The following is a 57,671-nucleotide window of genomic DNA, read 5'->3' as shown; positions in this document are numbered from 1 at the left end:
CTGCACTCCGCGGACGCGGCCCAGACCTGGATCAACCCCCAGGAGGCCCGTATCCCGCTCGATCCGCCGGGCGATGACCTCACCCCCGCGTCCTTCGCGGACTACGAGGAGGCCATGCGGTGGTACGAGGCGGAGCGCGGCAATCTGCTGGCCGCGACCCGCGCCGCCGGTGAAGCCGGTCTCGATGTGATCGCCTGGCAGCTTCCCGCGGTGCTGCGCAGCGTGCACATGCTGCTGAACCCGTTCGCGGAATGGCTCGCCATGGGCCGTATCGGACTGTGCGCCGCACGCAGGCTGGGCGACCGCACCGCGGAGGCCGAGCTGCTGGAGAGCCTCGGGATGGCCTGTACGCAGTCGCATCGCCTCGCCGAGGGCGCGGAGTACCACCAGGGCGCCCTCGCCGCCCGTCGGGAGACCGGCGACCGGCTCGGGGAGGCGCTCTCGCTGAACGACATCGGGCTGATCCACTTGCGGGGACGCCGGCTGGAGGAGGCGAAGGAGCGGTTCGAGCAGGCCGCGGCGGTCTTCCGGGAGCTGGGGGCCGTCCAGTGGGAGGCCGTTGTGCTGGCGAACCTGGCCGAGGTGACGTACGAGCTCGCCCGGCCCGAAGAGGCGTCCGGCTTTGTGCGGCGGGCCCTGGAGATGCACCGCGGACTGGGCAACCAGGGTGGCGAGGGCAACGCGCTGCGCATCCTGAGCGCCGTTCAGCGGGACCGCGGGCAGCCGGAGGAGGCGCTGGGCTCCGCCGAGGGCGCGCTGGAGATCGCCCGAACCCACCGCAACCACATGTGGGAGGGGTACTGGCTGCTGGAGTTGGGCCGGGCGCAGCAGGCCAACGGCGCGTTCGACGCCGCCCTGGCCTCGTTCCAGCGGGCCGCCTCGCTCCAGCGCCGCCTCGGCGACCGGGCGCGGGAGGCCCGGGCGTGGGACGGCGCGGGGGAGACCTACCGGCGGCTCGGGCGGCCCGGCGAGGCGGCCGACTTCCACCGCCGCGCCGCGGCGGCCCACCGGGAGCTGGACGACCTGTGGCACGCGGCGCTCGCCCTCGTCGGCCTCGCCGTCGCGCTGCGCGAGGCCGACGAGGCGGGCGGCGCCGAGGAAGCGGGCGGCGCCGAGGAGGCGCGGCGGCACTGGACCGAGGCCCTGCAAGCGCTCGCCTCGTACGACGATCCCCGGGCCGCCGCGCTGCGCGAACGCGTCGTCGCCGCCCTGGAGTCGGGCGGCACATGAGCGGTGCCGGTCCGGCTCACCCGGGCTCGGTGGCGTACGGGCGGTCGGGGGACGGCTCCGGGGCGAGGATCATGTGGTCGGGGACGTGGGCGGTGTCGCGGTGGGCCAGGAGCCAGTAGAGGCCGGCGGGGATGGCGAGGCCGACGAGCCAGGAGATGTCCGCGCCGCCCAGCGGGGCGACGAAGGGGCCGGTGTAGAAGTGGGTGGACAGGAAGGGGAATTGGGCCAGGACGCCCACGGCGTAGGTGGACAGGGCCTTCCAGCGCCAGGCGCCGTAGCGGCCGTTGGGGTCGCTGAGGGCGGGGATGTCGTAGCGCTCCTTGGCGATGGCGTAGTAGTCGACGAGGTTGATCGCGCTCCACGGGGTGAAGAAGGTCAGCAGGAACAGCAGGAAGTCCTTGAAGGAGGACAGGAAGCTGTCCTTGCCGAGCAGCGCGACCGCCGTGCCCGCGACCATGATCCCGGCGATATAGGCGGCCCGGCCGCGCGGGGAGAGGGTGGCGTTGCCGCGGAAGCCGCTGATGCTGGTCACCATCGACATGAAGCCGCCGTAGGTGTTCAGGACGTTGATCGTCAGCTTGCCGAGGGCGATGACGAAGTAGAGCAGTGAGGTGATCACGGCCGCGCCGCCGCCGAGGCCGACGATGTAGGAGACCTCGTTGCCGACGAAGGCGTGGCCGGCCGCGGCGGCCGCGAGGGCGCCGAAGGTCATGGACCACTGCGAGCCGAGGACAGTGCCGGCCAGGGTCCAGGAGAAGGTGGCCTTGGGGGAGGTGGTGCGCGGCAGGTAGCGGGAGTAGTCGGCGACGTACGGGCCGAAGGCGAGCTGCCAGGAGGCGGACAGCGACACCGCGAGGAGGAAGAGCGGGAAGTCGAAGGTCCGGTCGTGGAGGAGGGTGGCCAGGTCGGTGCGGTCCAGCAGCCGGATGCCCAGGTAGACGAAGGCCAGGGCGCAGACGACGCCCGCGATCCGGCCCAGGGTGTGGATCAGGCGGTAGCCCACGGCGGCCGCCACGCCGGTGATGAGGGCGAAGAGGATGATCCCGGTGGTGTCGCCGAGATGGGTGAGTTCGCCGACCGCCTGGCCCGCCAGCACGCTGCCGCTGGCGAAGAAGCCCACGTACATGACGATGACCAGCAGCAGCGGGACGATCGCGCCCCGGACCCCGAACTGGGCCCGGGAGGAGATCATCTGGGGGAGGCCGAGCCGGGGCCCCTGGGCCGAGTGGAGCGCCATGACGGCTCCACCGAGCAGGTTGCCGAGCAGCAGGGCGATGATCGACCAGAAGGCGCCCGCGCCGAAGACGACGGCCAGCGCGCCGGTCACCACGGCGGTGATCTGGAGGTTCGCGCCGAGCCACAGGGTGAACTGGCTGAAGGCGGTGCCATGGCGCTCCGCGTCCGGGACGACGTCGATCGAGCGCTTCTCGACGAGAGAGTCGAGGGTGTCGCGGGAGCCGCGGGAGTCGAGAGAGTCGGGCATAAGGGTGCTCCTGCCGCTATTTCTTGGTGAGGCCGTTCTTGGCCGCCCAGTCGGCGGCGACCCGGTCCGGGTCCTTCTTGTCGTTGCTCACCAGCTTGTTGAGACGGGCCAGTTCCTGGGTGGTGAGGGCGCCGCCCAGACGGGCCAGGGCCTTGCGGACCTTGGCGTCGGCCTTGGCGGAGCGGACGACGGGCACGATGTGCTGGGCGGGGATGAGGGCCTTGGGGTCGGCGAGGATCACCCAGTCGTTGGCCTCGATGTCGGGGTCGGTGGAGAAGAGGTTGGCGACGTCGACATCGCCCTTCTTCAACGCGCCCTTGACCAGCGGGCCGGAGGCGTCGAGGGCCTTGAACTCCTTGAAGGTCACGCCGTAGCGGTCCTTGAGGCCGACCAGGCCGACCACGCGGTTCTTGTCCTCGGCCGGGCCGCCGAAGATCAGCTTGCCGTTCTGCTTGGCCAGGTCGGCGAAGCTGCGCAGACCGTGCTTCTGCGCGGCCTCACGGGTGACGCAGAAGACGTCCTTGTCCTCGGCAGCCGCGTACGACAGGGCCTCCAGGCCGCTGGGGAGGGCGACGGTGAGGGCGTTCTGGAGGTCGCCGGCCTCGGTCTGGGGGGCCTTGTCGTCGAAGTGGAGCAGCAGATTGCCCTGGTACTCGGGGAGCAGATCGATATCGCCCTGCTGGAGGGCGGGGATGACGATCTCGCGCGAGCCGAGGTTGGGCCGCACGCTCGTCTTGATGCCCGCGCCCTTCAGCGCCTCGGCGTAGAGATAGCCCAGGAGCTGGTTCTCGGTGAAGTTGGCGGTGCCGATGACCAGGCCGCCCAGGCTGCTGCCACCGCCCGAGCCACCGCTGCCGCCGTCGCCCTTGAGCGAGGTGACGCCGCCGCTACAGGCGGCCAGCGCGGGTACGGAGGCGCCGGCGAGCAGGCCGCCGAGCAGTTTCCTGCGGTTCATGGGGTGCTCTCCTCGGATCCGGAGTGAGTCGGTGACGTCAGTGCGCGTGGGCGCGCGGGGGGCGGTTGCGGAACAGCAGGCGTTGCACTCCGGCCAGCACCAGGTCCAGGGCGATGGCCAGCACGCCGACCAGCACCGCCCCGCCCAGCACCTGCACGAGATCGCGCTGGGCGAGCCCGTCGAAGACGTAGCGGCCGAGCCCGCCGAAGCTGACGTACGCGGCGATGGTGGCGGTGGCGACGACCTGGACGCAGGCCAGCCGCAGCCCGGTCATGATCAACGGGAGCGCGAGGGGCAGTTCGACCTGGAACAGCACCTGGTACCAGCGCATGCCCTGGCCCCGCGCCGCGTCCCGGACCTCGGGGTCGACGGCGGCCATGCCCGCGTACGTATTGGTGACGATCACCGGGACCGCGAGGGCGACCAGCGAGATGTACACCGGCCACATGCTCAGCCCGCTGGCCAGGAAGACCAGGGTGACCAGGCCGACGGTGGGCAGCGCCCGCCCGAAGCCGGAGAGGTTGATGGCGATGAACGCGCCGCGCCCGGTGTGCCCGATGAGCAGCCCGACCGGGAGGGCGATGGCGGCGGCGACCAGGGTGGCCAGCAGGGAGTACTGGAGGTGTTCCAGGAGGCGGGTCGCGATGCCGTCGGTCCCGGACCACTGGGAGCCGCTGGTCAGCCAGCGGAGGAGGTCCTTCAGCAGTTCGATCATGTCAGGCACGCCTCCTCAGCCACGGGGTGCACAGCCACTGGATGGTGACCAGCACGGCGTCCGCGACCAGCGCGAGCAGCAGGGACAGAAGGACCCCGGCCACGACGGGGGTGGGGTAGTTGCGCTGGAAGCCGTCGGTGAACAGCTGGCCGAGACCGCCGTACCCGATGTAGCTGGCCACGCTGACCAGGGATATCGCCATCACCGTGGCGACCCGTACGCCCGCCATGATCACCGGGAAGGCGAGCGGCAGCTCGACGGTGAGCAGGGTGCGCAGCGGACGGGCGCCCATCGCGGTGGATGCCTCGCGGACCTTGGTGGGGACGCTGTCGAGCCCCTCGACGGTGTTCCGGAGCAGCACCACCAAGGTGTAGACGGTCAGGCCGGTGATGGCGGTGGTGCGGGTGAGGCCGGTGACCGGCAGCAGCAGGACGAAGATCGCGATGGAGGGGATCGTGAACAGGATGTTCGAGAGCCCGAGCAGGAGTCCGCGCAGCGCCCGCACCCGGTGGGCGATCACGGCCAGCGGCAGCGCGATCAGCAGACCGAAGAGGACGGCGGGGACGGCGGTGGAGAGGTGGTCGAGGGTGAGCGTGACCAGGTCGCTCTGATGATCGGGGAACCAGCCCCAGTCGACGGTCATGCGGTCACGCTCGGGTCGGAGGCCGGGGTGTCGTCGGAGCCCGCGGAGCCCTGGGCGCCCTCGTCATCGGCTTCGCCGCGGGTCTTGGCGGCCTTGGCGGTCCCGGGAGCCTCAGCGGCTTCGGGGGCCTCGGCGGTCTTAGAGGCCCCGGCGGCTTCCGTGGCGTTCTCGAGGGCAGCCGCGCGGCCCGCCTCCGTGTGGCGGCGCCCCGCGAACTCGTGTATTCGCTCACGCCCGGTGACCCCGGTCAGGACGCCGTCGGGGTCCACGCGGGCCACCAGACCGGCGGGGGACGCCAGCGACTCGTCCAGGGCGGTCAGCAGCGAATCGCCGTCCCGCAGCGCCCGCACCGGCCGCAGCGGGGCCCGGTCGCCGTCCGGCCCCTCGGCGTCGCGCCAGCCCAGCGGCTCACCGCGCTCGGAGGTGACCAGCCGCCAGCGGTCCCCATCGGCGGGCGCGGGCTCCTGCGGCAGGTCCGCGAGGGTGGACAGGGAGAGCAGCTTCAGCCCGCGCTCGGCGCCCAGGAAGCCCGCCACGAAGTCGTCGGCGGGGCTCGCCAGCAGCTCGGCGGGGGGTGCGCACTGGACGAGATGGCCGCCGGTGCGGAAGATCGCGATGCGGTCGCCGAGCCGTACCGCCTCGTCGATGTCGTGGGTGACGAAGACGACCGTCTTGCGCAGCTCGCTCTGCAGCCGCAGCAGCTCGTTCTGGAGCTGGGTCCGTACGACCGGGTCGACCGCCCCGAACGGCTCGTCCATCAGCAGCACCGGCGGATCGGCGGCCAGCGCGCGGGCGACCCCGACGCGCTGCTGCTGACCGCCCGAGAGCTGGTGCGGATAGCGCTTGCCGGAGTCGGTGGGCAGCCCGACCAGCTCCAGCAGCTCGGCGGCGCGGGCCCGCGCCTTGCGGCGGCCCCAGCCCAGCAGCAGCGGGACGGTGGCGATGTTGTCGAGGATCGTGCGGTGCGGGAAGAGCCCGGCCTGCTGGATCACATAGCCGATTCCGCGCCGCAGCTCGGCGGCGTCCGCCGCGAGGACATCGCGCCCGGCCACGCTCACCGTGCCGCTGCTCGGTTCGACCATGCGGTTGACCATGCGGAGGGTGGTGGTCTTGCCGCAGCCCGACGAGCCGACGAGAACGGTGATGCCCCCTTCCGGGAGTTCGAGGTTGAGACGGTCCACCGCGGTGGTGCCGTTCGGGTAGTGCTTACTGACGTCCTTGAAGCTGATCATCCGCTTCCCCTTGCCCTGTCTGCATATAGTCATGCAGAGTCATAGTCGAGTGAATAGAAGTCAAGAGGTCTGCGTTAATCACCGGTTACTTCTGCTCGCGATGTGGACGAAGTGCCTGGCGGCTGGCCCGGAATGGGCGTTCTGAGAGAGGTTGCCCTGAATGTTGTCTCACATGCTGGATGCTGATGCCGCGGCGGCCGAGGGCACAGGCGGCACAGCTCAGCGGATCACATTGGACGGCCGGAGCCTACGCGTCGTCGATATCGCCCGCTTGGCCGATCGCATCAGCCGGCCCACGGCGCCCGACCCGACCGCACTCGCCCTGGCCGAGCGCGCCTGGGAGACCGCGGACCGGCTGGCCGCCACCGGCCGCGTCTACGGCCGGAGCACCGGCGTGGGCGCCAACCGTACCGAGGACGTCGGCCCGGCCGACTCCGACCACGGACTGCGGCTGCTGCGCAGCCACGCCGGCGCGATCGGCGCACCGCTGCCCGCGCGCGAGGTGCGCGCCATGATGACCGTCCGCGCCAATCAGCTCCTGGCGGGCGGTGCCGGGCTGCGTCCCGCCGTCGTCACCGCGCTCGTCGAGGGGCTCGACAGCGGCGCCCACCCGGTGATCAACGAATACGGCGCGGTCGGCACCGGAGACCTCGCCGCGCTCGCCCAGACCGGTCTCGCGCTCGTCGGCGAGCACCCCTGGGACCTCACCGAGGCCACCCCGGGGCGCCGCGCCCCCGACCCCATCGTGCTCGACAGCAACGACGCCCTCGCGCTCATCAGCAGCAACGCCCTCACCCTCGGCCAGTCCGCGCTCGCCCTCGCCGAGCTGCAGCGGCTGCTGGCCGCCTCGCTCTCGGTGGCCGCGCTCTCGCTGATCGCGGTCGGCGGGTCGTACGAGGCGTACGCCGAACCCGTGCACGCCGCCCGGCCGCACCCCGGCTCCGTCGCGGCCGCCGCCCGGATGCGCGCGCTGCTCGGCGCCCCGGCCCGGCCCACCCCGCCGCTCGGGCGCATACAGGACCCGTACGGCTTCCGCTGTCTGCCGCAGATCCACGGACCGGCGCTGGACGCGGCGGAGTCGCTGGAACGGGTGCTGACCGTCGACTTCAACGCGGCCACCGAGAACCCGCTGATCAGCTCCGCCGACGAGGCCGCCTACCACCACGGCAACTTCTACGCCGCGCACGCCGCCCTCGCCCTGGACGCCTTCCGGCTCGCCGCGCTGCAGACCGCCCGGCTCTCCACGGCCCGGCTCGCCGCGCTCAGCGAACCCGACTTCACCCGGCTGCGCCCCTTCCTCGGCGACGCCGCGCCCGCGAGCTCGGGCGTGATGATCCTCGAATACGCGGCGGGAGCGGCCCTCGGCGAGATGCGCGCGGTCTCCCACCCCGCCTCGCTGGGCCATGCCGTACTCTCCCGCGGTGTCGAGGAACAGGCCAGTTTCGCCTCGCTCGGCGCCCGCCAGACGCTCCGGGTCGCCGACCACTACCGGCTGGTGCTGGGCTGTGAACTCGTCGCGGCCGTACGGGCGTTGCGCCAGCGCGGGCTGGAACCGGACCCGGAGCTCCCGGCCGGTGTCGCCTTCGCCATGGCGTCGGAAGTGCTCGATCCCCGCATGGAGGACCGGCCGTTGACGGAGGATGTGGCGGTGGCCGCGCGTCTGCTCGACCGGCTGGCAGGGGTATGAGGGACGAGGGTACGAGGTTCGGGAGGACGCGATGAGTACGGACCATGGGGTGAGCGACGGGGTGAGCGGTGTTCGGATGGAGCCAGTGGGCGAGGATGTCGCGGGGGCGTCGGCGGGCGCGGGCGATGCGGGTGGCTTGGTCGCTACGACGGGTTCCGGTGCCTCGACCGCCGCTCGGCTGCAGGCGCTCTTCGAGGGCCACCGGCTGACCCCGACCCAGCGGCGGATCGCCCACTGCATGGTGCGGCGGGCCGCCGACGCGCCGTTCCTCTCCAGCGTCGAGCTGGCCGAACTCGCGGGCGTCAGCCAGCCGTCCGTGACCCGCTTCGCGGTCGCCCTCGGCTTCGACGGCTATCCGGCGCTGCGCAAGCATCTGCGCGATGTCGCCCCCGCCGAGCCGGAGGCGGACGAGGGGTCGTACAACGAGTACCAGCAGGCCGTGCAGTCCGAGATCGACAATCTGCGCCATCTCGCCGCGCTGCTGGCCGACCCCGCCCCCGTCGTCCGCGCCGGCCGGCTGCTCGCCGACTCCCGCCCGCTGCTGGTCCTCGGGCTGCGCGCCGCCTCCGCGCAGGCGCGCGGCTTCACCTACTTCGCGCGCAAGGTCCATCCGGACGTCCGGCTGCTCGACGAGGGCGGCACGATGCTCGCCGACCGCGTCGACGCGGCGAAGCGCGCGGGCGCGACGGCGCTGCTGTGCTTCGCGCTGCCGCGGCATCCGCGGGAGGTCGTGGAGGGTCTGGAGTACGCCCAGGAGGCGGGCCTGACCGTGGTCGCCGTCGCCGACAGCGCCTTCGCCCCGATCGCCCGCCACAGCGATCTGCTGCTGCCCGCGGCGGTCGGTACGGGCCTGGCCTTCGACACCGCGTGTGCGCCGATGCTGCTGGGGCGGGTGCTGCTGGAGGCGATGTGCGACGCGCTGCCGGATGCGCAGGCGCGGCTGGAGGAGTTCGACGCGAAGGCGTCGGAGCGGGGCCTGTTCGTGGAGTGAGCCCGGGCTTCCGCGCCGCTCTGTATGCCAACCCCCGTCCCTCTCACCCAATTCTCAGGCATCCTGGCTAGATTCTTCGATTCGTCAGGGATTTCGACAGGGATTTCATCAGGGATTCGCCAGGGTGAGGAGGTCGGTCGTGGGGCGCGGGGCGTATGCGCTGGCACGGGTGGCGGTGGTCGTGAGGGCCCCTGCCGGATGGCTGTGGTGGCCCGGTGTGCTGGCCGCGGGGATCGGAGCGCTGGTGCCGGGGCTGACCGGGCGCCGGATCGGAGTGCTCGCCGGGGCGGCGCTCTTCCTGATCGCGGCGGTCGTGGTGTTCGTGATGCGTCGGAAGCGGTATCTGGAGTTGGCGCGCGGTGCCTCGCGCGCGAGCAAGTCGGTCTTCCTCCAGGACCGCGCGGTGACCGTGAGGGCGCGCCGACGCGCCCTGCGCTGGTGGCTGCTGCTGGCCTTCCTCGCCGCGATGGGCTCGTCCTTCGCCGTTCCGGCGGCGGGCGGGATGCTGATGGCGGGGCTCGGCGCCGGGCTGTGGGCCAAGGCGCTGTGGCTGGGCCGCTGGGAGCGCGCGAACGATGTGCTGCTGTGGGTACGCACCGAGCGGGTCTCCGGCGGGCGGCCCGCGGGCAAGGCGGTGGATGCCTACCAGACGACGGGCATCGTGGCCGGGGACGCGGGCCCGGGCGGCGCGCGCCGCTCGCGGGCGGTGGCGGCGGCCACGCGCTGAGAGGTCGCGGGCGCAGCGCGGAGGGCTACCGCAGACGGCTCAGCCCCAGCGCATGTGCCGCGCCGCTCTCGACCACGATCTCGTCCACCGTCTGCGGCTCCCGCACCGTCGCGAAGCGCACCTGGTCGCCGGTGGCGTCGAAGCCGTAGACCCCGGGCCGGGGCAGGCTGTTGTACGCGAAGTGGTTGGAGAAGTAGTACGCGCCCGTGTCCAGCAGGCCGACCAGGTCGCCCGCCGCCAGCTCCGGCAGGGGCCGGTCTCGTGCGACCAGGTCGCCCGCGAAACAGCAGGGACCGGCGATGTCCTGGGGGACCTGGCCGTCGCCGGTCTCCGCCTTGGGGCGGCCCTCCGCGTCGTAGGCCAGGACGCGCAGCGGCCAGGCCTCGGGGGCGAAGACCGTACGGGTGGCGAGCTGGGCGCCCGCGTGGGTGACCGCGATCGGGCGGCCGCCCGCGGACTTCGCGTACTCGACCCGCGCCAGCACCAGGCCGGACTTGGCCAGGAGGGACCGTCCGAACTCGGTGACCAGCTTGTACCGCCCGTCGAAGAGCCCCGGCACGGTGGTCCGCAGGAGCTGTGCGTACTCCCGGTAGCTGGGGGTGATCTCGTCGGAGGCGAAGTTCACCGGGAGGCCGCCGCCGATGTCGAGTGCGTCGATCTGCTGTCGGCCGACCGCCCCGTTGATCTCTTCGGCCAGTTCGTAGGCCGCCCGTATGCCCGCCGCCATCAGCTCCAGCGGACAGCCCTGGGAGCCGACGTGGGCGTGCAGCCGGGTCAGCCAGGGGCGCTCGGTGAAGGTGCGGACGACCCACTCGCGCGCCCCGGGGTCCTGGAGGGCGACGCCGAACTTGGAGGTCGCGGTGGCCGTGCTCATCGCGTCGATGCTGCCGCCGCCCACCTGCGGGTTGATCCGCAGGCCCAGGGGTGCGGGCGGGTCCGCGCGGTGCCCCACCAGCACGCCGAGCCGGTCCAGCTCCTGTGGGTTGTCGGCGTTGAGAGCGATGCCCAGGTCGAGGGCCTCGCGCAGCTCCGCGGGGGTCTTGGCGGGGGAGTCCAGGACGATCCGGTCGGGCGTCACTCCCGCCGCGCGGGCCAGCGCCAGCTCGCCGGGGCTGGCCACCTCGCAGCCCAGGCCCTCGTCGGCCAGCAGCCGCAGGACCGGGACGAGCGCGGCGGCCTTGACCGCGAAGGCGTGCAGGACGGGGGTGCCGGGCGTGACGACCTCCTCGAAGGCCGCGCGCAGTTCGGCGGCGGCGGCGCGGATTCCCGCCACGTCCAGCAGCCCGACGACGGGCTGATCCGGGCCGAGCAGCCCCTGCTCCACGGCGGCCCGAACGGTCCGTTCGCGCCGGGCGGCCATCGCAACCGGTTTCGAAGTCATGACCTCAGCCAACCATCCGGGGACGGCTCCGGACCAACTGCCCCGGGGCCGCTCCCGGGGCTGCTCCCGGGGCTCCGGGGGCCTTGCCCGGCGTCGGCCGCGAGCCCCGACAGCAGTGCCAGGGCCTGTTCGGCGGGGCTGCCCGGGGCGGCGTGGTAGACCACCAGGAGCTGGCCCTCGGTGCCGGTGACGGCCAGCTTCTCGTAGCTCAGCTCGATCGGGCCGATCTGCGGGTGCTGGAAGATGGACGTACCGGCGCCGGCCTTGGGCTTGACGTCATGGCGGGCCCACAGCCGCCGGAACCGCTCGCTCCTGACCGACAGCTCACCCACCAGCTCGGCGAGGGGCGGATCGTCGACATCGGGGCCGACGAGCGCGCGCAGGCCGGCCACGACACCGGCGGTGGCGGCCTCGCTGCCGTGCGCCTCACGGATCTCCGGGTCGAGGAACAGCGCGCGGACGACGTTCACGCCGGGCCTGCAGAGCGGGGAGAGGGCGATGGCCAGCGGATTGGCGAAGAGGATGTCCATATAGCGGCTCTGGACGAAGGCGGGGTTCCGCGTCCAGGACAGCACGAGCTGCTGGATCCCGGCGGGCACCCGCTCCGGCCGCCGCGGACGACGGCGGCGGGGCGCGGGGCGGGCCAGCCGGTGCAGATGGGCAGTGGCGTCGTCGTCGAGCCGCAGCACGCGGGCCAGGGCGTCGAGCACCTGCTCGGAGGGGTGGCGGTCGCGGCCCTGCTCCAGCCGCAGGTAGTAGTCGCTGCTGATGCCCGCGAGGAGCGCGAGCTCCTCACGGCGCAGCCCCGGCACCCGGCGCCGCCCCACGGCGGGCAGCCCGACGTCCTCGGGCCGCACCAGCTCGCGGCGCGCCCGCAGATACTCGCCCAGCCGATTCGCGCTCTCCGCCATACCTCCACGCTAGGCGCCCGGCGCGATTTGAGCCTGTCCCTGTGACTCCCAGGATGCGTGGGGTCCTGGCTGGGGGTGGTGGGCGGGATGACGCTAGGGGCATGGACCGTAAAGAAACACGCATCACGACACCTTTCGGCGCCCGTTCCACCGCCGCCGAGGTGATCGACGGCATCGACCTGTCGGGCAAGCGCGCGGTGGTCACCGGGGCCGCCTCCGGCATCGGCGTCGAGACCGCGCGGGCGCTGGCCGGGGCGGGGGCCGAGGTGACCCTCGCGGTGCGGAACCTCGAGGCCGGGGCCCGGGTCGCCGAGGACATCACCGCCACCACCGGCAACAAGCGGCTGCGGGTCGCACCGCTGGACCTGGCCGACCGGGTCTCGGTCGCCGCGTTCGCCGACGTCTGGGACGGGCCGCTGGACATCCTGGTGAACAACGCGGGCGTCATGGCCCTGCCCGAGGGGCGTACGCCCGAGGGCTGGGACCGGCAGTTCACCGTCAACCACCTCGGCCACTTCGCGCTGGCGCGCGGCCTGCACGGCGCCCTGGCGGCGGCCGGGGCCGCGCGGATCGTCTCGGTCAGCTCCGCCGCGCATCTGCGCTCACCGGTCGTCTTCGACGACCTCCACTTCGACTACCGGCCGTACGAACCGATGCAGGCGTACGGGCAGTCCAAGACCGCGAACGTGCTCTTCGCGGTCGGCGCCCACGCGCGCTGGGCGGGCGACGGCATCACGGTCAACGCCCTCAGCCCCGGGGGCATCCGGACCAATCTGCAGCGCCACGTCGGGAACATCACGGCCCCGGCGATGGTGTGGAAGACCCCGGAGCAGGGGGCGGCCACCTCGGTGCTGCTGGCCGCCTCGCCACTGCTGGAGGGCGTCGGCGGGCGCTACTTCGCGGACTGCGCCGAGGCCGAGCCGGTGAGCCGCCGCCCCGAGGACCTCATCGCCATGATGGCGGGGGTCGCCCCGTACGCCCTCGACCCGGAGGGCGCCGACCGCCTCTGGGCGACGTCGGAGCGGCTCCTGGCCTCGGACTGACCGCGCTCGACAACCCCCACCAGCACCGCCCCGAGGGCTACCACCCCCAGCACACCGCCCACGTCTACAGCTCCACCAGCACCGCCCCGAGGTGATGGCCCGCAACCAACTCGCAGAGCGCGCGCGGCGCTTGGCCGATCCCCGTCAGCCGGGTGTACGGATACGTGAGGGTGCCCTCGCGCAGCGCCCGGCCGAACTCGCGCGTGTACGCGGGCATGGCGTCCTGGTGGTCCATCGCGCTGATGCCGCGCAGCGTGACGCCCCGGGCGATGAGGGCCGGCGTGCTGATCCCGGTCGGGGCCGACGCATCGTCCGAGAGCTGCGTGGCCAGCGCGCCGACCAGGGCGAAACGGGCGTTGCGGCGGGCCAGCGCCAGGGCGGCCCGGAGCTGTTCGCCGCCGACGGTGTCGAAGAGGACGTCGATGCCGTCGGGGGCGGTCGCGCGGAGCTGCTCCTCGATCGGCCCGGCGTCCCGGAGGACGACCGCGTCGTAGCCCAGCTCCCGCGTCAGCCGGTCGGCCTTGTGGCGGGAGCCGGTGGAGCCGATGACCCGTTCGGCCCCGTGCAGCCGGGCGAACTGCCCGGCCAGGGAGCCCACGCCGCCCGCCGCGCCGGTGACGAACACCGTGTCGCCGCGCCGCACCCCGGCCCCGCGCACCACCCCCAGCCAGGCGGCGAACCCCTGCGACAGATGGGCGGCGGGGTCCGGCAGCGCCTCGGGGTCGATGGGCGACGCCCGCGCGGCGTCGAGCAGCGCGTATTCGCGCCAGCCCGCGCGGTGGCGGACGAGGGTCCCGGGGGCGAGTTCCGTGCCGGGCGAGCTGATCACTTCCCCGAGGGCCGGGCCCCGCATCACCTCGCCGGCCTTGTGCAGCAGCCGGGGAAGGCCGAGGGTGTCGGGGTCGGTGAGCGTGAGCGGGCGCATCACGGCGGAGACGCTCATCAGCCGGTTGCGCACCAGCACCTGTCCGGGGCCGGGGGTGGGGACGGGAGCGGTGACGACCTCGAAGTGACCGGGGGTGAGCGCCCCTTCGGGCAGGGCCGCCAGACGGACCTCGCGGTGGGTGGCGGGAAGGGACACGCGGGGCTCCTCGGCGGGCGGAGCGGACACCTCCCGGTGACGCTACCCCGGAGGGCCGGACCGTGCCGTTCGTGCCACCGCGAGCCCGCGCCGCTGAACCACCCGGGTGTATGCGCAGCTCCGCGGTATTGACTAGTCATATTCATCGGCATCAAGATGTGAATAACTCGATCCAATCGATGGCAGGGAGGCTTGGCCCCATGACAGGACCGCGACCCGTACGGGCGCCGCGTGGTGCAGAGCTCAGCGCTCGGGGGTGGCAGCAGGAAGCCGCCCTGCGGATGCTGCAGAACAACCTCGACCCGGAGGTCGCCGAGCACCCCGACAAGCTCGTCGTCTACGGCGGCACCGGTAAGGCGGCCCGCGACTGGCGCTCGTTCGACGCCATGGTCCGCACTCTGCGCACGCTCAAGCAGGATGAGACGATGCTGGTCCAGTCGGGCCGCCCGGTGGGCGTCATGCAGACGCACGAATGGGCGCCGCGGGTGCTGATCGCCAACTCCAACCTGGTCGGCGACTGGGCCAACTGGGAGGAGTTCCGCCGCCTGGAGGCGCTGGGCCTGACCATGTACGGCCAGATGACCGCGGGCTCCTGGATCTACATCGGCACCCAGGGCATCCTCCAGGGCACGTACGAGACCTTCGCCGCGGTCGCCGCGAAGAAGTTCAACGGCACCCTGGCCGGGACGATCACCCTCACCGCGGGCCTCGGCGGCATGGGCGGCGCCCAGCCGCTGGCGGTCACCATGAACGACGGCGTCGCGATCTGCATCGACTGCGACCCGCGCGCCATCGAGCGCCGTATCGAGCACCGCTACCTGGACGTCCGCGCCGACAGCCTGGACCACGCCCTGCGGCTGGCCACCGAGGCGCGCGACGCCCGGCGCCCCCTGTCGATCGGCGTGCTGGGGAACGCGGCCGAGCTGGTCCCGCAGCTCCTCGCGATGAACGCCCCGATCGACATCGTCACCGACCAGACCAGCGCCCACGACCCGCTGGCGTATCTGCCGATCGGCGTGGACTTCGACGAGATGGCGTCGTACGCCGCCGAGAAGCCCGCCGACTTCACCCAGCGGGCGCGCGAGGCGATGGCCCGCCACGTGGAGGCCATGGTCGGCTTCATGGACGCGGGCGCCGAGGTCTTCGACTACGGCAACTCGATCCGCGGCGAGGCCCAGCTCGCGGGCTACGACCGCGCCTTCGCCTTCCCCGGCTTCGTGCCCGCCTACATCCGGCCGCTCTTCTGCGAGGGCAAGGGCCCCTTCCGCTGGGCTGCCCTGTCCGGCGACGCGAGGGACATCGCGGCCACGGACAAGGCGATGCTGGAGCTCTTCCCGGAGAACGAGTCGCTGGCCCGCTGGATCAAGATGGCGGGGGAGCGGGTCCACTTCCAGGGGCTGCCCGCCCGTATCTGCTGGCTCGGCTACGGCGAGCGCGACAAGGCGGGCGAGCGGTTCAACGAGATGGTCGCCGACGGCACGCTCGCCGCACCGCTGGCGATCGGCCGCGACCACCTCGACTGCGGCTCGGTGGCCTCCCCGTACCGCGAGACCGAGGCCATGCTGGACGGCTCGGACGCGATCGCCGACTGGCCGCTGCTCAACGCCATGGTCAACGTGGCCTCGGGCGCGTCCTGGGTCTCCATCCACCACGGCGGCGGCGTCGGCATGGGCCGCTCGATCCACGCGGGCCAGGTCACGGTCGCCGACGGCACCGCGCTGGCGGGCGAGAAGATCCGCCGGGTGCTGACGAACGACCCCGGCATGGGCGTGATCCGCCACGTGGACGCGGGCTACGACCGCGCGGACGAGGTGGCGGAGGAGCGGAACGTGAGGATCCCCATGAGGGAAGCGCAGTGAGCCGGGTTGTGGGCAATCGTCCCGCAGGGCGGGACGGGTGGGCACAACCCACCCACTCGGCCGCACCCGCGCACGAAACGGAAGGACCGGCGGCGGCGGGCGCACCCGCGACCACGGGTGCGTCGTTCCACGAGATGTGGCGCGACCTGGCGCCCATCGGCCGCAACACGACAACAAACGGCTACCGCCGGTACGCCTGGACGGAAGCCGACGCCGACTGCCGAACGTGGTTCAAGGAGCAAGCCCAGAACCGCGGCCTCACCTACGAGGTGGACCGCAACGGCAACCAATGGGCCTGGCTCGGTGACCCCACCGCCCAAGGCGCCGTGGTCACCGGCTCCCACCTCGACTCCGTCCCCGACGGCGGCGCCTTCGACGGCCCGCTGGGCGTCGTCTCCTCCTTCGCCGCCCTCGACGAGCTGCGAGCACGGGGTGCGCACCCCACCAAACCGCTCGCCATCGTCAACTTCGGCGACGAGGAGGGCGCCCGCTTCGGCCTGGCCTGCGTAGGCTCCCGGCTGACCGCCGGGCAGCTCACCACGGACCAGGCGCACCTGCTGCGCGACGCGGACGGGCTGAGCCTCCCGCAGGCGATGGAGCGCGCCGGATACGATCCGGACGCCATCGGCCCCGACCCGGAGCGGCTGGCCCGCATCGGCGCGTTCGTCGAGCTGCACATCGAGCAGGGTCGTGCCCTGGCGGACACTGACGACGCCGTGGGCGTCGCGTCCGCGATCTGGCCGCACGGCCGCTGGCGGTTCGACTTCCACGGCGAGGCCAACCACGCCGGGACGACCCGGATCGAGGACCGCCGCGATCCGATGCTCACCTACGCCAACACCGTCCTCGCGGCCCGTAAGAAGGCCAGGATCGCCGGGGCGCTGGCGACGTTCGGCAAGGTCAGCGTCGAGCCGAACGGGGTCAACGCGATCGCGAGCCTGGTCCGCGGCTGGCTGGACTCGCGCGCCGCCGACGAGGAGACCCTGGCCGCCGTGGTCGGCGAGATCGAGCGCGCCGCGCTGGAGCGCGGGGAGCGCGACGGGGTGGACGTGCGGGTCACCCGGGAGTCGTTCACCCCGGTCGTCGAGTTCGCCCACGACCTTCGGGACCGGCTGTCCGGGCTGCTGGGCGGCGTTCCGATCCTCCCCACCGGAGCCGGGCACGACGCCGGCATTTTGTCCGCGTCCGTTCCTACGGCCATGCTGTTTGTAAGGAACCCCACCGGCGTCTCGCATTCACCCGCGGAGACGGCGGGCGAGGACGATTGCCTCGCCGGTGTGGCCGCACTCGCGGAGGTACTGGAGGGCCTGGCGTGTCACTGACGGCGCAGACGTACTGGGCGGAGCACGCCTGGGTGAACGGAAGCGTGCGGTCGGACGTGGTGATCGTGGCCGCGGCCAACGGACGGATCACGGCGGTGGTGCCCGGGAGTCCGCGCCCGCCCGCCGGATCCGTCACTCTCCGTGGTCTGACGATCCCCGGTCTGGCCAACGCCCACAGCCACGCCTTCCACCGGGCCCTGCGCGGTGTCGTACAGGCGGAGAGCGAGGCGGAGACCGAGGCGGCGGGCGCGCCGGACTCCTTCTGGACCTGGCGCGAGGTGATGTACGGGGTCGCCGACCGGCTGACCCCGGACAGCTACTTCGAGCTGGCCCGCGCCGTCTACGCCGAGATGGCGATGGCCGGGATCACCTGCGTGGGGGAGTTCCACTACCTCCACCACGCGCCCGGCGGCGCCCGCTACGGCAACCCCAACGCGATGGGGGAGGCCCTGATCGCGGCCGCGGCCGAGGCCGGTATCCGGATCACCCTGCTCGACACCTGCTATCTCTCCTCCGGTTTCGGGGCCGAGCCCAACGAGCATCAGTTGCGCTTCTCCGACGGCACGGCGGAAGCCTGGGCCGAGCGGGTCTCCGAGCTGAAGAGCGACGGCAACACCCGCGTCGGCGCGGCGATCCACTCGGTGCGGGCCGTCCCCGCCGATCAGCTCGCGACCGTGGCCGGGTGGGCCCAGGAGCGCACGGCGCCCCTGCACGTCCATCTCTCCGAGCAGACCGCGGAGAACGACGCCTGTGTGGAGGCGCACGGCTTCACCCCCACCCGGCTGCTCGCCGACCACGGTGTGCTGGGCCCGGAGACGACCGCCGTGCACGCCACCCATCTCACCCCCGGCGACATCCGGCTGCTGGGCCATGCCGCCACCGGTGTCTGCATGTGCCCGACCACCGAGCGTGACCTCGCCGACGGGATCGGCCCGGCCGCCGAGCTGCAGCGTGCGGGCTCACCGCTCTCGCTGGGCAGCGACAGCCATGCCGTGATCGACATCCTGGAGGAGGCCCGCGCCATGGAGCTCGACGAGCGGCTGCGCACCCGCGCAAGGGGCCACTGGACCGCGGCCCAGCTGCTGCGGGCCGCCACCGTGGACGGTCACGCGGCGCTCGGCTGGGGTGCGGAGGCCGGCCGGATCGAGGTGGGCGCGCTCGCCGACCTCACCACGGTCGCGCTGGACTCGGTGCGCACGGCGGGGCCGCCGCCCCGGCTGGGCGCCGAGACCGCCGTATTCGCGGCGACCAACGCGGACGTCCGGCACACCGTGGTCGGGGGCCGCCATGTCGTACGGGACGGCACCCATCAGCTCGTCCCGCGCGTCCCGCAAGCGCTGGCCGAGTCCATCGAAGCCCTGCACGGACGGTGATCCGGCCGCCACCGCAACGGCCGACGAAGGAGAACACCCCCACGATGACCACCACGACGACCGCGCCGACCACGACCGCCATCACCGACATCGCCGGTCTGGTCACCAATGACCCCTCCCTCGGTGAAGGCCCCCTCGGCCTGATCCGGGACGCGGCCGTCGTCATCGACGGCGACCGCATCGCCTGGGTCGGTGAGTCCAGCAAAGCACCCGCCACCGACAACCGGGTCGACGCCGGTGGCCGGGCCGCCATTCCGGGCTTTGTGGACTCCCACTCCCATCTGGTCTTCGCGGGCGACCGGACCGAGGAGTTCAACGCCCGGATGTCCGGCCGCCCGTACAGCGCCGGCGGCATCCGCACGACCGTCGCCGCCACCCGCGCCGCGTCGAACAACGTGCTGCACGCCAACGTCGGCCGCTATGTGGCCGAGGCGCGCCGCCAGGGCACCACGACCGTCGAGATCAAGTCCGGCTACGGGCTGACCTCGCAGGACGAGGCCCGCGCGCTGACCATCGCCGGTGCCCACACCGACGAGGTGACCTTCCTCGGGGCGCATATCGTCGCCCCCGAGTTCGCCGACGATCCGGCCGCGTACGTGGATCTGGTCACCGGCCCGATGCTGGATGCCTGCGCCCCGTACGCCCGCTGGATCGATGTCTTCTGTGAGCAGGGCGCCTTCGACGGCGACCAGGCCCGCACCATCCTGACCGCGGGCAAGGAGCGCGGGCTGATCCCGCGAGTCCACGCCAACCAGCTCTCCTACGGCCCAGGCGTGCAGCTCGCGGTGGAGCTGGGCGCGGCCTCAGCCGACCACTGCACCCATCTGACCGATGCGGACGTCGACGCGCTGGCCCAGGGGGAGACGGTCGCAACCCTGCTCCCCGGGGCGGAGTTCTCCACCCGCTCGACGTATCCGGACGCGCGCCGGCTGCTCGACGCGGGCGCCACGGTCGCGCTGTCCCCGGACTGCAACCCGGGCTCGTCCTTCACCAGCTCCATGCCGTTCTGCGTCGCCCTGGCCGTACGGGAGATGGGGATGACGCCCGACGAGGCGGTGTGGGCCGCCACGGCCGGTGGGGCGCGGGCCCTGCACCGTACCGATGTGGGCCGGGTGAGCCCGGGTGCCCGAGCCGATCTGGTGCTGCTGGACGCCCCGTCCCATGTGCACCTCGCCTACCGTCCCGGTGTCCCGCTGGTCTCGGCGGTGTGGCACAACGGCACCCTGCTCAGATCTGACCTTGACCTGGCCTGACGGAACGGCAGCGCGCACGGATAAGGGCCCGTCCCGGTCGGCCGGGGGCGGGCCCTTACTCGTCTGCGGAGGCGTCACTCCTCGATCATCAGACCCTTACGGAGCCGACGGAGGGTGCGCGACAGCAGCCGCGAGACATGCATCTGGGAGATGCCCAGCTCCTCACCGATCTCCGACTGCGTCATATTCGCCACGAAGCGCAGGGAGAGGATCTTCCGGTCGCGCGCGGACAGATCGGCGATCAGCGGCTTCAGGGACTCGACGTACTCGATGCCTTCGAGTCCGTGGTCCTCGTAGCCGATCCGGTCCGCCAGCGCTCCCTCGGAGTCGTCCTCCTCCGGCTGGGCGTCCAGCGAGCTCGCGGTGTACGCGTTGCTCGCGGCCATGCCCTCGACGACCTCGGCCTGGCTGATGTCCAGCCGCTGGGCCAGCTCGCTGACGGTGGGGGCGCGGTCCAGCCGCTGGGCGAGTTCGTCGCCGGCCTTGGCCAGGTCGAGACGGAGCTCCTGCAGCCGCCGCGGTACGCGCACCGACCAGCTCGTGTCGCGGAAGAAGCGCTTGATCTCGCCGACGATCGTCGGCATCGCGAAGGTCGGGAACTCGACGCCCCGGCCGGTCTCGAAGCGGTCGATGGCCTTGATCAGGCCGATGGTGCCGACCTGGACGATGTCCTCCATCGGTTCGCTGCGGGAGCGGAACCGGGAGGCGGCGAACTTGACCAGCGCCAAGTTGAGCTCGACCAGGGTGTTACGCACATAGGCGTATTCGTGGGTGCCTTCCTCCAGCACCTCGAGACGCTCGAAAAGGGTCTTCGACAGAGCCCTCGCGTCCACCGGTGCTACCGTGTCATAAGGAGGTATTTCCGGTAGATCGGACAATTCCGGCAGTTCGTCGAAGAGGTGGCCAACGGTCGCCTGGGCGTCCGCGTCGGGGGTGAACTGCTCGGGCAGGGGGGCCGACGAAACGGTGGTCCGAGTACTCCCCGAGGGTTCGGTACGCGTGTCGTCGAGGCGGGGTGACATAGTCTCCTCCATCGTTCTCGGCATATGGCTGCCGGTGCCATAACGTGCTGCTCCGGTGAGCGGCGCCTCCAAAGCCGGGCCGTAAGCGGATGTGACCCTCTACGCCTACCTGCATTGGCCACCAAGTGGCAAGTCCACGTTGTCCATATTTGCCGAATTTGCCGAACTATGCGAAATGTTCAGCTACCAGAGGACCGGGTAGAAGGCGTAGGGTTCGATGCGCGCAATCGAAAGCAACGAGACGCCAGAAGAGGTGCGCAGATGGACCGCGGGATGGTCGGCAGCGCCAGCAAAGGCCGGCTCCAGGTCGAGGTTCGGCACCACGGGGTGAGCGCGATCGTGACACCGGCGGGTGAGCTGGATCACCACACCGCCGAAGTGCTGCGCGAGCCGCTCGAGAAGTGCGTAGAGGGGGGACGTGTCCGGCTGGTGGTGGACTGCTCGAAGCTGGAGTTCTGCGACTCCACCGGGCTCAATGTCCTCCTCGGCGCACGGCTCAAGGCCGAGGCCGAAGGCGGCGGCGTCCATCTGGCCGGGATGCTGCCGATCGTTGCCCGAGTGTTCGAGATCACGGGCGCGGACGCCGTCTTTACGGTGCATGAGTCGCTTGACGCGGCCCTTGTCGAGTGACGTAGATCACTTCTGTTTCCGGCGTGTCATCGGTAGGTCATCGATGCGTTGCCCGCGTCACATCGGTGGGGCGGAAGTAGTGGGTGTTCTCACGCTTTGGCCGGGCAGGAGACAGGCTGAAACTGTTGAAGAGATCAGGTATCCCTTGACCCTGAATCGGTGAATCGGTGAGGTGAAGCGCTGATGAGCACCACCCGGCCGTACCCGCCGGGCGACCGCGGCCCGGACCCGGACGGCCCCGCGGCTTCGGCCTCCCCACCGGCACCCCCGCCACCCCCGACCGCCGGCCCCATCCGCCAGACCCGCAGGCTCCATCTGATCGGGGCCAGCGGGGCCGTTCCGCGCGCGCGCGACTTCACGCGCGAGGCGCTGCGCGACTGGGGGTGGCTTCCGGCCGCGACCGCCGACCACCGGGCCGCCGCCGAGGACGTCCTGCTCGTCGTCTCCGAACTGGTCACCAACGCCTGTCTGCACGCCGAGGGTCCCGAGGAGCTGCGCGTGAGCTGCAACGCCAAGGTGCTCCGCCTCGAGGTCGTGGACCTCGGCACCGGCACGCCCGCGCCGCGCACCCCGCACCGCGCCGGCCGGCCCGGCGGCCACGGCATGTTCATCGTCCAGCGGCTGTGCCTCGACTGGGGGGTCGTGCGGAACGTGGAGGGATCCGGCAAGACGGTCTGGGCCGAACTCGCCGCGCCGGGCTGAAGAGCGCGGCCCAGGCCCCACCGCGATGCCACCGTCCACCCGCAGGCCCGGCTGATCCGCCGCGCCGGTCCGGCCGTGGTCGACCCGGCCGTGCCATCCACGGCCGGGGTCTCCTCCGGCTTTTCCGGCCCCGAGCCCGTCTGATCCCCGCCGCCACGGCGGCCACTTCACCCCTCTTCTCCGCTTCGCGCCGATCCGGCGTGCTTTTTGTCTTCCCTTGACAAGGTCCCCGGCGTACCGTCAGCGCCCAATCTGATGTGCCGTCAGTTACATTCGGCTGCGGCGCTTGACGAGAGGGGATCTCGTGGTGTCCCACAACCAACGGCGCCCGGCCGGCCGTGGCGGCGCCCTCACGCTCGCGGCGGCCCTGGCCGGCTCCGTGGTGCTCCTCACCGCCCCGGCCGCGCACGCCGACACCGTGGACGTCGACTACCAGTGCAAGACGCCGATCGGCGACAAGAGCGCCGTATCGCCCATCGACATCAAGAGCGTCGCGAGTGGCGGCTCCTACAAGCTCACGATGTCCTTCGAGAAGGGCGTCTCCTCCAGCCCCGTCGAGCTCGGCAAGGGCGCCATGCACCCCAGCGCGCTCATCAAACTGGGCGGGGCGGAGAGCGGCACGCTGTCGGTGTCGGGGCCCGCCAACGACAAGGCCATCCCGGCCAACACGCCGATCAAGATCAGTGATCTGTCGGGCGCCTACACCCCCAAGAAGAGCGGAAAGGTCACCTTCACCGCCTCCACCCTCACCATCAAGGCGCTGGGAACGACCACCACCTGCACCCCGGGCAACAACCCCAAGCCCTCGCTGACGCTGGACGTCAAGGGCGCGGGCGGCGGCGGGGACTCCGGCTCCACCGGCGGTACGGGCAGTACGGGCGGTACGAGTACGGGCGGCACGGGCGGCACGGGCGGATCCGGCGGTGCGCAGGGCGGCTCCGGCAACGACCAACTGCCTCAGACCGGACCAGCGGACTCCGCCGTCGCGCTCGGCACCCTCGGCGGCACGGTGCTGCTCGCCGGAGTGGCCGGGGCGCTCTGGCTGACCCGCCGCCAGCGGACCCCCTGACGCTCGCGGCAGCCGAGGAGCCGCCGATGCCGTCGCGTATCCGCGCAGTGAGCCGAGCGGTCGGCCGTGCAGCCGTGCACACCGTCATCCGCCCAGCCGTCCGCGTCTGTGCCCCGGCCCTGCTGGCCGCCTCCCTGGTGACCCCGGCGAGCCCGGTGTCCGGGGCCTCCCCGGCTGCCGCCGCCGGACCCGACTGGTCGGCTGCTCCCGCCGCCGGGGGCGGCAGCGCACCGGGCGCGGGCGACCGGCCGTACATCTACCTCGAAGGCGGGCCCGGCGCCGTCCTGGAGGACAAGCTGTCGGTCACCAACAAGGGCGAGCGCCCCCGCACCGTCCGGCTGCGCGGCGCCGACGGCGCCCGTATCGCGCTCGCCGAACAGCGGGTAACGGTGCCGCCCCGTACCCGCGCCGACATCCCCTTCACCGTCACCGTCCCCTCCGACGCGGTGCCCGGCGAACGCCCCGGCGCGGTCATGGTCTCCTCCGGCGACCGCGAGATCGCGGTCCGGCTGCGGCTGCGGATCAGCGGCGCGACGCTGTCCGCCCTCGCCGTGGAGGACGTGACGATCCAGGGCCGCGGCGACCGGGCGGCCATCCGCTACGCCCTCGTCAACCGCGGCAACACCGTGCTCACCCCGCGGCTGGCCGTACGCGCCGACGGGCTCTTCGGCCAGGTGCTGCGCCGGGACCCCCGCACCCTGCCGGTCGAGCTGCCGCCGGGCAAACGGGTGCGGCTCACCGAGAGCTGGCCGCACCCGCCCGCCCTCGACTCGGTGGACGTGCGGCTCACGGTCACCGCGGACGGGGGCGCGCACGCCACGGCGAGCGCCGGATACACGGCCGTCCCCTGGTGGCTGCTCGCCCTCGCGGCGGCGGCTCTGGTGGGCGCGGGCACCGGCGGAGGCGTCTGGCTGCTGCGGAGACGACGGCGCCGACCCCGCACCCCGCGACCTCAGCCACAACCGCAGAGCACAGGGGCAGGAGCGACCACGTGAACGCATGCCGATTCGCAGGCACCCCGGCCCGGCCCTCCGCCGTGGTCACCGTGCTCGCCCTGGTCCTCCTCACCCTCGGCGCGCCCCTTACGGGCGGCGCCAAGGCGGCCGAGGGCCCGACCGCGAAGGTCGCCCAGGCCGAGGCGGGCACGGGCGGCACGGTCACCGTGACCGGCGCCCGATGGCGGCCGCGCGCCCTGCTCACGCTGCTCATCTGCGGGCAGAACATGATCGGCGGCACCAACTCCTGTGCCAACGGCGACGGCAGGGCGGTCACCGTCGGCGCGGACGGCACCTTCACCAAGAAACTGCCGGTCGCCGAGCCGCCCAAACCCTGTCCCTGTGTCATCCATATAGCGACCGCGACCGGTGAGGCCGCCGCCGCGGACGTGGCGTTCAAGGTCGCCGGGCATCCGGTCGCGCCGCTGCCGAAGGAGCGGAGCGGAGGCGAGCGGCTGAGCGTGCTCTCGGCCCGGCTCGACGGGTCCAGCGGGCTGCTGACCTGGTTCGGCGCGCCGCCGAGTCGACGGCTCGTCGTCACCGTCGGCAATCTCGGCTCGACCCCCGCCCGCGATCCGGTCTTCGAAGTGGGCACCTCGCATGGCGTCTTCGCCCCCTCCTGGGAGGAGCAGCGATGGCGCGGGACGCTCCAGCCGGGGAAGAAGACGCAGGTCAAGCTGGACGTCGAACTGTCGGCCGGGGCCCATGGCGACTATCTGGTCTCGCTGCGCTACGGAGCCAAGCTGCTCGTCGAACAGCCGTGGACGGTGGGGCGGCCCTGGGGCGTCACGCTCTTCTGGATCCTGCTGTGCGTGGTGGTCGCGGCGACGGTCTTCCGGATCGGCATGGCCGTCGTGGACAAGGTACGGCCCCGTACGTCCCGGGCCGCGCCACCGCCGCGCCCGTCCACGCCCCCGTCGTCCGGATCAAGCGCGTCCGGACCGGCCGCGGCGAACGGCGCGCATCCGGCGCTGCCCTGGTTCACCCCCGACACGGCGCCGGAGGCACCGCCGCACCACCAGATTTCCGCACCGTCCGAGGAGATCCGATCGACTCCGAAAGGAACCACCTGAGATGCGACGAAGAGTGAGTGCGGCCGCCGTCGCGCTGCTGCTCGGCGGTGCGGGCGTGCTGCTCGGCGCGGGCAGCGCGGCGGGCGCCGAGGTCTCGTACAAGACCGAGTGTCTACCGCCTCCGATCTCCGGTCTGCCGCCGGTGGAGGGCACCACGACCGTGGCCGTGACGGCACCGGCGACGGCCAAGGTCGGGGAGGAGGTCGAGGTGGTGTGGAAGACGGTGCAGGCCGCTTCCAAGAACCCGCCGATCCTCGACCTGGAGGCCAACACCATCCTGCCGACCGGCACCATCACGGTGGGCGGCGCACAGACCGGTGACCTGTCCCTGGAGGGGCCGCGGGAGAACCCGGCGATCCCCAAGGGCGGTGAGATGAAGCTCTCCGACATGAAGGGGAAGCTGAAGCTCACGAAGGCGGGGGAGGTGACGCTGACGCCCGGCGGCTACAACATCAATGTCAGCAAGCCGCTGTCCACGGACACCAAGTGCTCGGCGAAGGAGGACGTCAAGGCCGCCGCGACCATCAAGGTGACGGACGGCGGCAGCGGTTCGGGCGGCACGACAAGCGGCACCACGAGCGGGACGACCAGCGGTACCACCAGTGGTACGACGAGCGGGACGACCAGCGGTACCACCAGTGGCACCACGAGCGGCACGACCAGTGGCACCACCAGCGGGAACACCGGTGGCGGGGGCGGCGGAGACGATTCGTACACCGGTAAGGAGGTTGAGGTCGCCTACGCCTGCAAGACCCCCATCGGCGACAAGAACGCGACCTCCCCGGTCCAGATCAACGCCACCAAGAGCGGCGGGAGCTTCGCGCTGACCGTGAAGTTCGGCAAGTCCGTGATGGACAGCCCGGCCGATATCCCCGCCGATTCGGTCAAGCCGTCGATGGCCGTCAAGGTCGGCGGTGCCGACAAGGGCACCGTCGCCGTGGCGGGGCCGACCAACAAGGGGCCCATCAAGTCCGGTGATCCGATCGAGATCCCCGACCTCACCGGCACCTACAAGCCGGGCGCGAGCGGCAAGTCGACGCTCACTCCTGGCGTGCTGACGGTCAAGGCGCTCGGTACGACCACCACCTGCACCCCGTCCAAGGACCCCGGCGCCTCGCTCGAACTGGACACCACCGGCCAGCCCGGCGGCACCACCGGCGGTGACACGACCGGCGGTGGCACGACCGGGGGCAGCGGCTCCGGGGGTGGCACCTCCGGCGGCAGCGGCACCTCGGGCAGCGGCGGTTCGGCCACCAGCGGCGGGCTCGCCGACACCGGTGCCAGTGACCACGGCGGGCTGAAGGCGCTCGCCCTGATCGCCGGTACGACCGTTCTGCTCGGCGGCGCCATCTTCACCCTCACCCCGTGGCGCAAGCTGCGTGGCACCACCCGCTGAACCGAGTGGCCACACCGAACGGCGAAGGGCCCGGCGCGGTTTCCCGCGCCGGGCCCCTCGTATCGCTACGGAATACGGCGTACCACTGCGAACGTCAGTGGACGTCGGCCATCAGGGCCACGACCTTCTTCCGGTACATGAAGACCGCGAAGCCCGCGAGCGCCGCCATGGCCGCCTCCAGCGTGATCACCCCGACGCCGCTCAGGTCGACCCCGGCGATGGACAGCAGCCCCGTGATGCAGTCGCCCGCGGTCACGGCCAGGAACCACACGCCCATCATCTGGCTGGCGTACTTCGCCGGCGCCATCTTGGTGGTCACCGACAGGCCGACCGGCGACAGGCACAGCTCACCCATCGTCTGGACCATGTAGATCGACACCAGCCACAGCGGGCTGACCTTGGTCCCGTCCTGGGCCATCCCCATCGGCACGACGAAGACGAAGAACGAGGCGCCGATCAGGACCAGGGCCATCGCGAACTTCAGCGTGGTGTTCGGCTCCCGGTCACGCCGCGCCAGCCACAGCCACAGCCAGGCGAAGACCGGGGCCAGTGCCATGATCATCAGCGGGTTGACCGACTGGAACCACGAGGACGGGAAGTGCAGCCCGAAGATCGTGTCCGCGGTCTTGGACTCGGCGAAGGCGGACAGCGTCGAACCGCCCTGGTCGTAGATCATCCAGAACACGGCGGCGGCCACGAAGAACCAGATGTAGCCGCTCACCTTGGTCTGCTCGACCGCCGAGAGGTCCCGGTCGCGCTTGATCCGGATGAGCACGCCGGTCGGGATGATCAGGCCCAGGATGGTGATCGGGATCAGTACCCAGTTGAGGGTCCAGCTCCCGCTGAGCACCACGCCGGTGTAGAAGACCGCGGCGACGATCAGCCAGATCATCGCCTTGCGCAGCCACGAGCGGCGCTCCTCGGTCGCCAGCGGGGTGGGGACGACGTTGCTCTCCGGGCTCAGATGGCGGGTGCCGATCAGGAACTGGACCAGACCCAGTGCCATGCCCAGCGCGGCGAGCGCGAAGCCCAGGTGCCAGTTGTACGACTGGCCGACGGTGCCGATCACCAACGGAGCGGCGAAGGCACCGACGTTGATGCCGATGTAGAAGAGGGTGAAGCCGCCGTCCCGGCGCGGGTCCTGCGGACCGTCGTAGAGCTGGCCCACCATCGTCGAGATGTTGGCCTTGATCAGACCGGAGCCGAGCGCCACCAGGGCGAGGCCGACGAAGAAGGTCGCCTGGCCGGGGACGGAGAGCGCCAGATGCCCGGCCATGACGATCCCGGACGCGATGATCACCGTCTTGCGCGGGCCCCACACCCGGTCGCCGAACCAGCCGCCCGGCATGGCCAGCAGATAGACCATGGCCAGGTAGACCGAGTAGATGGCCACCGCGTTGCCCTCGGTCAGCCCGAGCCCGCCGCCCTGCCCGCCGGCCTTGGCGTCGGGGCCGCCGGAGATCAGATAGACCACGAGGAGGGCCCGCATGCCGTAGAAGCTGAACCGCTCCCACATCTCGATCATGAAGAGAGTGGCCAGGCCGCGGGGGTGGCCGAAGAAGGTCTTGCCGCCGGCAGGGGTCCCCTGCGCGGTGGCGCCCTTCGTCAGGCTGGAGGCCATGGTGGTTTCCTTGCGTGCTCAGAGAGCGCTGCCGACAGGGCCAGCGCCCATGGGGGATGGCTGAGCGACTGAGCGCCGGACGTGGTCCGGGCCGGTCGTGCCGGCCCCTTCCTCGCTCCGGACATGACGGAGACCTTTGGGTGCGTCGTCGTCACCAAAGGTCCCGGAGGAGTGCTACAGACGTTGTTTCACCATACGACACGTACTTGACACTCTTGGAGACGGTGAGAGATAGCTCACGGCGGAGGCGTGCAACCTTCCGTGCTCCGTCCGTCGCGCCGTACGCGCCCCGTGCCCCGACCTCAGCGGACTACCATCACCCCCATGACCCGAGTACTGCTCGCCGAGGATGACGCATCCATCTCGGAGCCGCTCGCCCGCGCCCTGCGCCGCGAGGGATACGAGGTCGAGGTGCGCGAGGACGGACCCACCGCGCTCGACGCCGGTTTGCAAGGAGGCGTCGACTTGCTCGTCCTCGACCTCGGCCTGCCCGGGATGGACGGGCTCGAGGTCTGCCGTCGGCTCCGTACGGAGGGCCACGGCTTTCCGGTGCTGGTGCTCACGGCCCGCGCGGACGAGGTGGACACGGTGGTCGGCCTGGACGCCGGCGCCGACGACTACGTCACCAAGCCCTTCCGGCTCGCCGAACTGCTCGCCCGGGTCCGGGCGCTGCTGCGGCGCGGTGCCGTCGAGACGCAGCAACAGCAGCCGGCCACCCACGGGGTGCGGATCGACGTCGAGTCGCACCGCGCCTGGATGGGCGACGAGGAGCTGCAGCTGACCGCCAAGGAGTTCGATCTGCTGCGCGTCCTGGTGCGGGACGCCGGGCGGGTCGTCACCCGCGATCAGCTGATGCGCGAGGTGTGGGACACCACCTGGTGGTCCTCCACCAAGACCCTCGACATGCACATCTCCTGGCTGCGCAAGAAGCTCGGTGACGATGCGGCCAACCCCCGCTATATCGCCACCGTTCGTGGCGTCGGCTTCCGATTCGAGAAAAGCTGAAGAAACTGACCAGGGCTGACACGGTAGGGCAATGCGCCGTCGCTTGATCAACTCCACGCTGGCCGTGGTGCTCGTCGTCATCGCGGTCTTCGGTCTGTCGCTGGTCATCGTCGAGACGCGGACCATCGAGAACAGCGCCCAGGAGAGCGTGAGCTCCGACGCGGTGCGCCTGGTCAGCATCGTCGACAGCAGGCTGCTGGGGGGCGAGGGGGTCACCCCCAGAGTGCTGCGCGAGCAGATCGAACCCGGCCGCTATGCCCTGATCAGGATGCCCGACCACCGCAATGTGGAGATCGGCAAGCGCCCCACGGGCAGCGTCATCTCCGCCGAGGAGCCGGGTGAGCAGGGCGAGGTCGTACGGGTCGAGGCGTCCCGGACCACGGTGAGCCGCGAGGTCGGCCGCACCATGCTGATCATCCTCGCCGTCGCGCTGCTCGCCGTGCTCGCCGCCGTCGCCCTCGCCGTACGCCAGGCGCACCGGCTCTCCGCCCCGCTCACCGACCTCGCGGAGACCGCCGAGCGGCTGGGCTCCGGGGACCCCCGGCCGCGCCACCGGCGCTACGGGGTGCCGGAGCTGGACCGGGTCGCCGATGTGCTGGACGGGAGCGCCGAGCGCATCGCCCGGATGCTCACCGCGGAGCGGCGGCTGGCCGCCGACGCCTCGCATCAGCTCCGTACGCCGCTGACCGCGCTGTCGATGCGGCTGGAGGAGATCACGCTCACCGACGACCCGGAGACGGTCAAGGAGGAGGCGACGATCGCGCTGGGGCAGGTGGAGCGGCTCACCGACGTCGTCCAGCGGCTGCTGACCAATTCGCGCGATCCGCGCAGCGGCTCCGCGGTCGCCTTCGACCTGGACGAGGTCGTCAAGCAGCAGATCGAGGAGTGGCGCCCGGCCTCGCGCAGCGAGGGCCGCGCCATCGTGCGCTCGGGCAAGAAGGGGCTGCGCGCCGTGGGCACCCCGGGCGCGGTCGCCCAGGTGCTGGCGACGCTGATCGAGAACTCGCTGATGCACGGTGACGGCACGGTCGCGCTGCGTACCCGGGTCACCGGCAACCAGGCCGTGGTGGAGGTCTCCGACGAGGGGCCGGGGGTCTCGCCGGACCTGGGAGCGCGGGTCTTCGAGCGGACGGTCAGCGGACGGAACTCCACCGGGCTCGGGCTGGCCGTCGCACGGGATCTGGCCGAGGCGGACGGCGGGCGGCTGGAGCTGCTGCAGCAGTATCCGCCGGTGTTCGCGCTCTTCCTCAGCCGGGAGGCCGAGGACGCCTCGGGCTCCTGAGCGGCGCCCCAGGCCCCCTCGGGCGCTACTTGCGGACCGGCTGCTTACGGGTGGCCTGGGCGGGCGGCGCGTCGGACAGGAAGGCTTCCGCGCACACGACGGCGTCCCGCGCGGGCAGTGTCCGGAACACCCAGGTCCGGTAGGACCAGAAGCGGAAGAGGGTGCCCAGGCCGATGCCGAGGAACTTGAACACATTGCTCTGCAGCGAGCTGTCCCACCCGAAGCCGTAGGTGGCGGCGTAGAGCACACCGTTCTCGATGATCAGGCCGATGGCGCTGAACAGCAGAAAGAGGCTGAGCTCCTTGGTGCGGCCCTGCTTGTCGCGGTCCCGGTAGGTGAAGTAGCGGTAGCCCACGTAGTTGAAGCCGGTGGCGACCACCGTGGCCACGATGCTGGCCCGCACCACCGGCAGTTCGGTGACGCTGCGGACCAGGTTGAACACCGCGAGATTGACGAAGACGCCGGCACCGCCGACCACCCCGAACTTCGCGATCTCGCGGGCCAGTTGCCCCATCTGGGCGCGCAGCCCGCCGAGTGTGCTCCGTTCACTCATGGTGATCGTTCAGCCCCGTCCCGTCGGTGTCGTCCATCCCCCCATGCTAACCAGCGGCCGTGCCTCGTGCCCTTCAGGCCGCGGTCAAGTGTCCGGTGCGTATCTCTGGAGGTTCCTCCAACGCAGGTCAGGGCCGGTCGGCGGAGGAAGTTACCCTGGGAGGGTGACATTCCCGGTAGTCGGCATGGTCGGTGGCGGCCAGCTCGCCCGTATGACCCATGAGGCGGGCATCCCCCTCGGCATCAGGTTCAAGCTGCTCAGTGACACCCCCCAGGACTCGGCGGCCCAGGTGGTCAGCGATGTCGTCATCGGCGACTACCGCGACCTGGACGTTCTTCGGGCTTTCGCACAAGGCTGTGATGTGGTCACGTTCGACCACGAGCATGTCCCGGCGGAGCATCTGCGCGCTCTGGAAGCGGATGGCGTGGTTATCCGCCCCGGAGTCGAGGCGCTGCTGCACGCCCAGGACAAGGGGGTGATGCGCGAGCGGCTGAGCGAGGCCGGTGTGCCGTGCCCCCGCCACCGCATCGTGGCCGACCCCGAGGACGTCGCGCGGTTCGCGGCGGAAGCGGGGGAGGGCGACGGATTTCCGGTCGTCCTCAAGACGGTGCGCGGCGGCTACGACGGCAAGGGCGTCTGGGTCGTCCGCGGCGTGGAGGAGGCGGCCGAGCCGTTCCGCGCGGGGGTCCCTGTCCTCGCCGAGGAGATGGTCGACTTCGCCCGTGAGCTCGCCGCCAATGTCGTACGGTCCCCGCACGGCCAGGCCGTGGCCTACCCCGTCGTGGAGTCGATCCAGGTGGACGGGGTCTGCGACACCGTGATCGCCCCGGCCCCCGGCCTCTCCGAGGAGCTGTCCGGCACGGCGCAGGAGATGGCGCTGAAGATCGCGGCGGAGCTCGGGGTGGTCGGCCATCTCGCGGTCGAGCTGTTCGAGACCCGCGACGGCCGGCTGCTGGTCAACGAGCTGGCGATGCGCCCGCACAACTCCGGTCACTGGACCCAGGACGGCGCCGTCACCTCCCAGTTCGCCAACCATGTGCGGGCCGTGCTGGACCTCCCGCTCGGCGATCCGCGGCCGCGCGCGCCGTGGACCGTGATGACCAATGTGCTCGGCGGCGACTACCCCGATATGTACGGGGCGTATCTGCACTGCATGGCGCGCGACCCGGCGCTCAAGATCCATATGTATGGCAAGGACGTGAAGCCCGGGCGCAAGGTCGGCCACGTCAACACCTATGGCGACGACCTGGCCGATGTGCGCGAGCGCGGCCGGCACGCTGCCGACTACCTCCGAGGGACCATCACCGAATGAGCGCTCCTGTGATCGGCATCGTCATGGGCTCCGACTCCGACTGGCCCGTCATGGAAGAAGCGGCCAAGGCCCTCGACGAGTTCGAGATCCCGTATGAGGTGGACGTCGTCTCGGCCCACCGCATGCCGCGCGAGATGGTCGCCTACGGGGAGAACGCGGCGTCCCGCGGCCTCAAGGCCATCATCGCGGGCGCGGGCGGCGCCGCCCACCTCCCGGGCATGCTCGCGTCCGTCACCCCGCTGCCGGTCATCGGGGTGCCCGTACCGCTGAAGTACCTCGACGGCATGGACTCCCTGCTGTCGATCGTCCAGATGCCCGCGGGCGTCCCGGTGGCCACCGTCTCCGTCGGCGGCGCCCGCAACGCGGGCCTGCTCGCCGCCCGAATCCTGGCCGCACACGACCCCGGACTCCAGGCGCGCATGTGCGAGTTCCAGGACGAACTCAACGCCCAGGCCACGGAAAAGGGGAAGCGGCTGCGGGCCAAGGTGGACGGGGCGGACGCTTTCGGCTTCGGCCGCTGAATCCCGTGCCCCGGGAGGCGCATCCCGGTCCGGGCCGGTGACTCCCGGTCCGGGCCGCGTTTTCCAGCCTCTCCGGCGATTGAGGAGCGGGGTCCGGACCAGGATCGCCATATCCAGCCCCTCCGGCGTTTGAGGAGCGGGGCTCGGGGGCGGAGCCCCGGCGGGGGCCCGGGGGCGGAGCCCCCAGTTTCGGGAAGGGGCGGGGTGGGGCATGGCCCGCCTCGGGCGCCCCCACCGCACACGCGCCCCAACACGTGACTTCGGCCGAGCCACGGACGAAAATGCCAGGATGACCGATCACCTTGCGCAAGCCCACGACCTGCTGGCCGCCCACCCCGTCGTAGACGGCCACAACGACTTCCCCTGGGCCCTGCGCGAGCAGGTCCGCTACGACCTCGACCAGCGCGACATGGCCGCCGACCTCACCCCGTACACCCATACCGACATCCCCCGCCTCCGCGCGGGCGGCGTGGGCGCCCAATTCTGGTCGGTGTACGTGCGCTCGGACTTCAGCGGCGACACCGCCGTCAGCGCCACCCTCGAACAGATCGACGTCGTCCGCCGTTTCACCGACCGCTACGCGACCGACCTGCGCCCCGCCCTCACCGCCGACGACATGGAGGCGGCGCGGGCCGAGGGCCGGATCGCCTCCCTCATGGGCGCCGAGGGCGGCCACAGCATCAACTGCTCCCTGGCCACCCTGCGCACCCTGTACGACCTGGGCGTGCGGTACATGACGCTCACCCACAACGACAACGTCCCCTGGGCCGACTCGGCGACCGACGAGCCGAAGGCGCACGGCCTCACCCGCTTCGGCGAGGAGGTGGTGCGCGAGATGAACCGCCTGGGCATGCTCGTCGACCTCTCCCATGTCTCGGCCGACACCATGCGGGACGCGCTCCGGGTGACCGAGGCGCCCGTGGTCTTCTCGCACTCCTCCGCACGCGCCGTCTGCGACCATCCGCGCAACATCCCGGACGATGTGCTGGGGCTGCTGCCCGCCAACGGGGGCGTGGCGATGGCCACCTTCGTCCCCAAGTTCGTCCTGCCCGAGGCGGTCGCCTGGACCAAGGCGGCGGACGAGAACATGCACGCCCACGGGATGCATCCGCTGGAGATGACGCCCGCCGGGATGAAGGTCCAGCGCGCCTTCGAGGAGGCCAACCCGCGCCCCCTGGCGACCGTGTCGACCGTCGCCGACCACCTCGACCATATGCGCGAGGTGGCGGGCATCGACCACATCGGCATCGGCGGCGACTTCGACGGCACCGCCTTCACCCCCGAGGGCCTCACCGATGTCGCGGGCTATCCGAACCTGATCGCCGAGCTCCTCGACCGCCGCTGGTCACCGGCCGACCTCGCCAAGCTGACCTGGCAGAACGCGGTCCGTACGCTGCGCGGTGCCGAGGACGTGGCGCGCGCCGCGCAGGGCACCCGCGGCCCGTCCCTCGCGACCATCGACCAACTGGACGGCGCGGCCACCGCCTGACGCACCGCCGCCCGGCGCACTGACCAACCTGACGCACCAAGAGCCGCTTTAGCGGCTCTTGGTGCCTTTGCGATGCCTTGATGCATCGTTCACGCAATTCTCCTCTTCCTCGTTGCCTTGCGGGCGAGAGAGTCGAAGCGGTCTGACGATCTCTCACGCGCTCAACGAGAAAGAGGCGTTATGCCCGACTTCACCCGCCGTAGACTTCTCGGTGCCGCCGCCGGCTCGCTCGGTGTGGGCGCGGCGGCGTCGCTGTTGCCGCCGAGTGTGCAGCGGGCGATAGCCGCCGGCCCGGCCAAGGGCGGCTCCCTCCACGACATCGAGCACGTCGTCCTGCTGATGCAGGAGAACCGCTCGTTCGACCACTACTTCGGCACCCTCAAGGGAGTGCGCGGTTTCGCGGACCCGGACGCCCTGACCCTCTCCACCGGCAAGTCCGTCTTCTACCAGCCGGACGAGGAGAACCCGGACGGCTATCTGCTCCCGTTCCACCTGGACACCCACTCCACCAGCGCCCAGGCGATCCCCTCCACCAGTCACGCCTGGTCGGTGCAGCACGAGGCGTGGAACAACGGCGCCATGGACAAGTGGCTGCCCGCGCACCGTAAGGCCGACGGCAAGAACGGCCCGTACGTCATGGGCTACCACACCCGTGCGGACATCCCGTTCCAGTTCGCGCTCGCCGAGGCGTTCACGATCTGCGACAACTACTTCTGCTCGGTCTTCGGCCCCACCTGGCCCAACCGGCTGTACTGGATGACGGGCACCATCGACCCGACGGGCGGCAAGGGCGGCCCGATCCTGGACAACACCGCCCCGCGGCCGTACCGCTGGACGACGTACGCCGAGCGCCTCCAGCAGGCGGGTGTGAGCTGGAAGGTGTACCAGGAGGAGGACGACTACGGCTGCAATCTGCTGGAGCAGTTCCAGCAGTTCCGGGATGCCAAGCCCGGCGATCCGCTGCACGACCGCGGCATGGTGGTCAGCCCCGCCGGGACGTTCGAGGAAGACGCCCGCAACGACCGGCTGCCGACCGTCTCCTGGATCATCCCCACCAGCACCCAGTCCGAGCACCCGGACTATCTGCCCGCCGCCGGCGCCGACTACGTGGCCTCGAAGATCGAGGCCATCGCGTCGAACCCGGAGGTCTGGCGCAAGACCGTCTTCGTCCTCAACTACGACGAGAACGACGGTCTGTTCGACCACGTCCCGCCGCCCACCCCCAAGCAGGGGACCGTGGACGAGTTCGTGGGCGGCCTGCCCATCGGCGGCGGCTTCCGGGTGCCCTGCCTGATCGTCTCGCCCTGGACGGTGGGCGGCTGGGCCGCGGGCCAGGCGTTCGACCACACCTCGGTACTGCAGTTCCTGGAGCGGCTGACCGGGGTCGAGGAGCCGAACATCAGCCAGTGGCGCCGCCGTACCTTCGGCGACCTCACCTCGGCCTTCGGCTTCTCGCACGCCGCGCCGAAGCCGCCGAAGCTGCCGGACGACACGGCCGAGCAGTTGGAGCAGGCCAAGAAGGACGTCGAGAACCTCCCCAAGCCGACCCTGCCGGGCGCCGACCAGAAGCCCCCGCGGCAGGAACGCGGCCACCGCCCCCGCCGCTGAAACCGACCCGACGTCGCCCCCGCCGGAGACCGTCCGGCGGGGGCGACGGCTATGTCGGGGGAGGGCGACGGCTACGCCAGCGGGCGCCCCAGCGCGCGGTAGGTCCAGCCGGCCTCGCGCCAGTGGTCGGGGTCCAGGGCGTTGCGCCCATCCAGGATGCGGCGCTCGGCGACGACGCTGCCGAGGGCCGCCGGGTCCAGCTCGCGGAACTCGCGCCACTCGGTGAGATGCAGCACCGCATGGGCGCCCTGTGCCGCATCGGCCGCCGTCGCCGCGTAGGCGAGGGTCGGGAAGAGGGCCCGGGCGTTCTCCATGCCCTTGGGGTCGAAGACGGTGACCTGGGCGCCCTGGAGCTGTATCTGACCGGCCACGTTGAGTGCGGGGGAGTCCCGGACGTCGTCGGAGTCCGGCTTGAAGGCCGCGCCCAGCACGGCGACCCGCTTGCCCAGGAAGCTGCCGCCGACGGCCTCGCGGGCCAGCTCGACCATGTGGCCGCGGCGCCGCATGTTGATCGAGTCGACCTCGCGGAGGAAGGTCAGCGCCTGGTCGGCGCCGAGCTCACCGGCGCGCGCCATGAAGGCACGGATGTCCTTGGGCAGACAGCCGCCGCCGAAGCCGATCCCGGCCCGCAGGAACTTCTTGCCGATGCGCTCGTCGTAGCCGATTGCCTCGGCCAGCTTGACCACATCGCCGCCCGCGGCCTCGCAGACCTCGGCCATGGCGTTGATGAAGGAGATCTTCGTCGCCAGGAAGGAGTTCGCCGCGACCTTCACCAGCTCGGCGGTCGGGAAGTCGGTCACCACGAAGGGCGAGCCCTCGGCGATGGGCGTCTCGTACACCTCGCGGAGCAGCTTCTCGGCCCGGTCGCCGGCGACGCCGACCACGATCCGGTCCGGGTGCAGGGTGTCCTGGACGGCGAACCCCTCGCGCAGGAACTCCGGGTTCCAGGCGAGCTCCGCGTCCGCTCCCACCGGGGCCAGCTCGGCCAGCCGGGCCGCGAGCAGGTCGGCGCTGCCGACCGGCACCGTGGACTTGCCCACGACCAGCGCGGGGCGGCGCAGATGCGGGGCGAGCGAGTCCACCGCGGCGTTCACGTAACTCATGTCACAGGCGTACTCGCCGTGCTTCTGCGGGGTGTTCACGCAGATGAAGTGGATGTCGCCGAACTCCCCGGCCTCCTCGTAGGAGGTGGTGAAGCGCAGCCGCCCGGTGGCGCCCTCGATCCCCGCGACGTGGCGCCGCAGCAGGTCCTCGAGGCCGGGCTCGTACATGGGCACCCGGCCCTCGGTGAGCATCGCGATCTTCTCGGGCACGATGTCGAGGCCGAGCACCTCGAAGCCCAGTTCCGCCATGGCCGCTGCGTGGGTGGCGCCGAGGTAGCCGGTGCCGATCACAGTGATCTTGAGGGCCATGCAGTGCTCCAGAACGGTCGATCGCAGATGCGGTGCCTGAGCATAGTCGGGACCCCGGGACGGGCTCAGCCGACTCTGTCAGGTAACTCACGTATACCTACCGGGGCGTCGCCCCTAGAATTCAGTTACTTAACGGTAGTTAGCACTCTTGGGGAGTGAGAGGCTTGGCGTCCTCGGTGAACGACTTCGACCTGTACCGGCCGTCCGAGGAGCATGACATGCTCCGGGACGCCGTCCGCTCTCTCGCCGAGGCGAAGATAGCCCCCTTCGCGGCAGAGGTCGACGAGGGGGCCCGCTTCCCCCAGGAGGCGCTCGACGCCCTGGTCGCGAACGATCTGCACGCGGTGCACGTCCCCGAGTCCTACGGCGGCTCCGGCGCGGACGCGCTGGCCACCGTGATCGTCATCGAGGAGGTCGCCCGGGTCTGCGCCTCGTCCTCCCTGATCCCCGCGGTCAACAAGCTGGGGTCGCTGCCGGTCATCCTCTCCGCCTCCGAGGAGCTGAAGAAGAAGTACCTGGCCCCGCTCGCCAAGGGCGACGCGATGTTCTCCTACTGCCTCTCCGAGCCGGACGCGGGCTCGGACGCGGCGGGGATGAAGACCAAGGCGGTGCGCGACGGCGACTTCTACGTCCTCAACGGCGTCAAGCGCTGGATCACCAACGCCGGGGTCTCCGAGTACTACACGGTGATGGCCGTCACCGACCCCGAGAAGCGCTCCAAGGGCATCTCCGCCTTCGTCGTCGAGAAGTCCGACCCGGGCGTCTCCTTCGGCGCCCCGGAGAAGAAGCTCGGTATCAAGGGCTCCCCGACCCGTGAGGTCTATCTCGACAACGTCCGGATTCCCGCCGACCGGATGATCGGCGCCGAGGGCACCGGCTTCGCCACCGCGATGAAGACCCTCGACCACACCCGGATCACCATCGCCGCGCAGGCCCTCGGCATCGCCCAGGGCGCCCTGGACTACGCCAAGGGGTACGTCCAGGAGCGCAAGCAGTTCGGCAAGCCGATCGGCGACTTCCAGGGCGTCCAGTTCATGCTCGCCGACATGGCCATGAAGCTGGAGGCCGCCCGGCAGCTCACCTACGCGGCGGCGGCCAAGTCCGAGCGGGTCTCCGCCGGAGGCGGCAAGGAGGACCTGACGTTCTTCGGCGCCGCGGCCAAGTGCTACGCCTCGGACGCCGCCATGGAGATCACCACGGACGCCGTCCAGCTCCTCGGCGGCTACGGCTACACCCGTGACTACCCGCTCGAGCGGATGATGCGCGACGCCAAGATCACGCAGATCTACGAGGGCACCAACCAGGTCCAGCGCATCGTGATGGCGCGCAACCTGCCGTAGTCCGTCGATACGAACGAGCGGCGCCGGGCCCGACGGGCCCGGCGCCGCTCGTCTCTCCCGCTCGGATCAGTTGCTGGAGACCGTGACCGTGTCGTCGTTCTTCAGCTCGCCCATGAGCTGCTTGACCTTGGTCATGTCCCACTGCACCGCGCTGCCCTTGGAGGTGGCCAGGCCCGGGTTGGAGATCGGCATGTTCATCTGCTTGCCGTCACCGCCGGAGACGCTCTTCATCGCGAAGAACATGTCCTTCACGTCCCACAGGCTCATGTCCTTGTCGACGACCAGGTTGTCCAGGCCGGCGCCCATCGTCGGGTAGAGCTTGAAGGGGTTCATGATCGTGCTCGGCGAGGCCGCCTTGTTGGCCAGCGCGGAGAGGAACTTCTGCTGGTTCTTGGTGCGGTCCAGGTCGCCGCCCGCGAGGCCGTAGCGCTGCCGGACGAAGGCGAGCGCCTGCTGGCCGTCCAGCGTCTGCTTGCCCTTCTTCAGGTCATTGCCGGACTTCTTGTCCTTCATGTCCTGCGGGACGTCGATGTCGACGCCGCCGACCCCGTCCACGAGATTGGCGAAGCCGTCGAAGCCGATCTCCGCGTAGTGGTCGATCTTCAGGCCGGTGTTGTACTCGATCGTGCGGACGAGCAGCGAGGGGCCCTCGGAGGAGTACGACGCGTTCAGCTTGTTCTGGCTCTGCGGGATCCGCCGGCCGCTCTCCGAGCCGGTGAAGGCCGGGATGGTGACCCAGGAGTCACGCGGGAGGCTGACCATGGTGTTCCCGTTCTCACCGACATGGAGAAGGATCATGGAGTCGGTGCGGCGGCCATCGGCCGAGCCGGTGTGCAGCTTCTTCTTGTCCTCGTCGGACATGCCCTCGCGGCTGTCCGAACCCACGATGAGGTAGTTGGTTCCCTTGCCGCCGCCCGGCCGGTCCTCGACCTTGCTCAGGTCCACCTCGTTGCGGAGCTTGGAGTCGGCCCAGATGTAGGTGCCGATGCCGACGGCGAGCAGCAGGACGACCAGGGTGACCAGGCCGATGGTTATCCGGCGCTTCCAGTTCTTCGGCCTCACCGGACGCGGGCCGGGGCCGCCCGGACCGCCGGGGCCGTGGGGGTCGCCGCCGCCCGGTCCGCCGGGGCCGTGGCCGTAGACCTGCCCCGTGTTGTAGCCGTCGTCGTAGTCGTCATAGCCCTGGGACGCCTGCTGCCGCGGAATGGTGCCGTGGGGCGAGAGGTCGGGCGGCAGCGGCGGCTCGTTGTACGGCGGCGGACCGCCCGCACCGGGCGCCGAGCGCCTCACTTGCGGCATAGCACGCGCCCCCTCTGGGTCAGGGCTGCCGCTACCACGTCCGTACCGGCCGCTGCGGTCGCCGGTCGATCCCTGGGGCCATTCGCTCATGCAAGGCAGTGTGCCTGGTCGGGTGGGTCGCCTTACAGGGCGGGGGCCGGATCGGGGCACGGCTGTTGCAGACCTGATAAGAATCTGGTCCGCATAAGGTGGACGGCATGACCAATCAGGCCCACGGTGCGGAACCGGAGCTTCCGGGAAAGCCCACCTCCGCCTCCCGTACCACGCTGTCACACATCATGACGGGCAGTGACACCAATCTCCTCGGTACCGTCCACGGCGGCGTGATCATGAAACTGGTGGACGACGCGGCCGGAGCGGTCGCCGGACGCCACTCCGAGGGGCCCGCGGTCACCGCGTCGATGGACGAGATGGTCTTCCTCGAACCGGTCAGGGTCGGCGACCTCGTTCATGTGAAGGCTCAGGTCAACTGGACCGGCCGGTCCTCCATGGAGATCGGGGTGCGGGTGCTGGCCGAGCGGTGGAACGAGTCCACGCCCGCCACCCAGGTCGGCAGCGCCTATCTCGTCTTCGCCGCCGTCGACGCCGACGGCAAGCCCCGGCCGGTGCCCCCGGTCATCCCGGAGACCGAGCGGGACAAGCGGCGCTACCAGGAGGCCGAGATCCGCCGGACCCACCGGCTGGCCCGCCGCCGCGCGATCAAGGAACTCCGCGCCCGGCGCGTCGCCCCGCGCGCCGACGACGACACCGAGGACGCCGGGCGATGACCCCTCGGGTCAGAGAGAGCGAGTGGCGCCCTCGGGGCAGACGACCTCGTCGCCGGTGATGGCCCCGAACCCGGCCGTGTCGCTCCGCGGCTTCTCGACCCGGACCGGCCGCACACCCGTGTAGTCCGCGCCGATCGTGATCTGCATCACGGCGCCCTGCCCGACCACCGGCTTCAGCCGGGCCCCGGGCAGCGCGGCGGCCAGCGAGCGCACCGAGCGGTCCCAGACGGGGTCGTACACGATCACCGTGCGCCGGACGTCGGGGGTCGCGGCGTCGGCGGGGGAGCCGGTGGTGGCGAAGCCGGTGGCGTGCAGCGCGCGGTCCGCGCGGCGGGCGAGCCCCGCCGTATCGGTGCCGTTGAGCACATGGACCCGGACCCGGCCCGGGTCCACGTCGACCGGGGTGGCGCCGGGACGCTTCGGCCGGTGGGCGACCAGCGGCCGGTCCTCGCGGAGGGTGGTGAAGAGCCGCTCGGCCTTGGGCTGGTCCCAGCGCAGTGTGGAGCCGGCCCCCTTCACCGGGACGCCGGGCAGGATCACCGGAACCGAGGCGAACTCCGAGGACGAGGGGGTGACGCCGCTCATCGCCCGCCCCAGGGCGACCATGTCCGCCGCCCCGAAGCCGTGGTCGGCGCGGACCGAGCCCAGCAGGGCCCCGGCCACCCGGTTGAACCGCACCGGGTTGAGCAGGATGCCACCGGCCGTGGTCTGGTGGACCACGGCGGCCAGGAAGCGCTGCTGGCGCTGGATCCGGCCCAGGTCGGAGGTGCCGTCGACATGCCGGGAGCGGACGTACTGCAGCGCCTGGCCGCCGTTCAGGACATGGGTGCCGGCCGCCAGGTCAAGCCCCGTGTGGTCGTCCTTGAGCGGCCGCGCGGTGCAGATCTTGACCCCGCCGAGCACATCGACCGTCTTCATGAAGCTGGTGAAGTCCACCTCGAGGTAGTGGTCGATGTGGATGCCGGTCAGCTGCTCCACGGTGCGCACGGTCAGGCTCGGCCCGCCCTCGGCGTACGCGGCGTTGAGCTTCCGCGGATGGTGCGGATGGCGCTTGCCGGTGGCGTCGGTGTACGCGGGGATCTGGGCGTACGAGTCGCGGGGCAGGCTGACCGCGCTGACCCGGCGGTGGTCGGCCGACAGATGCATCAGCATGATCGTGTCGGTGCAGCGGCAGGGGGCTCCGCCCAGCCGGTACAGCGCCTTCTCCCGAGGCGTGATCTTCTCCCGTCCGTCCGTGCCGACCACGAGGAAGTTGACGCCCCCGCCGGTGTTCTTCGGACGGTTGTCCAGGCCGCCGAAGGCATCCACCCGGTGGATCCCGGATTCGAGCTCACTGACCAGCAGATGCCCGATGCCGCTGACCGCCAGCACCAGAGCGGCGCCGCCCGTGGCGAGCCGCAGCCCCCAGCGGGGGCGGCGGGAGCGGGGGCGCGGCGGGCGCGGCGATCGGGCCGGTGCACTCACTCCGGGGACCTCCGTGAACGGGTGGGCGAACGGGTGGGCTGGGCGGAACCGCCTCACCGTAGGCCCATACGACGATCGCTTTGACGGCCCCACGCCGCCCGGGTGGCGCGCTGCCACCCGGGCGGCGCGTCCCGGTGTCCACCATTCGCGGTAACGTGGGCGCGATATCGCAGCCTTTTGGGGCCCCACCCCCAGTCTCCTGGGGCCCGGCCCCCGAACCCCGAGGTGCCATGCCCCCGCATCAGCTCCCGGCCGTCTCCGTGATCATGCCGGTGCTCAATGAGGAACGCCATCTGCGCAACGCCGTGCGGCACATCCTGGAGCAGGAGTACGACGGTGAGATGGAGGTGGTGATCGCGCTCGGCCCGTCCGCGGACCGTACCGACGAGATCGCCGCCGAACTGGTGGCGGAGGACCCCCGGGTGCATACGGTCCCCAATCCCACGGGCCGCACCCCCGCCGCCCTGAACGCGGCGATCAAGGCATCCCGCCATCCGGTGGTGGTGCGGGTCGACGGCCACGGCATGCTCTCGCCGAACTACATCGCGACCGCCGTCCGGCTCCTGGAGGAGACCGGCGCGCAGAACGTCGGCGGGATCATGCACGCCGAGGGCGAGAACGACTGGGAGAAGGCCGTCGCCGCCGCCATGACCTCCAAGATCGGGGTGGGTAACGCCGCCTTCCACACCGGCGGCGACGCGGCCCCCGCCGAGACCGTCTATCTGGGCGTCTTCCGGCGCGAGGCGCTGGAGCAACAGGGCGGCTACAACGAGGAGTTCATCCGCGCCCAGGACTGGGAGCTGAACTTCCGGATCCGCGAGGCCGGCGGGCTGATCTGGTTCTCGCCCGAGCTGAAGGTCTCCTACCGGCCGCGGCCGAGCGTGCGGGCCCTGGCCAAGCAGTACAAGGACTACGGGCGCTGGCGCCATGTCGTCGCCCGCTTCCATCAGGGCTCGATCAATCTGCGCTATCTCGCCCCGCCGACCGCCGTCGTCGCCATCGCGGCGGGCATCGTGGTGGGCGCGGCCGTCACCCCGTGGGCCTTCGTGATCCCCGGCGGCTATCTGGCCGCGATCGTCGCGGGCTCGATCCCGGCGGGCAAGGGGCTTCCGGCGATGGCCCGGCTGCGGGTCCCGGTGGCGCTCGCGACCATGCACATGTCCTGGGGCTGGGGCTTTCTGACCAGCCCGCGCGCGCTCGCCAAGCGGGTCATCGCCAGCCGCCGTCCGGCGGTCATGGCCCCGTAGCCCTACGCGAAGGGGCCGGACCCGCCGCGGGTCCGGCCCCTTTGTCGTGCCGTCACGGGGGCGTCGTGCCCTCACAGGGGCGTCAGAAGCTGTAGCCCGAGTTGACCTTCATACAGCCCTTCTGCTCGCCGTTGAGCGCGTCCGCGCTCTCGGGCGTCTTGCTGCCGTCGTCCGTCGCCGCCTTCGGATAGGTGGCGCCCTGGCGCCAGTCGTTGCCGACCACCACGGTGATCTCCTGGACCGACGTCGACGACTTCGCCGCGGACTTCGGCAGCTTCAGCGCCTTGGCCACCGCCAGGCCGTCGCCCTGCCGGTCCTCGCCCGGGTAGAGGACGGTGGTGTCGGCCTGCGAGATCAGCACCGAGTTCGCGGTGGCCTTGGCGTAGCCCAGCCGCACCAGCTCGGATGTGATCTCCGAGGCCCGGCCGGAGGCCGGCCCCAGGACGGTGCTGGCGGTGCCGTTCTGCACCACCACCGGGAGCTGGTCCTTGGGCGCGGTGGGCTTCGGGGTCGCGTCGGGCTTCTTCTTGTCCTTGCCGTCCAGGCTTATGTCGTTGCGCAGCAGCGAGAAGGTCTGCTCGGCGTCGCCCGGCTTGGGCAGCACGTACTTCTCGCCTTCGCCGTACACCCAGGGCATGGTGATCATGGTGGTGCGCTTGGTCGGCACCCGCTTGAGGTCATTGCCCAGGTCGTACAGCTTCTTGGGGGAGCCGAGGCCGTGGTCGACAGTCAGCGCCTTGGTGGCGGCCTCCGTGAGGTCCATCAGCTTGCCCGGGTCGCTGAGCTTGGTCCCCGATTTGAGCTGGCGGATCATCGAGGTCATGTACATGTGCTGGGCCTTGGCCCGGCCTATGTCGGTGTTGTCCTCGAAGCCGTAGCGGGTGCGCAGCCACTGGAGCGCCTGGACGCCCTTGACGTTGTGGGTGCCCTTGGTCAGCTTCAGACCGGAGCCGTGGCCCTCGCTGTCATGGGAGTAGACGTTGTTGTTCACGCACACCGGTACGCCGCCGATGGCGTCCGCAATGGAGACCACCCCGGAGAAGTCGATCATCATGAAGTGATCGACGTAGACGCCGGTGAGTTCCTTCCAGGTGGCGACCGTGCAGCCCGGACCGCCGTACTGGAGCGACTCGTTGATGGGCCCCACGGTCTTCGGGTAGACCGTCCCGTCCTCCGGATCGGTGCACCGGGGGATGGTCACCCGGGTGTCGCGCGGAATGCTGACCACCGACATATTGCTGCGGTCGGCCGAGACATGCACCAGCATCTGCACATCGGCCAGCGGTTTGCGGTCCGCGTCCCGCTTGGCGCCGCCGAGCTTGATGTTCTCCGCGGTGTTCCGGCCGTCGGAGCCGACGAGCAGGATGTTGAGGGGGGTCTGTCCGGCGGCGTTGGGCTCGGGTCTGCCGAGCTTGCTGTCGCCGAGGTCCAGATCCGCCTTCTTCAGATTGCCGTTCAGGTGTTCGTAGTAGAAGTATCCGGCGCCGGCCCCGCCGAGTACCAGCACGGCCAGCGTCAGGGCGGTCCAGCGCAGGATCCGCACCCCGCGACTCCGCTTTGGCTTTGGCCGCAGCCGACCGCCCGGCCGGCGCCCCGCGCCGTTCGACGCGAGGCCCTCCCCTTGCGGCGGGCTGTCGTCCTCACCGTGCTCACGGGGTTCGGGAACGGTGGCCCGCCGCCCTCTTTTCCCCCGCACACTGCTCTGCCGCATCGGGCCTCCTGCCGTCTGTCTGTCGTCCGGCCCAATGGAAGAGGGTGGATTGGCCGGTGAGGTCACTTGGCGCAGACGTTCTTGTCGTCGGCCTCGACCCTCTGAATGTCCTTCGGCGCCTTCGCCGGAGCGGAGATCGGTGTGCCGGCGCCCTTGAAGTCCGCGCCCAGCGTCAGATTCATCTCCGCCTTCGGCTCGGCGTCCTTCGTGCCTTCCTTCATGGCGGAGGCGGGCAGCCCCATGCTGTCGGCCAGCCGACGCGCCTGGTCGGCCTGGTTGGGAGCGTACTCGAGCGTCGACTTCTTCAGCTCTGCCGGAGCGTTTCCGCCGTTGCTGGTGAGGAGCATCCCCTCGGTGTTCTGCATCCAGTCGACGGTCTCCTGGGCGGCGCCGAACTGCCCGCTGCCGTTGAGCACCTTGACCCGGACATCGGCGGGATCGGACTTGGGCCCCTTCAGCCGCGCCGCCTGCTCGTCCTTGGCCGCCTTCTCCTTCTTCTTGACCTCGGTCAGGGACACGTCCTGGCGGACCATGGAGAACAGCGGCTCGGCCTTGGTCTTGTCGAGCAGCACGGTCGCACCGTCGGTGTTGTCGACGACCGGGACGGTCGCGAAGGTGACGTTCTTGAGGTCGACCTTGCTCAGGTTCTTCCCCAGCGAGGCCAGCTTGTTGACGGTGCCGATCCCGGTGTCCACGGTGAGCGCCTTGGTGGCGGTCTGGGCCAGGTCCCACATCTTGCCCGGGCTGGTGAGCGTCCCGCTGTCCTTCATCTTGCGCATCAGCGAGCTCAGGAACTGCTGCTGGAGCTTGATGCGGTCCAGGTCGCCGCCGAAGCCGACGGTGTGCCGGGTCCGGACGAACGCCAGCGCCTCCTCGCCCTTGATCGTATGGCGGCCCTTCTTGAGGTTCAGATGCGACTTGGGGTCGTTGACGTCCTTGGCGAGACACACCTCGACCCCGCCGACCGCCGAGGACATCTCCTTGACCGCGTTGAAGTCGGCCATCATGAAGTGGTCGATCTCCAGCCCGGTGAGCTTCTCGACCGTCTGCCAGGTGCAGCCGGGGTCGCGCCCCTCCTGGCCCAGGCTGGTGTTGAAGCGCACCTCCGACTCGCCCGGGATGCTCTTGAAGGAACCGTCCTTCTGCTTCGTACGGCAGTCCGGGATGTCGGTGATCATGTCGCGCGGAATGGAGAGCACGGTCGCGTTGGACCGGTCCTCCGAGACATGGAAGAGCAGCGTGGTGTCGGCGTGACCGACGCTCCCCGCGTCGCCGTACCCCTCGTTGCCCTTGCCGTCGCGCCGGTCGGTGCCGATCAGCAGGATGTTCATCGGGCCGTCGGAGACCGCGGCGTTGTTCTCGCCGACGTCGACCTTGCTGATGTTGTTGTTGAGGTGCTGATAGACGAAGTACGCCGCGGCAGAACCGCCCACCAGCAGGAAGGCCAGGGTGCCGCTGCCCCAGTACAGCGCCTTCTTCGTCTTCGACTTCTTCGGCTTCGGCTTGCGACGGCTGACCGGGCCCGTCGCCTTCTCCTTCTCCGACTCCCGTTTGGCCGCCCGCCGGCGCCCCCTGGGTTCGGAGTCGGTGGCGCCGTCACGGCTCGACGATCTGGAGACCCGTCGCAGCTCCGTGGTGTCGTCCGCCGATGTCTCGGCGGCGTTCAGCCGCAGCTCGTAATTGCCCGTATTCGGGTCGAACACCCACTGATCGGCTGGGTCGAAGTCACCTGCCCCGCCAGGGCCTTGCGCGTCCACGGTCGTCTGTGTCCTCCGTCGGTGCCACGCGGCGCCTCCCCCTCAAGGCGCTCCATCTGTCTTGGTGCAGTGCGCGGCCACCTCGTAGAGCGCACCGGATCGCTCACACTATCCGCCCAGATCAGCGTCAAGCGACGCCGGTGACAAATTCCACTTCCCTACAACTGGGCATTCTGCCCAATCCTTATCTCATCCTTCACGATTCGTGGCCCGCCCTTAACGTGCTTTTACTCGCAGATGCCTCGCGCGGCCGTCGTCCCTTGGTACGGGCTGAGGTTGCCGGCCTTCTGGTCGCCGCCCGTCGAGGCCGTGACGGTGTGGGCCACCGGCACCGGCTGATCCAGCCGCAACTGCCGGAACAAGCGGTCGGCGTCGGGCTGGACGAGCTCATCCCGGTTCTTGTTGTACGTGTAGGGCTGCCGCGGAATCGTGAGGAACCGGATCTTCTCCCGCGGGATGTCCCGCACCCCGCGCACCAGCGTGTACAGATCCTTGAGCGAATCCAGCCCCGGATCCGTGGTCAGCGAGGACGTCGCCGCGTTGAGCACCGGATACAGCTTCGCCGGATTGAGCAGCACACCATTGCTCTGCACTTTCTTCACAAGCGAGCCCATGAACTCCTGTTGTCTGCCGATGCGCTCCGTGTCGCTGCCGTCGCCGATGCTGTACCGGGCGCGCACATAGCCCAGCGCCTGCTCCCCGTGGAGGACCTGACGGCCCGCGGGCAGCTTCAGATGCGCGTCATCGTCGTCCACGGGCTCCTTCAGGCACATCTCCACCCCGCCGACCGCGTTCACCAGCCGCTTGAAGCCGCTGAAGTCCACGATCAGATGGTGGTCGACGCGGATCCCGGTCAGCTTCTCGACGGTGCGGATCGAACAGGCCGCGCCGCCGGCCTCGAACGCCCAATTGAATTGGGCGAACCGGGCCCGGTTCGGCTTTCCGTCCGGCTGGTCGCAGGCCGGGATGTCCACCATCAGATCGCGGGGGATGGAGACGGCGGTGGCGCTCTTTCCGCCGGCCTGCAGATGCAGCAGGATCGTGGTGTCCGAGCGCTGAGTGCCGGTGTCCTTGCCGTATTTGCCGTTGCCCTTGCCGCCCCGGTTGTCGGAGCCGATCAGCAGGATGTTCTGCGCGTCCCGCACCACCGACACCGGCCGCTCGGCCTCGTACTTCCTCAGCTCGTCCGCGGTCCGGGTATCGGTGCGGATATTGCCGTCGAGGCGCTCGTAGAACCACCACCCCGCCCCGGCGACCGACAGCACCAGCATGGCCACGCCCAGCGCGAGAACACGCGGCCAGCGGCGCCTGCGTCTCGGCGCAGGCTCAGAGCTGTCGGTCGTCACGTCCGCGTCCTCCCACCCGTCTTCCGCCCGGGGGGCGGAGCGGCATCGCATGCCGGGATACCGATTAACGGAACAGACATGCGAAGCCCGTGCATGGTTGTACGTATCCGTAGATCATCGCGCGGGGTGGGCGACGCGGCCCGTGGACTCGGCCCGCGGTCCGCCGGACGGGTCAGGGGTGGGAAGGGGGGTGGGGCGTGGGGTCTGAGGTCTGAGGTGGGGCGGCTGCGGAGTGGTTTCGGGGTCGTCTCGGGGGGCTCGGGGTGGGGTGGTCGGCCCCAGGGAGTTGTGGCCGTGGCCGTGGCCTCAGGGCATGGTGGCGGTGACGCGCTCGCTCTCCTTGCGCCCCGCCAGCCCCTTCTCGTCCAGCCGGTCCAGATGGCGGCAGAGCACCACCGAACCGCCGGTGGCCAGCGGTGCGTACAGCCCGTACGACAGTCCCTCCCAGTGGTCGTAAGCAAGCCCCGAGAGGATCCGTGAACCGGGCCCGAGCCCCTGCGCCGCGGCGTCGGCCTGCGCCCGCTCCACCACCTCCGCGCTCGTCAGCTCCACACCGCCGACGGCCAGCGCGGGCGCCTCCGGGTCCACCGGGGAGTACGGGGCGAAGCGGTCGCCCTGGCTGGGCACCTCCACGGCGTAGTCCGCGAACCCCTCCGGTAGCTGGGGGAACCGGCCGCCCAGCGGCTGCAGCGACAGCGCCACCCGCTCACCGGAGCACTCCCGTGCCTCCTTGAGGGTGTCCGGGCCGCTGACGACGAGATCGGCGGAGGCCGGGTCGCCCCCGATGTCCACGAGGACCCCGACCGAGGAGCAGGCCACCAGCCACACGGCGGTCTGCCAGTGGGCGGGCAGCAGCAGTGCGCATCTGTCGCCCGGCGCGGCGGCCAGATCGTCCTGGAGCAGATTGGCGGTCTTCGCCACCCAATTGGCGAAGGTGGCCACGGAGAGTTCGACACGTTCGCCCGTGGCGTCGTCGTAGAAGGTCACGAGCGGGCGGGGCGGGTCCGCGGCGAGCGCGGATCCCAGCAGGTCGGCGGGGGTGCGATCGGTGGCGTTCACGCGCGCAAGACTACGCGCCGAAGATGCGGCGCGGACGGGGTCGGTGGGGCTTGGCCAAGCGGACGGTCCGCGACGTGCCCGCTCTTCCGAATGGACAGGTTTGTCCCCTTATGTAGACGATTTCAATCATGCGTGCATACCTGGCATCCTCGATCGGCGTCGCGTGCACCGCCGCCCTCGCCCTGCCCCTCGCCGTCTATCCCGGCCCCGCCCACGCCCGGGCCGAGCGGACCGCCGCATCCTCCGGCTCCACACAGTCGCTGCCGCTCCTTCCCCTCGTGGCGGACGGACTCGACCGGGGTGTGGTCACGCCCGGCGACGACGCTTCGGCCCCGGCCTCTGCCTCGGCCCCGGCCGACCGGGGGGTCGCCGCGTCGCGCGTACGGCCGTTCTCGCTCGTCGGCGTCGTCTGGGACCAGCCCTCCGCCGACCTCCACGGCCGGGTACAGGTCCGCACCCGCGCGGTCGGCGGCGAATGGTCCCCATGGCGCGAGCTGCTGCCGTACGGGGACGAGGGCCCCGACCCCGACTCGCCCGAACTCCGGGGCGTACGGGCCCACGGCGGCACCGCACCGCTGTGGGTGGGCGACTCGGACGGGGTGCAGGCGCGGGTGCGGCCGGAAGGGGTGGCGGTGGCGGGCGGGGGTGCGGGCGCGGGTGCGGATGCGGGTGGGGGCGCTGATGCGGGTGGGGGTGCCGGTGTGGATGCGGGTGGGGGTGCTGCCGCAGGCGCGAGTGCGGATGGGGGCCCAGGCGCCGGTGCCCGGTCGGCGGCGCTGCCGTCCGGGCTGCGGCTGGAGCTGATCGATCCCGGCGAGGCCCCGGCGCCGCCACCCCCGGACCGGGCCGTACTGCGTGCCCTTCCGGCGCATCCGGCGCCGACGGCAAGGGATGCCGCGCCGGGTGCGAGGCCGTCGGCGGGGCCGTCCTGGGGGCCCTCGAGGTGGTCCGCGAGGCCGTCCCTCAGACCCCCCAGGCCCTCCAGGCCATCCGTCAAGCCGTCCTGGCCCTCGAGGTGGTCCGCGAAGCCGTCCCCCAGACCCTCCGGGTCATCCGCCAAGCCGCTGCCGTACCCCTCCACCCACTCCACCCAGCCCACGCCGCCGCCCGGCGCCATCACCCCGCCGCCCAGCGCACTCGCCGAGGAGGCGGCCAAGGCGAACGCCGCCCGCTACAGCGCGCCGCGGCCCAGCATCGTCACCCGCGCGGGCTGGGGCGCCGACGAGAAGATCCGTGAAACGGGCCACGTCTACAGCAAGACCGTGAAGGTCGCCTTCATCCACCACACCGTGACGGGCAATAAGTACAGCTGCTCCCAGGCGCCCTCCGTTTTGCGCAGTATCTACCGCTACCACGTGAAGAGCCTGGGATGGCGCGATTACGGCTACAACTTCACCATCGACAAGTGCGGAAAAATCTACGAAGGCCGCTCCGGCGGTGTGACCAAAGCCGTACGCGGAGCGCACACGCTGGGCTTCAACACCAACAGCATGGGCGTCGCTGTCCTCGGTACTTTCTCCGCCAAGAAGCCCCCGGCCAAGGCCGTGAAGGCCATCGCCAAGCTCACCGCGTGGAAACTGGGCCTCTTCAAGCGAAATCCGCGTGGCACCACGCATCTGGTGTCCGGCGGCGGCAACAAGTACAAAAAGGGCGCCAACGTGAAGCTCCATGTGATCGCAGGTCACCGCGACGGCTTTGCCACCGAGTGCCCGGGCAAGGACCTCTACAAGAAGCTCGGTTCGGTACGGAAGACAGCCGCCCGCCTCCAGGGGCGCTGATCAGGCGCGGTCCGGGGATCTGCATACACTGGCCGCCGACCGGCGAGCCCCAGCAGGAAGCAGAGACGTTACGTGACCATTGCGCCAGCAACGCCATCGCCAGAGGCGATCCTCCTGGTCGGCGGCAAGGGAACCCGGTTGCGCCCGATGACGGTGCACACTCCCAAGCCGATGGTCCCGGCGGCCGGCGTTCCGTTTCTGACCCACCAACTCGCCCGCGCCCGCGCCGCCGGGGTCGAGCACATCGTGCTCGCCACCTCCTATCTGGCGGAGGTCTTCGAGCCGTACTTCGGTGACGGCTCCGCGCTCGGCCTGCACCTGGAGTACGTCACGGAGGAGGAACCCCTCGGCACCGGCGGCGCCATCCGCAACGTCGCCTCCCGGCTGCGCTCGGGCCCCGACGACCCGGTGCTGATCTTCAACGGCGACATCCTCACCGGCCTCGACATCCGCGCCCTCGTCGACAACCACCGCACGACGGGCGCCGATGTCTCGCTGCACCTCACCCGGGTCCCCGACCCCCGCGCGTACGGGCTGGTGCCCACCGACGAGCAGGGCCGGGTCACCGCCTTCCTGGAGAAGCCGCAGACCCCCGAGGAGATCGTCACCGACCAGATCAACGCGGGCGCGTACGTCTTCAACCGCTCGGTCATCGACACCATCCCCGCCGACCGCCCCGTCTCCGTCGAACGCGAGACCTTCCCCGGTCTGCTGGCCGCGGGCGCGCATCTGCAGGGCATGGTCGACTCCACGTACTGGCTCGACCTCGGCACCCCCCAAGCCTTCGTCCGCGGCTCCGCGGACCTGGTGCTGGGCCGGGCCCCCTCCCCGGCCGTACCGGGGCGCTGCGGTGACCGCCTCGTCCTGGACAGCGCCTCGGTCGCGGGCGACGCCAAGCTGACCGGCGGCACGGTCATCGGCCCCCAGGCCCGGGTGGGCGCGGGCGCGCGCATCGACGGCAGCACGCTGCTGGAGGGCGCCGTCGTGGAGGAGGGCGCCCAGGTGCGCGACTCGCTCGTCGGCGCGGGGGCACGCATCGGTGCCCGTACGGTGCTGCAGGGCGCGGTGGTCGGGGACGGCGCGCTGGTCGGCCCGGACAACGAGCTGCGGGACGGCGTACGCGTGTGGTGCGGGGCGGACATCCCGGCGGGGGCGGTCCGCTTCTCGTCCGACCAGTGACGGGGGTGCCGTAGGGCGGGGTTGCCCTGGGGGGCGCTGGGTTGCGCGGTGCGGTGGGGTGTGTGGTGGGTGCCGGGTGCGGCTTGCGGGTGCGGTGCGTGGGTGGTGCGCCCGGTGTGCGTGGTGGGTGCCGGGTGCGGCTTGCGGGTGCGGGTGCGTGGGTGGTGCGCCCGGGGTGTGTGGTGGGTGCCGGGTGCGGGGCCTCCGGGGCGGCGCCCTGGACCGTATATTTACGGCGCCATTGGCCGGGGGCGTTGGGTGCGCCGGGGATTGGCGCCACAAATACACGTAAGCGTCCAGGACACCACCCCTGCGACCCCGCCCCCTCCCGCCTCGTCGGCGACCGCCCGCCGGTGGCGCAGGGCGTCTGTCCGTCCTGTGTTCAGCCCGGGGGGCGGGTGTTGGGTGGGTGCGGCCCCCCGCCCCCTTCCGTCGGCCCGCGGTCATCCGCCGGTGGCACAGGACGTCAGCCCGTCCCGCGTTCAGCGTGAGGGCGCCGGATGGACGAGGGGAGTGCCCCTCCGGCCACAGGCCGCTTTCCCGGCTCCGGACCGCCGGTGGCACCTGGATCCGCATACTGGGCGGAGGCGGGAGCCTCCCGCCTTACCGATGGCTTCCCGCCGGTGGCCCGATCGCCTGCCCGGTGACAGGCGGACCGGGGACTACATCGTCCGGAAGTCCCTGACCGCGAAGCGGGGGGCGCGGCGGGGTGGGGTGCGGCCGGACAGGAGGATCAGCCGGGTCGCGCGGTAGCGCTGGCCCGCGTAGGGGGCCAGGAGTTCGAGCATCGCCTCGTCGTCCGCACCCCGCTCTCCGGTGAGCGCGTAGCCGACGATCTGCGGCAGATGCAGATCCCCGACCGTGATCGCGTCCGGGGTGCCATTGCTGCGCTGCAGGGTCTCCGCCGCCGTCCAGGGCCCGATACCCGGGATGAGTTGTAGCCGGGCGGAGGCGGTGGCGAGGTCCATGGACGTGGCCTCCTCCAGCCGTCGGGCGACCCGGACGGCCCGCAGGATCGTCGAGGAGCGCTTGGTGTCCACGCCCGCGCGGTGCCACTCCCACGACGGGATCAACGCCCAGGCACGCGGATCGGGCATGACCCGCATCCGCATCCCCTCGGCCGGACCGGGCGCGGGCTCGCCATGGCGCTGGAGCAGCAGCCGCCAGGCGCGGTACGCCTCGACGCCGGTGACCTTCTGCTCCAGGATCGATGGAATCAGGGATTCCAGGACCAGCCCGGTGCGGATGAGCCGGAGACCGGGGTGGCGGCGGTGCGCCTCGTGGACGAGCCGATGGCGGGGCACGAACGCGGACGGGTCGTCGTCCGCCCCGAGGAGGGCGGGCAGGCCGTCCAGCAGCCACTCCGCGCCCGGCCCCCAGGCCCGGCCTTCGACCTCCGCACCTTTGCGCGCGATCCGTATGGTCCCGGGCCCGGCCGGCGTCCGGCTCGCCCGCCAGAAGGCGCCGTCCGCGCCGACCTGAAACGCGGGATCCCCTGGGCCTCGCTGCAGCACGCCGAGGTTACGCGCGAGGTCGCAGGGCCCCGAAGGGCTCCAGGTACGTCTCACACACACCCCGCCACCCTACGACCCACCCAATCGACACTTCCCCCGCCCCGGGGGTGTGCCACTGGCGCCCGCTCGCCGAGGAGCTGGGAGGGCGGGGCCGCGCCCATCCCCGCCCAACACTCGGCCCCTGGAGGGCCACCAGGGCGGGGCCGGTGTCATCGCGGCACGGTCGCCAGCGAGGGCCGCACTCGTCCTCGGGCGATCCGGAACCGGACAGGCGGCTCGCGCCACTGGCAGATGGTCGCGGGACGGCGGTAGGGGGCGGGTCGCTCCCACTCCCGGACTGGCCGGGGACGGGCAGGCGGCCTGTGCCACCGGCGGGTGGCCGCAAGACGACGGCAGGGAGTGGGGGTCGTTCCCACCTCCGCCCAGCACCCGGCCTCGGGGCTGGACGTGGGCCGGGCGGGCGCCCGGTGTCATCGGCGGTGGCCGCGGGACGGCGGGAGGGGTGGGGGTCGCTGCCACCCCGGCCCAGCACCCGGCCCTGGGGCTGGACGTGGGCCGGGCGGGCGCCCGGTGTCATCGGCGGTGGCCGCGGGACGGCGGGAGGGGTGGGGGGTCGCTGCCACCCCGGCCCAGCACCTGGCCTCGGGGCTGAACACAGGACGGGCAGGCGCCCTGCGCCACCGGCGGGCGGTCGCCGACGAGGCGGGAGGGGGCGGGGTCGCAGGGGTGGTGTCCTGGACGCTTACGTGTATTTGTGGCGCCAATCTCCGGCCCACCCAACGCCCCCGGCCAATGGCGCCGTAAATATACGGTCCAGGGCGCCGCCCCGGAGGCCCCGCACCCGGCACCCACCACACACGCCACCGCGCACCACCCACGCACCCGCACCCGCAAGCCGGACCCGCACCCACCACACACCCCACCGCGCATCCAAGGGCGCCCCCGCCTCAAGGGCAACCCCGCGGCGCACCCCAGCAAACGCTCTCGCACCCGTGCCCCCACCCCGCACAACGCGCGCCCCCCTGCCCCCGCGCACACGACCCCACCGCACAACCGGCTCGCACAACCTCGGCCCCGGTCACCAGGCCCGACCCCCCCCGCCCGACCCCCTGCCCAGACCCCCGCCCAGACCTCCCGCCCAGACCCCCACCTCGACCCCCGCCCCCGCCCCCCGGACCCGACGTCCTACCGCACCACCACGAACCCCGCGACCCCCCGCTCCGGCCGTGCCACCGGCGGAACTGCCGCCTGGCCCACCGCGACCGTGCCCATCGGGTCCCAGTCGTCCGGCAGGCCCAGTACCTCACGCACCACCGGGCGGCAGAACATCGTGGACGACACCCACGCCGACCCCAGCCCTTCACCCGCCAGCGCGACCAGCAGGTTCTGCACCCCGGCGCCCGCCGCGACCACGAACATCTCGCGCTCCGCCGTGTTCCGCCGCGGGTCGGGGTAGGTGTGGGCGCCGTCCGCGACCAGGCACGGGACCACCAGGTACGGCGCCTTGCGCAGCACATCGCCGCGCCGCACCCGCTTGGCGATGCTCTCCTCGGAGAAGCCGTCCCCCCGCAGGTCGGCGATCCAGGCATCCCGCATCGCGTCCAGCAGCCGCGTCCGCGACTCCTCCGACTCCAGCAGGACGAAGCGCCACGGCGTCGTATGGTGCGGCGCCGGTGCGGTGACGGCGGCGGCGACCGCACGCCGCACCGCCGAGCCGTCCACCGGCTCGTCGGTGAACTCCCGGACCGTACGGCGCAGCGTCACGGCCTCCCGCACGGCCTCGGAGGTGCCCAGCCGGAACATGTCGTCCGCGGCACCGCGCACCAGCGCCCGCGCGCCTTCATCGACCTCGTGCTCACCAGAGCCGCCAAGCCCGTCCGCCTCGTCCGCCCCGTCAGACTCGCCAAGCCCGCCTGCTGCTCCGTCAGACCCGCCAAGCCCGCTCGCTCCGTCAGGCCCGTCGCCCAGCCCCTCGAACGCGACCACCTGCGGAAGCCCCCGCAGCACCGCCACCGGCAACCCCTCGGCCTTGCCCTTGACCAGGTCACCCGCCGCGGCCAGCTCATCGGCGGTGGCGACGATGGTCGCGCTCAGCGCGTTTCCGTACGCGTCGACGCCGCCGCGCAGATCGTCCAGGACCCGCACACCGGCGGCCCCGATGGCGACGTCGGTGACCCCGGTCCGCCACGGTCGGCCAAAGGTGTCGGTGACGATGACGCCGACCTCCACGCCGAGTACTTCCCGCAGCCCGGCCCGGATCGCCCGCGCCGAGGCGTCGGGGTCCTCGGGGAGCAACAGGACCGTGCCGGAAGGGGTGTTGGAGGCATCGACCCCGGCGGCGGCCATGACCAGGCCGTGACGGGTCTCGACGATCCGGGTGCGGCCGCGTCGCGCCACGACCCGCACCGTCTCGGCGTCTATGGCCGCCTCGCGGTCGGTCGCCTCGACGACGCGCCCCTCCGCCTTGCTGACGATCTTGGAGGTGACCAACAGCACATCGCCATGCGCGAGCCCCGGCAGACCGCCGGAGGTCGCGGCGTCGGCGATGAGCTTGGCGAGGTCGTCACCGGGCCGCACCTCGGGCATACCGGGGAGGGCCCACACCTGATACGACGGCAGCTCCTGCGACGCGCCACCCGGCACGCCCGCCACCCCGTCCCGCAACGCGCTCATCCCCGCACCTCTTCCGCCAGCACCAGCGCCTCGGCCGCCATCGCCGCCGTGGCCTCAAGGTCCGTCATCATCAGCGGGATCGCCCGGCAGCGGATCCCGGCGGCCTCGACCTCGTCGACCGCGCCCGCGTCCACGGTGTCGACGAGCCAGCCGTCCAGCAGCCCGGAGCCGTAGTGCTTGGCGACGGCTGCGGCGGTGGACTCGACGCCTACGGCGGCGAGCACCTTGTCGGCCATGCCGCGCACGGGCGCGTCGCCCACGATGGGGGACAGGCCCACGACCGGGATCCCGGCATCGGCGATGGCCTCGCGCACGCCGGGCACGGCGAGGATCGTGCCGACGCTGACGACCGGGTTGGACGGCGGGAAGAGGACGACGTCGGCGTCGGCGATGGCCTCCAGGACGCCGGGCGCCGGTTTGGCCTGGTCGGCGCCGACGGGGACGACGGCGTGGGCGGGCACGGAGGCGCGCAGCCGCACCCAGTACTCCTGGAAGTGGACGGCCTTACGGCTCTCGCCGTCCGGGGCGTCCGGGTCGTCGATCAGGACATGGGTCTCGACGCGGTCGTCCGTCATGGGCAGCAGCCGCACCCCCGGCTGCCACCGGGCGCACAGCGCCTCGGTGACGGCGCTCAGCGGATAGCCCGCGCCGATCATCTGCGTACGGACTATGTGCGTGGCGAAGTCGCGGTCGCCGAGGCCGAACCACTCGGGCCCCACCCCGTACGCCGCCAGCTCCTCCTTGACGGTGAAGGTCTCGTCGGCCCGGCCCCACCCCTGCTCCTCGTGGATGCCACCGCCGAGGGTGTACATCACGGTGTCGAGGTCGGGGCAGACCTTGAGCCCGAAGAGGTGGATGTCGTCGCCGGTGTTCCCGATGACGGTGATGTCGGCGTCCGGAGCCGCCGACATCAGACCGCGAAGGAAACGGGCGCCGCCGATACCGCCTGCCAGAACCACAA

At 71.5% G+C, this 57,671-nt stretch carries 47 protein-coding genes (2 of these 47 running past the window's edge); 26 read left to right on the top strand and 21 right to left on the bottom strand.

Annotated features, from left to right (window positions below):
- A protein-coding gene (locus CGL27_RS20775) for a tetratricopeptide repeat protein (RefSeq protein WP_240450580.1) crosses the window boundary here: on the top strand, positions 1-1,230 show its 3' portion. 1,134 nt of this gene lie to the left of the window's left edge; only the last 1,230 of its 2,364 coding nucleotides appear in the window; its start codon lies off the left edge, out of view; the stop codon is at positions 1,228-1,230.
- Positions 1,231-1,246: 16 nt separating this feature from the next.
- Here the strand turns inward: CGL27_RS20775 and CGL27_RS20770 are convergent, their stop codons facing one another.
- The 5 genes from CGL27_RS20770 to CGL27_RS20750 are packed head-to-tail and all read right to left on the bottom strand — an operon-like array spanning position 1,247 to position 6,258.
- Positions 1,247-2,713: a cytosine permease gene (locus CGL27_RS20770; protein ID WP_119989208.1), complete on the bottom strand. Its 1,467-nt coding sequence runs from the start codon at positions 2,711-2,713 to the stop codon at positions 1,247-1,249.
- Between the two features lie 16 nt (positions 2,714-2,729).
- Positions 2,730-3,668: an ABC transporter substrate-binding protein gene (locus tag CGL27_RS20765; RefSeq protein ID WP_119989206.1), complete on the bottom strand. Its 939-nt coding sequence runs from the start codon at positions 3,666-3,668 to the stop codon at positions 2,730-2,732.
- 37 nt (positions 3,669-3,705) lie between these two features.
- On the bottom strand, positions 3,706-4,383 hold the full coding sequence (locus CGL27_RS20760; RefSeq protein ID WP_078641866.1) for an ABC transporter permease: 678 nt from the start codon (positions 4,381-4,383) through the stop codon (positions 3,706-3,708).
- A gap of 1 nt (position 4,384) precedes the next feature.
- Positions 4,385-5,026: an ABC transporter permease gene (locus CGL27_RS20755; protein WP_014061241.1), complete on the bottom strand. Its 642-nt coding sequence runs from the start codon at positions 5,024-5,026 to the stop codon at positions 4,385-4,387.
- A complete protein-coding gene (locus tag CGL27_RS20750) occupies positions 5,023-6,258 on the bottom strand; it encodes an ABC transporter ATP-binding protein (protein WP_119989204.1) in 1,236 nt (411 codons plus the stop codon). Before CGL27_RS20750 ends, CGL27_RS20755 begins: the two co-directional genes overlap by 4 nt.
- Before the next feature lie 172 nt (positions 6,259-6,430).
- Between CGL27_RS20750 and CGL27_RS20745 the strand changes: the two genes are divergently transcribed.
- The 3 genes from CGL27_RS20745 to CGL27_RS20735 all read left to right on the top strand — a co-directional run bounded on the left by CGL27_RS20745 (position 6,431) and on the right by CGL27_RS20735 (position 9,663).
- Complete coding sequence (locus CGL27_RS20745) at positions 6,431-7,945, top strand: aromatic amino acid ammonia-lyase (RefSeq protein ID WP_240450579.1); 1,515 nt, start codon at positions 6,431-6,433, stop codon at positions 7,943-7,945.
- Positions 7,946-7,976: 31 nt separating this feature from the next.
- On the top strand, positions 7,977-8,936 hold the full coding sequence (locus CGL27_RS20740; protein ID WP_203348462.1) for a MurR/RpiR family transcriptional regulator: 960 nt from the start codon (positions 7,977-7,979) through the stop codon (positions 8,934-8,936).
- A gap of 139 nt (positions 8,937-9,075) precedes the next feature.
- A complete protein-coding gene (locus CGL27_RS20735) occupies positions 9,076-9,663 on the top strand; it encodes a hypothetical protein (RefSeq protein WP_119989201.1) in 588 nt (195 codons plus the stop codon).
- Between the two features lie 25 nt (positions 9,664-9,688).
- On the opposite strand, the gene CGL27_RS20730 is transcribed toward CGL27_RS20735, so the two are convergent.
- Both CGL27_RS20730 and CGL27_RS20725 read right to left on the bottom strand, forming a co-directional pair.
- Positions 9,689-11,044 (bottom strand): diaminopimelate decarboxylase, encoded by a 1,356-nt coding sequence (locus CGL27_RS20730; protein ID WP_119989199.1) that lies wholly within the window; start codon positions 11,042-11,044, stop codon positions 9,689-9,691.
- Positions 11,041-11,955 (bottom strand): helix-turn-helix transcriptional regulator, encoded by a 915-nt coding sequence (locus CGL27_RS20725; protein ID WP_119989197.1) that lies wholly within the window; start codon positions 11,953-11,955, stop codon positions 11,041-11,043. The genes CGL27_RS20730 and CGL27_RS20725 overlap by 4 nt, the downstream gene beginning before the upstream one ends.
- Before the next feature lie 101 nt (positions 11,956-12,056).
- On the opposite strand from CGL27_RS20725, the gene CGL27_RS20720 reads away from it, so the two are divergent.
- Positions 12,057-12,998: an SDR family NAD(P)-dependent oxidoreductase gene (locus CGL27_RS20720; protein ID WP_119989196.1), complete on the top strand. Its 942-nt coding sequence runs from the start codon at positions 12,057-12,059 to the stop codon at positions 12,996-12,998.
- A gap of 64 nt (positions 12,999-13,062) precedes the next feature.
- Here CGL27_RS20720 and CGL27_RS20715 read toward each other — a convergent pair whose 3' ends face one another.
- The gene (locus CGL27_RS20715; RefSeq protein WP_119989194.1) at positions 13,063-14,079 is read right to left on the bottom strand and encodes an NADP-dependent oxidoreductase; all 1,017 of its coding nucleotides are present in this window, start codon (positions 14,077-14,079) and stop codon (positions 13,063-13,065) included.
- 200 nt (positions 14,080-14,279) lie between these two features.
- Here CGL27_RS20715 and hutU point away from each other — a divergent pair, with 200 nt between their 5' ends.
- The 4 genes from hutU (at position 14,280) to hutI (ending at position 19,886) form a co-directional block, all read left to right on the top strand.
- Positions 14,280-15,938 carry a urocanate hydratase gene (gene hutU, locus CGL27_RS20710; RefSeq protein ID WP_078641860.1) on the top strand — a complete coding sequence of 553 codons (1,659 nt, stop codon included), beginning with the start codon at positions 14,280-14,282 and terminating at the stop codon, positions 15,936-15,938.
- A 134-nt stretch (positions 15,939-16,072) separates the two neighbouring features.
- Positions 16,073-17,260 carry an allantoate amidohydrolase gene (locus CGL27_RS20705; protein ID WP_078641859.1) on the top strand — a complete coding sequence of 396 codons (1,188 nt, stop codon included), beginning with the start codon at positions 16,073-16,075 and terminating at the stop codon, positions 17,258-17,260.
- Entirely contained in the window at positions 17,257-18,633 is a 1,377-nt protein-coding gene (locus tag CGL27_RS20700) for a formimidoylglutamate deiminase (RefSeq protein ID WP_119994474.1), read from the top strand. Before CGL27_RS20705 ends, CGL27_RS20700 begins: the two co-directional genes overlap by 4 nt.
- A 44-nt stretch (positions 18,634-18,677) precedes the next feature.
- On the top strand, positions 18,678-19,886 hold the full coding sequence (hutI, locus tag CGL27_RS20695; RefSeq protein WP_119989192.1) for an imidazolonepropionase: 1,209 nt from the start codon (positions 18,678-18,680) through the stop codon (positions 19,884-19,886).
- Between the two features lie 74 nt (positions 19,887-19,960).
- Here hutI and CGL27_RS20690 read toward each other — a convergent pair whose 3' ends face one another.
- On the bottom strand, positions 19,961-20,908 hold the full coding sequence (locus CGL27_RS20690) for an RNA polymerase sigma factor SigF (protein ID WP_119989190.1): 948 nt from the start codon (positions 20,906-20,908) through the stop codon (positions 19,961-19,963).
- 261 nt (positions 20,909-21,169) lie between these two features.
- Between CGL27_RS20690 and CGL27_RS20685 the strand changes: the two genes are divergently transcribed.
- The 6 genes from CGL27_RS20685 (at position 21,170) to CGL27_RS20660 (ending at position 26,773) form a co-directional block, all read left to right on the top strand.
- A complete protein-coding gene (locus tag CGL27_RS20685) occupies positions 21,170-21,538 on the top strand; it encodes an STAS domain-containing protein (RefSeq protein ID WP_119989188.1) in 369 nt (122 codons plus the stop codon).
- A gap of 183 nt (positions 21,539-21,721) precedes the next feature.
- Positions 21,722-22,240 carry an ATP-binding protein gene (locus CGL27_RS20680; RefSeq protein WP_078641856.1) on the top strand — a complete coding sequence of 173 codons (519 nt, stop codon included), beginning with the start codon at positions 21,722-21,724 and terminating at the stop codon, positions 22,238-22,240.
- A gap of 304 nt (positions 22,241-22,544) precedes the next feature.
- Positions 22,545-23,309: an LPXTG cell wall anchor domain-containing protein gene (locus CGL27_RS20675; protein WP_119989186.1), complete on the top strand. Its 765-nt coding sequence runs from the start codon at positions 22,545-22,547 to the stop codon at positions 23,307-23,309.
- Between the two features lie 26 nt (positions 23,310-23,335).
- Positions 23,336-24,304, top strand: coding sequence for a hypothetical protein (locus CGL27_RS20670; protein WP_240450578.1), 969 nt, complete (start codon positions 23,336-23,338; stop codon positions 24,302-24,304).
- Positions 24,301-25,377 carry a hypothetical protein gene (locus CGL27_RS20665; RefSeq protein WP_119989184.1) on the top strand — a complete coding sequence of 359 codons (1,077 nt, stop codon included), beginning with the start codon at positions 24,301-24,303 and terminating at the stop codon, positions 25,375-25,377. Before CGL27_RS20670 ends, CGL27_RS20665 begins: the two co-directional genes overlap by 4 nt.
- A 1-nt stretch (position 25,378) precedes the next feature.
- Positions 25,379-26,773, top strand: a complete 1,395-nt coding sequence (locus tag CGL27_RS20660) for a hypothetical protein (RefSeq protein ID WP_119989182.1) — start codon at positions 25,379-25,381, stop codon at positions 26,771-26,773.
- A gap of 94 nt (positions 26,774-26,867) precedes the next feature.
- On the opposite strand, the gene CGL27_RS20655 is transcribed toward CGL27_RS20660, so the two are convergent.
- Positions 26,868-28,394 (bottom strand): oligopeptide:H+ symporter, encoded by a 1,527-nt coding sequence (locus CGL27_RS20655; RefSeq protein ID WP_119989180.1) that lies wholly within the window; start codon positions 28,392-28,394, stop codon positions 26,868-26,870.
- Positions 28,395-28,718: 324 nt separating this feature from the next.
- Between CGL27_RS20655 and CGL27_RS20650 the strand changes: the two genes are divergently transcribed.
- Together CGL27_RS20650 and CGL27_RS20645 are read left to right on the top strand one after the other, a co-directional pair.
- Positions 28,719-29,399, top strand: coding sequence for a response regulator transcription factor (locus CGL27_RS20650; protein ID WP_014061218.1), 681 nt, complete (start codon positions 28,719-28,721; stop codon positions 29,397-29,399).
- 31 nt (positions 29,400-29,430) lie between these two features.
- Entirely contained in the window at positions 29,431-30,681 is a 1,251-nt protein-coding gene (locus CGL27_RS20645) for an ATP-binding protein (RefSeq protein ID WP_078641850.1), read from the top strand.
- Positions 30,682-30,706: 25 nt separating this feature from the next.
- Here the strand turns inward: CGL27_RS20645 and CGL27_RS20640 are convergent, their stop codons facing one another.
- Positions 30,707-31,234: a GtrA family protein gene (locus tag CGL27_RS20640; RefSeq protein WP_119989178.1), complete on the bottom strand. Its 528-nt coding sequence runs from the start codon at positions 31,232-31,234 to the stop codon at positions 30,707-30,709.
- A 163-nt stretch (positions 31,235-31,397) separates the two neighbouring features.
- Here CGL27_RS20640 and CGL27_RS20635 point away from each other — a divergent pair, with 163 nt between their 5' ends.
- The 4 genes from CGL27_RS20635 (at position 31,398) to CGL27_RS20620 (ending at position 36,164) form a co-directional block, all read left to right on the top strand.
- Complete coding sequence (locus tag CGL27_RS20635) at positions 31,398-32,546, top strand: 5-(carboxyamino)imidazole ribonucleotide synthase (protein ID WP_093462349.1); 1,149 nt, start codon at positions 31,398-31,400, stop codon at positions 32,544-32,546.
- Positions 32,543-33,067, top strand: coding sequence for a 5-(carboxyamino)imidazole ribonucleotide mutase (gene purE / locus CGL27_RS20630; RefSeq protein ID WP_078641848.1), 525 nt, complete (start codon positions 32,543-32,545; stop codon positions 33,065-33,067). The genes CGL27_RS20635 and purE overlap by 4 nt, the downstream gene beginning before the upstream one ends.
- Before the next feature lie 289 nt (positions 33,068-33,356).
- The gene (locus CGL27_RS20625) at positions 33,357-34,556 is read left to right on the top strand and encodes a dipeptidase (RefSeq protein WP_078641847.1); all 1,200 of its coding nucleotides are present in this window, start codon (positions 33,357-33,359) and stop codon (positions 34,554-34,556) included.
- A 180-nt stretch (positions 34,557-34,736) separates the two neighbouring features.
- On the top strand, positions 34,737-36,164 hold the full coding sequence (locus CGL27_RS20620) for an alkaline phosphatase family protein (RefSeq protein WP_078641846.1): 1,428 nt from the start codon (positions 34,737-34,739) through the stop codon (positions 36,162-36,164).
- 71 nt (positions 36,165-36,235) lie between these two features.
- On the opposite strand, the gene CGL27_RS20615 is transcribed toward CGL27_RS20620, so the two are convergent.
- Positions 36,236-37,576, bottom strand: coding sequence for a UDP-glucose/GDP-mannose dehydrogenase family protein (locus CGL27_RS20615; RefSeq protein ID WP_119989176.1), 1,341 nt, complete (start codon positions 37,574-37,576; stop codon positions 36,236-36,238).
- Between the two features lie 164 nt (positions 37,577-37,740).
- Between CGL27_RS20615 and CGL27_RS20610 the strand changes: the two genes are divergently transcribed.
- Entirely contained in the window at positions 37,741-38,916 is a 1,176-nt protein-coding gene (locus tag CGL27_RS20610; RefSeq protein WP_078641844.1) for an acyl-CoA dehydrogenase family protein, read from the top strand.
- Positions 38,917-38,982: 66 nt separating this feature from the next.
- Here CGL27_RS20610 and CGL27_RS20605 read toward each other — a convergent pair whose 3' ends face one another.
- A complete protein-coding gene (locus CGL27_RS20605; protein WP_162953032.1) occupies positions 38,983-40,305 on the bottom strand; it encodes an LCP family protein in 1,323 nt (440 codons plus the stop codon).
- 107 nt (positions 40,306-40,412) lie between these two features.
- On the opposite strand from CGL27_RS20605, the gene CGL27_RS20600 reads away from it, so the two are divergent.
- Positions 40,413-40,982: an acyl-CoA thioesterase gene (locus CGL27_RS20600; protein WP_078641842.1), complete on the top strand. Its 570-nt coding sequence runs from the start codon at positions 40,413-40,415 to the stop codon at positions 40,980-40,982.
- A 9-nt stretch (positions 40,983-40,991) separates the two neighbouring features.
- On the opposite strand, the gene CGL27_RS20595 is transcribed toward CGL27_RS20600, so the two are convergent.
- The gene (locus tag CGL27_RS20595) at positions 40,992-42,446 is read right to left on the bottom strand and encodes an LCP family protein (RefSeq protein ID WP_119989174.1); all 1,455 of its coding nucleotides are present in this window, start codon (positions 42,444-42,446) and stop codon (positions 40,992-40,994) included.
- A gap of 230 nt (positions 42,447-42,676) precedes the next feature.
- On the opposite strand from CGL27_RS20595, the gene CGL27_RS20590 reads away from it, so the two are divergent.
- Complete coding sequence (locus CGL27_RS20590) at positions 42,677-43,693, top strand: glycosyltransferase family 2 protein (RefSeq protein WP_078641840.1); 1,017 nt, start codon at positions 42,677-42,679, stop codon at positions 43,691-43,693.
- Between the two features lie 82 nt (positions 43,694-43,775).
- Here CGL27_RS20590 and CGL27_RS20585 read toward each other — a convergent pair whose 3' ends face one another.
- From CGL27_RS20585 to CGL27_RS20570, 4 genes are all read right to left on the bottom strand, one after another.
- Complete coding sequence (locus CGL27_RS20585) at positions 43,776-45,404, bottom strand: LCP family protein (protein ID WP_119989173.1); 1,629 nt, start codon at positions 45,402-45,404, stop codon at positions 43,776-43,778.
- 62 nt (positions 45,405-45,466) lie between these two features.
- The gene (locus tag CGL27_RS20580) at positions 45,467-47,161 is read right to left on the bottom strand and encodes an LCP family protein (protein WP_119989171.1); all 1,695 of its coding nucleotides are present in this window, start codon (positions 47,159-47,161) and stop codon (positions 45,467-45,469) included.
- A 227-nt stretch (positions 47,162-47,388) separates the two neighbouring features.
- Positions 47,389-48,507, bottom strand: a complete 1,119-nt coding sequence (locus CGL27_RS20575) for an LCP family protein (protein WP_119989169.1) — start codon at positions 48,505-48,507, stop codon at positions 47,389-47,391.
- A 306-nt stretch (positions 48,508-48,813) separates the two neighbouring features.
- On the bottom strand, positions 48,814-49,566 hold the full coding sequence (locus CGL27_RS20570; RefSeq protein ID WP_078641836.1) for a TIGR03089 family protein: 753 nt from the start codon (positions 49,564-49,566) through the stop codon (positions 48,814-48,816).
- 128 nt (positions 49,567-49,694) lie between these two features.
- Here CGL27_RS20570 and CGL27_RS20565 point away from each other — a divergent pair, with 128 nt between their 5' ends.
- Positions 49,695-51,344 carry a peptidoglycan recognition protein gene (locus CGL27_RS20565; protein WP_119989167.1) on the top strand — a complete coding sequence of 550 codons (1,650 nt, stop codon included), beginning with the start codon at positions 49,695-49,697 and terminating at the stop codon, positions 51,342-51,344.
- Between the two features lie 72 nt (positions 51,345-51,416).
- A complete protein-coding gene (locus CGL27_RS20560) occupies positions 51,417-52,523 on the top strand; it encodes an NDP-sugar synthase (protein ID WP_078641835.1) in 1,107 nt (368 codons plus the stop codon).
- Between the two features lie 662 nt (positions 52,524-53,185).
- Here CGL27_RS20560 and CGL27_RS20555 read toward each other — a convergent pair.
- The 3 genes from CGL27_RS20555 to cofD all read right to left on the bottom strand — a co-directional run.
- Positions 53,186-54,097, bottom strand: coding sequence for a DNA-3-methyladenine glycosylase (locus tag CGL27_RS20555; RefSeq protein WP_119989166.1), 912 nt, complete (start codon positions 54,095-54,097; stop codon positions 53,186-53,188).
- 1,125 nt (positions 54,098-55,222) lie between these two features.
- Positions 55,223-56,710 carry a coenzyme F420-0:L-glutamate ligase gene (locus tag CGL27_RS20550; protein WP_205587725.1) on the bottom strand — a complete coding sequence of 496 codons (1,488 nt, stop codon included), beginning with the start codon at positions 56,708-56,710 and terminating at the stop codon, positions 55,223-55,225.
- Positions 56,707-57,671 carry the 3' portion of a 2-phospho-L-lactate transferase gene (gene cofD / locus CGL27_RS20545; protein WP_078641832.1) on the bottom strand. Its footprint extends 7 nt past the window's final position, so only the last 965 of its 972 coding nucleotides appear in the window; the start codon falls outside the window, past its right edge — the gene reads right to left on this strand; its stop codon occupies positions 56,707-56,709. Before cofD ends, CGL27_RS20550 begins: the two co-directional genes overlap by 4 nt.

It is taken from the genome of Streptomyces sp. 11-1-2 (assembly GCF_003595545.1).
In the GTDB taxonomy this organism is placed as follows: Bacteria; Actinomycetota; Actinomycetes; order Streptomycetales; family Streptomycetaceae; genus Streptomyces; species Streptomyces hygroscopicus_B.
The sequence above is the reverse complement of the archived record's forward strand: the minus strand, read 5'-3'. Positions and strand labels throughout refer to the sequence as shown.

Coding starts and splice junctions, on each gene's coding strand:
- CGL27_RS20620 (WP_078641846.1), top strand. CDS start 34,737: ATGCCCGACTTCACCCGCCGTAGACTTCTCGGTGCCGCCGCCGGCTCG.
- CGL27_RS20745 (WP_240450579.1), top strand. CDS start 6,431: ATGCTGGATGCTGATGCCGCGGCGGCCGAGGGCACAGGCGGCACAGCT.
- CGL27_RS20605 (WP_162953032.1), bottom strand. CDS start 40,305: ATGAGCGAATGGCCCCAGGGATCGACCGGCGACCGCAGCGGCCGGTAC.
- CGL27_RS20550 (WP_205587725.1), bottom strand. CDS start 56,710: ATGAGCGCGTTGCGGGACGGGGTGGCGGGCGTGCCGGGTGGCGCGTCG.
- CGL27_RS20565 (WP_119989167.1), top strand. CDS start 49,695: ATGCGTGCATACCTGGCATCCTCGATCGGCGTCGCGTGCACCGCCGCC.
- CGL27_RS20725 (WP_119989197.1), bottom strand. CDS start 11,955: ATGGCGGAGAGCGCGAATCGGCTGGGCGAGTATCTGCGGGCGCGCCGC.
- CGL27_RS20690 (WP_119989190.1), bottom strand. CDS start 20,908: ATGTCACCCCGCCTCGACGACACGCGTACCGAACCCTCGGGGAGTACT.
- CGL27_RS20765 (WP_119989206.1), bottom strand. CDS start 3,668: ATGAACCGCAGGAAACTGCTCGGCGGCCTGCTCGCCGGCGCCTCCGTA.
- CGL27_RS20705 (WP_078641859.1), top strand. CDS start 16,073: ATGTGGCGCGACCTGGCGCCCATCGGCCGCAACACGACAACAAACGGC.
- CGL27_RS20585 (WP_119989173.1), bottom strand. CDS start 45,404: ATGCGGCAGAGCAGTGTGCGGGGGAAAAGAGGGCGGCGGGCCACCGTT.
- CGL27_RS20680 (WP_078641856.1), top strand. CDS start 21,722: ATGAGCACCACCCGGCCGTACCCGCCGGGCGACCGCGGCCCGGACCCG.
- CGL27_RS20760 (WP_078641866.1), bottom strand. CDS start 4,383: ATGATCGAACTGCTGAAGGACCTCCTCCGCTGGCTGACCAGCGGCTCC.
- CGL27_RS20625 (WP_078641847.1), top strand. CDS start 33,357: ATGACCGATCACCTTGCGCAAGCCCACGACCTGCTGGCCGCCCACCCC.
- CGL27_RS20670 (WP_240450578.1), top strand. CDS start 23,336: ATGCCGTCGCGTATCCGCGCAGTGAGCCGAGCGGTCGGCCGTGCAGCC.
- CGL27_RS20740 (WP_203348462.1), top strand. CDS start 7,977: ATGAGTACGGACCATGGGGTGAGCGACGGGGTGAGCGGTGTTCGGATG.
- CGL27_RS20650 (WP_014061218.1), top strand. CDS start 28,719: ATGACCCGAGTACTGCTCGCCGAGGATGACGCATCCATCTCGGAGCCG.
- hutI (WP_119989192.1), top strand. CDS start 18,678: ATGACCACCACGACGACCGCGCCGACCACGACCGCCATCACCGACATC.
- CGL27_RS20640 (WP_119989178.1), bottom strand. CDS start 31,234: ATGAGTGAACGGAGCACACTCGGCGGGCTGCGCGCCCAGATGGGGCAA.
- CGL27_RS20770 (WP_119989208.1), bottom strand. CDS start 2,713: ATGCCCGACTCTCTCGACTCCCGCGGCTCCCGCGACACCCTCGACTCT.
- CGL27_RS20600 (WP_078641842.1), top strand. CDS start 40,413: ATGACCAATCAGGCCCACGGTGCGGAACCGGAGCTTCCGGGAAAGCCC.
- CGL27_RS20645 (WP_078641850.1), top strand. CDS start 29,431: ATGCGCCGTCGCTTGATCAACTCCACGCTGGCCGTGGTGCTCGTCGTC.
- CGL27_RS20615 (WP_119989176.1), bottom strand. CDS start 37,576: ATGGCCCTCAAGATCACTGTGATCGGCACCGGCTACCTCGGCGCCACC.
- CGL27_RS20655 (WP_119989180.1), bottom strand. CDS start 28,394: ATGGCCTCCAGCCTGACGAAGGGCGCCACCGCGCAGGGGACCCCTGCC.
- CGL27_RS20660 (WP_119989182.1), top strand. CDS start 25,379: ATGCGACGAAGAGTGAGTGCGGCCGCCGTCGCGCTGCTGCTCGGCGGT.
- hutU (WP_078641860.1), top strand. CDS start 14,280: ATGACAGGACCGCGACCCGTACGGGCGCCGCGTGGTGCAGAGCTCAGC.
- CGL27_RS20755 (WP_014061241.1), bottom strand. CDS start 5,026: ATGACCGTCGACTGGGGCTGGTTCCCCGATCATCAGAGCGACCTGGTC.
- CGL27_RS20590 (WP_078641840.1), top strand. CDS start 42,677: ATGCCCCCGCATCAGCTCCCGGCCGTCTCCGTGATCATGCCGGTGCTC.
- CGL27_RS20750 (WP_119989204.1), bottom strand. CDS start 6,258: ATGATCAGCTTCAAGGACGTCAGTAAGCACTACCCGAACGGCACCACC.
- purE (WP_078641848.1), top strand. CDS start 32,543: ATGAGCGCTCCTGTGATCGGCATCGTCATGGGCTCCGACTCCGACTGG.
- CGL27_RS20730 (WP_119989199.1), bottom strand. CDS start 11,044: ATGACTTCGAAACCGGTTGCGATGGCCGCCCGGCGCGAACGGACCGTT.
- CGL27_RS20685 (WP_119989188.1), top strand. CDS start 21,170: ATGGACCGCGGGATGGTCGGCAGCGCCAGCAAAGGCCGGCTCCAGGTC.
- CGL27_RS20720 (WP_119989196.1), top strand. CDS start 12,057: ATGGACCGTAAAGAAACACGCATCACGACACCTTTCGGCGCCCGTTCC.